Consider the following 57,671-nt stretch of genomic DNA (forward strand, 5'->3'; position numbering starts at 1 on the left):
CCGGGATAGGCGCTGCCCGCCTTGGTTGATCCAAATTAATAGAAAAAAACGCCAACGCTGATCCATTGCGGAACCGCCCGACAGACTCCTAGCCCTCGCTCAACAGGTTGCGCAGGTCGATCACGGCGGCATTGGCCCGCGAGATGTAGGAGGTCATGACCAGCGAGTAGTTGGTGACCAGTCCGAAACCGCCGCCGTTGAGCACCATCGGACTCATCACCGACTGCTGGCTCGCCTCCAGCTCGCGGATGATCTGACGCAGGCTCACCAGGGCGTTCTTCTTCACCAGGATGTCGTGGAAATCCAGCTCCACGGCGCGCAGAAAATGGACCAGTGCCCAGCTCGATCCCCGCGCCTCGTAAAACACGTCATCGATCTCCAGCCAGGGCGTGCGCACACCAATCCGGGCCGGCGCCTGGGTGGATTGGATGGCATTCGGATCACCGGCCAGGTCGGTGTTGAGCCGCTCCTGTCCGACGCTGGCGCTGAGGCGCTGGGAGAGACTGCCGAGACGCTTCTCCACCACCGAAAGCCATACCCTCAGATTGTCGGCGCGGGCGTAGAACTGGGTGTTCTGGGCGTCGTTTTTCGCCAGTTCCGAGAGGTAGCGGCGCAGCGCCTTCAGGCCCTCACGGTACTCACCTTCGGTCGAGGGAAGTATCCAGGAGTCGTTACTGAAGTTGAACTGCGGTTCGGCGATGGACAGGTCCAGGTTTTCCGTGGACTGTGACTGGGAGCGGCTGATGTCGTTGCGCAGGACACGGGCCAGGTCGCGTGACTGCACCAAGGCGCCGAACTCCCAATTGGGGATGTTGTCCAGCAGCACGCTGGGCGGCATGACATCGTTGCTCAGGTAGCCGCCCGGTTTATCCAGCAGGGTCTCCATTACCCGAATCAGCGCCGCCGTGGTATGCGCCCCGGTGACCCGCTCCGCGCCGCTCAGTTCCCAGCGGGTGTTTTCCAGGATGTCGAAGCTCTCCGGCTCCTGGCTCCAGTAGATGCTGAATGCGTAGAGGATAATCAGCAACGTGACCGCCGCCAGCCCACTGGACCAGAGCCAGCCTTTTTCGCGCATAGTCCGCGGATGGTAGAGCAGGGTAATGCGACGCACCAGGTCGCCCAATCTTGATCCCAGGGAGGTTAGAAAATTCATCACTTGCGATTATTCCATATAATTAAGGTTGTCCAACGGCGGCGCATCTTGGGACAATAGGCCCGGATGCAGCACCCGGCCGCCTGTCGACGCGGCCGCCACGGACCGGTAGCGGTCCGCCAGGCTGCCAAGTATCCCATATCTGAAGGAGTGATGTATGGCCAAAACCTATGATCTGATCGCCATTGGTGGCGGAAGCGGCGGGCTCTCCGCGGCCGAGCGGGCGGCGAAATACGGGGCGCGCACGGCGGTGGTGGAGGCGGGCAGGCTGGGCGGGACCTGTGTCAATCTGGGCTGTGTGCCGAAAAAGATCATGTGGTACGGCGCATCCATCGCCCACACCCTGGAGGACGCCGCGGCCTACGGTTTTGCGCTGAAGCGGGAGGGTTTTGACTGGGGCCGGCTGGTGGCCGAACGCAACCGTTACGTGGCCAATATCAACAACTGGTACCACACCTATCTGGCCGATTCCAATATCGACGAGATCAACGGCTTTGCCCGGTTTGTCGACAACCACACCCTGGAGGTGGACGGCGAACGCTATCAGGCCGAGCACATAGTGATCACCCCGGGCTCCTCCCCGGTGGTGCCGGAGATCGAAGGGGCGGAGCTGGGGATCACCTCGGACGGCTTTTTCGAGCTCGCGCAACAGCCCCGCCGGGTCGCGGTGGTGGGCAGCGGTTATATCGCCGTGGAGTTGGCCGGCATGCTCAATGCGGTCGGCTGTGAGGTGACCATGTTCCTGCGCGGTGAGCATCTGCTGCGCCGCTTCGATGACATGCTGCGCGAAAGCCTGATGGAGGAGATGCTCAATGACGGGGTCAATATCATCTCCTCTTCCCGTATCGAACGGGTGGGGCGGGCCGATGATGGCACCCTCGATCTCTATTGCAACGGCAGTGGCCAGCTGCAGGGTGGCTTTGATCAGCTCATCTGGGCCATCGGACGCCGCCCGGCATCGGCCGGACTGGCGCTGGAAAATACCGAAATCGTCCGCGACAGCGAGGGCTACATCGGCGTGGATGCCTTCCAGAATACGGCGGTATCCGGTGTCTATGCCCTGGGGGATGTGACCAACGCGCCGCAGTTGACGCCGGTGGCCATCGCGGCGGCGCGACGCCTCTCCGACCGGCTGTTTGGCGGCATGGCGGAGCGTCGGCTCGATTATTCGCTGGTTCCCAGCGTGGTGTTCTCGCACCCGCCGATTGCCACCGTCGGTCTGACCGAGAATGAGGCCAGGGCCTCCCATGGCGAGGCGGTCAAGGTGTACCAGACACGTTTCACCCCCATGTATCACGCCTTTACCGAGCGTCAGAGCAAGGTGGCGATGAAGCTGGTCTGTGTCGGTGCCCAGGAGAAGATCGTCGGCTGTCATATCATTGGCTTCGGTGCCGATGAGATGTTGCAGGGTTTTGCCGTGGCCATCCGCATGGGGGCCACCAAGCGGGACTTCGACGACACCATCGCCATCCATCCCACCGGGGCGGAAGAGCTGGTGACCATGCGCTGAAGGTTGCGATTACGTTGCCTCGTCTCCTGCCCCGAAACCGGTTATCGGGCGCCCCTGGCTGGGTGATGCGCGACCGACCGTAACCGAACCACGGAATCACACGGATGGACACGGACGGCTCACCGTGCAACGCGCGGTCGGGCACCTCCATGCCCACTTGCACGGCCGGCCTCCCGTTGGACGGCTTTCGATCAACATCCGTGTGTCTTCGTTCCATCCGTGGTGCCTCCTCAGCCATACGGCATCCCATGGGCGCCGTCGGCGGGCACGGCCCGTCCTATGCTTCGAGCATCTCCAGCGTAGACATCGATCAGCCCTGGCCGTGGGGTGCGTTCATCCCCGCGGCCATGTGCAGGTAATTGGCCAGGCGCTGGGGGGCGATCTTCCCGCTCGCCACCGCCGCTTGCAGGGCGCAGCCGGGTTCGTGCTGGTGGCTGCAATTACTGAACCGGCAGTGGCCCAGAAAGTCATGGAATTCGATGAAGCCGCCGGCCAGCGCATCCAGGCTCAACTGTCCCAGGCGGAAACTGCGCACCCCCGGGGAGTCGATCAGCTGACCGCCCGTAGGCAGGTGGTAGAGGGTAGTGGCGGAGGTGGTGTGGCGGCCCAGGCCGGAGGCCACGGAGAGGCGGCCGATCTGGATCTCGATATCCGGCAGCAGTGCCATGACCAGGGAGGACTTGCCGACTCCGGATTGCCCCACCAGGATGCTGGTCTGGTCTTTCAACTGCGCGATCAGCGGGTCCAGTCCATGCTCGAATTTGGCGCTGATCTCGATCAGCGGATAGCCAATCCCGGTATAGTGGCCGAACTGCTGCTTGAACCGGTGCAGGGCGTCCCGGTCCATCAGGTCGCGTTTGTTGAGTGCGATCAGGGTGTTCACACCGATCTGTTCCGCCGCCACCAGGTACTGGTCCACCAGATAGGGGGTGGGGGCAGGCTCGGGGGCCAGCACGATGACCAGCTGGCTGATGTTGGCCGCCAGGGCGCGATCCTCACCGCTGTAGTTGGGGCGGATCAGGGCCGTTGCGCGCGGCAGGATGGCGGTGACCACCCCCTGGTTGTCACCGGTCGCCTGCCAGACCACCCGGTCACCGCAGACAACCTGGCCGATATTCTGTCTGGAGAGACAGTGGGTGTAGTGGCCCGAGTCGTCGGTCACCACCAGGTTCTGGCCGTGACGCGTCACCACCAGCCCTTCCCGGGACTGACCCTCGTCGGCCTCGCTGAGCGCCAGATCCGTCTGCTGTTCCAGCTTGTCTCGCCGTCGCTCCTGGATCGCCTTGATGCGCTCCCGCTGCCGCTGGGTCAATCTCCGTTTTGCCATGCGAAAGCGGCTACTCGCTGAAGTGGTAGTAGGTTTGATTCAGATGTTCGGCGCTGTTTTCCACCTCGTCCTCAAACCAGTTGAGATCGAGCGACAGTTGACAGCGTTGCACCTGGGTGGAGAGTCCCTGGCGGCCGGTCACCCGCCGCTCCTTGCGGGTATAGACCTCACTGCCATGGCAGGCGGTGCAGTTTTCCTCTACCTGTGCCTTGCCCGCTGCAAGGTCGAAGGCGTTGGCCTGGCCCAGGGCCAGGCCTGTCAGGCAGATGGTGCCGATCAGCGTGGTTAACGGTCTCATGCGGTCTCCTTGTCCGGTGTGGAACCAGGGGGAATTTTAGCTGACAAATGGGCCACCCGTACCGGTGCCGGGGGGTGGCTGTCATGGAATGCCGAGTACAGCGGGTCGGGGGTCAGGGTGCTGGCGTTTTCCCGGTAGAGCTTGACCAGGGCCTGGATCATCGGCTCCGCGCCCGCCTGTGCCACGGCATAGTCGTCCGCCTCAAACTCGTGGCGCCGCGACAGGATCGCCATCAGCGGGTGCAGGAACTGGGTGAAGACCGGCAGCGCGAGCATGAACAGCAGCAGCGCCAGGGCGCTGCTCTGACCGCTTACCCCCAGTGCCTGGTAGAACCAGGGTTGGCCGGCAAACCAGCCGAGCAGGGCAAATCCGAGCAGCGACATGGTGGTTGAGAGCAGCAGATGCTTGAGGATATGGCGGCGCTTGAAATGGCCCAGCTCGTGGGCCAGTACCGCCTCCATCTCGTCGCCATCCAGGCTCTCTGCCAGGGTGTCGAAGAAGACGATGCGCTTGTATTTGCCGAAGCCGGTAAAGTAGGCGTTGCCGTGCCCCGAACGTTTCGAGCCATCCATGATGAAGATGCCCTTGCTGGTGAAGCCGCAGCGCTCCAGCAGGCCCTGGATGCGCTGTTTCAGCGGCCCCTCTTCCAGGGGGGTGAACTTGTTGAACAGCGGCGCGATCAGGGTGGGGTAGACCCAGATCATCAACAGCATGAAGCCCATCCACACCGCCCAGGCGGCGAGCCACCAACTGTCGCCGGCCCGCTCCATCAGCCAGAGGATCACCCAGAGCAGGGGGAGGCCGAGCAACAGCGCCAACAGCAGTTGCAGCAGCAGGTCGGTGATGAAACGCCGCGGCGTGGTCCGGTTGAAGCCGAAGCGCGCCTCCAGCACAAAGGTGTTCCAGATGCCCAGGGGGAGTTCCAGCAGCGCCGAGATGAGCGAGACCGAGAAGATCAGGCCGATGCCGCCCCAGAGCGAATCAACCGGCCACTGCTGCCACTGCCGATGGAGCAGATCGATGCCGCCACCGAGGGTCCAGAACAGCAGCAGGCCGGTCCCGATCAGCAGGCCGATGTGGCCGATGGCGAGTTTTGCGCGGGTGTAGTCGGCGGCTTTCTGGTGCTCTTCCAGGGTCACGCGGTCGGCGAAGGCGGAGGGTACCTGGGCGCGATGGGCCGCCACGTGCTGCCGCTGCCGCTGCATCAACCAGAGTTGCAGCAGCACCCCAATGGCAATGGCGGAAATGAACAGGAGCGTGAATAGGTGCATCCCGACAGGATACAGAGATAGCGGCGCTTCTGCTAGAATGCCGCAGCTTAACAGATACCTGAATCCGCAGCTTGACCGCCAACCCTATGTATTCGCGTGCATATCCCGGAAGCCTTGGGTGAGACGCCGTGAATACATCCCTGTAGGCTTGGATGCCGCATCCCTGCGGCATACACTCACCCAAGACCTCCGGGACATGCCTTGAAGTCACGGATTCAGGAGATAATCAACCGCGGGGAATGAGATGGCGCAGGATTCGACAAACTTGATCTGGATCGACCTGGAGATGACCGGTCTCGATCCTCAAAACGATTGTATAATCGAGATCGCCACCATCGTCACCGATGCCGATCTCAATACCGTTGCCGAAGGGCCGGTGATCGCGATCCGTCAGCCGCGGGAGGTGATGGCGGCGATGGACGAGTGGAACACCAACCAGCACGCCAAATCGGGCCTCACCGAGCGGGTGCTGGCCAGTGACCACAGCGAGGCGCAGGCGGAGCGGGAGACCCTGGAATTCCTGCGTCAATATGTGCCCAAGGGGGCCTCGCCCATCTGCGGCAACAGCATCTGTCAGGACCGCCGGTTTCTGGCTCGCTGCATGCCCGAGCTGGAGGATTACTTCCACTATCGCAATCTGGACGTGAGTACCCTCAAGGAGCTGGCCAAGCGTTGGGCGCCGGCAATCGCCAAGGGCGTGGTGAAGAGCGGCCGGCACCTGGCGATGGACGACATCCGCGATTCCATCAACGAACTGCGGCACTACCGTGAACACTTCCTGAGGATTCCGCCGGCCGCCGAGCCCACGGAGCAGTAGCGGCCGGTCCGGGGCGGGCCTCCCGTATCCCCCGGTTTGGGGGTATTACACAATTGTCCTGAATTCGCGGTGGAGGACAAACCTGTAATGCTCCCCCCGATTTCCTCTCGATGGCGGCAATTCAGGCAGAACGTCGCCGTCTCTCCCGGTCGTTACCCGCTGTGCCGTGCCAGCGCCCAGCGCACATGCTCCCGGACCAGTTCCGACGGGTCGTCGCGCCGGCTATTGAGGGCGGTGAGGATCGCCGGCGTGGTCTCGGCATTGCCCAGGGCGACGGCGATGTTGCGCAGCCAGCGTTGATGGCCGATGCGGCGGATGGGCGAGCCTTCGAGGCGCTTCAGGAACATGGCCTCATCCCAGGCGAACAGGTCGCACAGGCTGGCACTGTCCAGGCCGTTGCGGGGGCTGAAATCGGCCTCGGCCGCCGGGGTGGCGAAGCGGTTCCAGGGGCAGGCCATCAGGCAATCGTCACAGCCGTAGATGCGGTTGCCCATGAGCGGCCGCAACGCCTCCGGGATCGCCCCGTCCAGCTCGATGGTCAGATAGGAGATGCAGCGGCGCGCATCCACCTGGTAGGGGGCGACGATGGCCCGGGTGGGGCAGATGTCGATACAGGCGCTGCAGCGGCCGCAGTGGTCCGCTTCCGCCCGGTCCACGGGTAGCGGCAGGGTGGTGTAGAGTTCGCCGAGAAAAAACCAGGAGCCGGCCCGGCGGTTGACAATATTGCTGTGCTTGCCGGTCCAGCCCAGTCCCGCCTTCTCCGCCAACGCCCGCTCCAGTACCGGTGCCGAATCGACGAAGGCACGATAGCCGAAGGGGCCGACGGCGGCCTCGATTTGGTCGGCCAATTTCTGCAGCCGGCTGCGCATCAGCTTGTGGTAGTCGCGGCCGAGGGCGTAACGGGAGATAAAGGCGCGCGCGGAGTCCGCCAGAACGGCCTCCGGATCATCGCCGGGCGGCAGGTAGTCCATGCGTACCGAGATGATGCGCAGGGTGCCGGGCACCAGTTCGGCCGGACGTGACCGCTTCAGGCCATGGCTGGCCATGTATGCCATATCGCCGTGCATGCCACGCTCCAGCCACTGATGGAGGTGCCGCTCGGCCAGGGTCAGGTCGGTGTCGGCAATACCGACCTGCTGGAAGCCGAGTGCGGCCCCCCAGTCGCGGATCTGCTCGGCGAGGGCCTGGTAGTCTGTGCAATGCGGGTCTGACATGGTGGGGGGCTATCATAGCATCGATAGCGCTGAGAATAGCATCCGCCGGGTGAGACAAAAGCCCGCTGGAAACCCTACAATAGGCAAAAAGTCACGCCGGATTCATTTCAGCATGCTGATCACCGACCCATCACAGCTTCCCGCAAGACTCTACCTGGCGGAACAGGTCCGCGCCCTGGACCGTTGTGCCATCGAGCAGCACGGCATCCCCGGCCTGACCCTGATGGAGCGGGCTGGTGGTGCCGCCTTCGAGCTGCTGCGGGCACGCTGGCCGGAAGCGCGCTCGATCACCGTGCTGTGCGGTACCGGCAATAATGGCGGTGATGGTTTCGTGGTGGCGCGACTGGCGCGGCAGGCCGGGCTGACGGTACGCCTGCTGCAGCTGGGGGGCAGCGCAAAACTGCGGGGTGATGCATTGGCCAGTGCCGAGCGGTTTCTCCAGGCCGGTGGCACCATCGAACCCTATGCCGATCTGAATTTCCCCGCCGACCTGATTGTGGATGCGGTGCTGGGAACCGGCCTGGAACGTGCCGTCAGCGGGCCTTGGGCAGAGGCCCTGATGGCCGCCAACCGGCATCCGGCGCCGCTGTTTGCCCTGGATATCCCGTCCGGTCTCCACGCGGATAGCGGCCGGATCCTGGGCTGCGCCATCCAGGCGCAGGCGACCATCAGCTTTATCGGGCTCAAGCAGGGCATGTTCACCGCGGAAGGCCCGGCCTGTTGCGGGGCAATCGCCTTTGCCGACCTGGAGGTGCCGTCCGAGGTGTATCGGGCGGTGGAGGGGAGTGCCCGCCTGCTGCGCTGGCAGGCCTTTGCCGAGCGTCTGAAGCCGCGTGCCCGTTCCCTGCACAAGGGTGATTGCGGCCATCTCCTGCTGGTGGGGGGGGAGACGGGTCTTCTCGGTGCCATCCGCATGGCGGGGGAGGCGGCGTTGCGCACCGGGGCCGGCCTGGTCTCTATCGCCACCCGCCCCGAGCATGCGGCGCTGATCGCCAGCCAGCGCCCGGAACTGATGTGTCATGGAGTGGCGCAACCGGAGGAGCTGCTGCCGCTGCTGGCGCGGGCCGATGCGGTGGCGGTCGGGCCGGGTCTGGGGCAGGGACCCTGGGGGCAGCGCATGTTGCGCCGGGTGCTGCAGTGTGATCTGCCCCTGGTGGTGGACGCGGATGGATTGAACCTGTTGGCCCAGGAGCCGGAACGGCGCGACGGCTGGGTGCTGACGCCCCATCCCGGAGAGGCGGGGCGACTGCTCGGGTGCTCGGCCCGGGAGATACAGTCCGACCGGTTCGGCGCGGTTTCGCGGCTGCGACGGCGTTATGGCGGGGTGGTGTTGTTGAAGGGGGCCGGCACCCTGATCGCGAGTGAGGCGGAAGCGCTCACCGGGCTCTGCCGTGAAGGCAATCCGGGCATGGCCAGCGGCGGGATGGGCGATCTGCTGACCGGTGTGATCGGGTCTCTGATCGTCCAGGGTGAACCGATCGAAATGGCGGCGGAGATGGGTGCCTGCCTGCATGGGGCGGCGGCCGATCTGGCGGCCGGGGGTGGTGAGCGGGGGATGCTGGCGACCGACCTGTTGCCCGCGATCCGCCGCCTGATGAATCCGGAGGCCGGCTGAATGCTGCGGATCACGGCCGCTACCGAGCAGGAGCAGGAGACGCTCGGGGCAGCGCTCTCCCGGGTGGCGCCAACCGCCTGTCTGATCTATCTGACCGGGGACCTGGGTGCGGGCAAGACCACCCTGACACGGGGCTTTTTGCGTGGACTCGGGTACAAGGGATCGGTCAAGAGTCCGACCTACACCCTGATCGAGCCCTACGAGATCGGCGCGCGACGCTGTTATCACCTGGATCTCTATCGACTCGCCGATCCGGACGAGATTGAGTATCTGGGCCTGCGGGATATGTTGCAGGAGGATGCGGTGATACTGGTGGAGTGGCCCGAGCAGGGGCGGGGCGCGCTGCCGCCGCCGGATCTGATGGTGCGCATCCGCTATCGTCAGGGGGGGCGGGAACTGACCTTCGAGGCGGAGACCGGGGCCGGTGCGGAAACCCTGGAAAAGTTACGCGGGGTGCTGGAGCTACAAGTTAAGAGTTGAATGTAGGTTAGCTTCCTATCTTATAGATATTTCTGGTATTTATTAATTCCACATGCTATCTTTTCCCTGCATCAGGTCACTTGGCACGGGAACCAACGACAAGAACATGAGGAAGATAGCCGCAATCCTGCTGATGTTGGTCTGCTGGCCGCTGTTGGCGGGCCAGACTGTGGTCAATAATCTGCGTATCTGGGCGGCACCGGACCATACCCGACTGGTGTTCGATACCAGCCATCCGGTCAATCACAAACTCTTTACCCTGAAAAAGCCCGACCGACTGGTGATCGATATCAAAGGCGCCCGATTGACCGGCCCCATGCCGGCGGTGAGCGACAATCCCCTGATCAAACAGTTGCGCAGTGCGCAGCGCGAGGACGGCTCCCTGCGGGTGGTGCTGGATCTCGATACCCAGATTCATCCAAAGAGTTTCGTCCTCCGGCCAAACAGTCAGTACGGGCATCGACTGGTGGTGGATCTGTATGGCGAAGCGGCGCGTAAGCCGGGTGAGGCCGTGCAGAAACCGGTAAAGCAGCTGGACAGCAACGGCATGCGGGATGTCATCGTGGCCATTGACGCGGGACACGGCGGTGAAGATCCGGGTGCCATTGGGCGACGCGGAACCTATGAAAAGCAGGTGGTGCTCGCCATAGCCCGCAAACTGGCCGGATTGATCGAAAAAGAGCGCGGGATGAAGGCGGTGATGATCCGGGATGGTGACTATTATCTCGGCCTGCGCAAGCGGATGGACCTGGCCCGTTCGCATCGCGCGGATCTGTTCGTTTCCATTCACGCCGATTCCTTCCGCGATCCCAAGGCGCGCGGCTCGTCGGTCTATACCCTCTCCAAGCGTGGCGCGTCGAGCGAGGCGGCACGCTGGCTGGCCGAGAGTGAAAACAGTGCCGATCTGATCGGCGGCGTCAAGCTGGAAGACAAGGATGATGTGCTCGCCTCGGTGCTGCTGGATCTCTCCCAGACCGGTACCGGCCAGGCCAGCCATGAAGTGGCCGGCAACGTCCTGGGTCGGCTGAGACGGGTTGGCAGAACCCACAAGCCGACGGTGCAGCAGGCCGGGTTTGCGGTCCTGAGATCGCCCGATGTGCCTTCGATTCTGGTGGAAACGGCCTTCATCTCCAATCCGGAAGAGGAGCGCAAGCTGCTGGACCCGAGGCATCAGCAGAAGGTGGCGGGCGCCATCATGGACGGTCTGCGCGGTTACTTCCACGGTAGCCCGCCGCCGGGCACGCTACTGGCCCAGTTGAAATCCAGGCAGCACACCATTACCCGGGGCGATACCCTGGGGGCGATCGCCGATCGCTATAACATCAGCCTGGCCAGTCTGAAATCCGCCAACGGCATCGCCGACGATGTGATCCAGGTCGGTCAGGTGCTGGTGATTCCGGGTACCTGAGCTGCCCAGCGCGGCCGAACCACCTTGCTTGCCCAGGGTTCCTTCCCGGCCCCGAATCGGTAAGGAATTTTTACTCTTGCCAAGCGCGCCTAGGAAAGCCAACCCTTGTCTTTAAACCTTTGCGTGCTTGGCGACTTGGCGAGAGTCCATCTGCCAACTTCATTCAGCGGCGCTCGATCGATGCATGGGTCAAAGCTGATGGATCCCCCGGTAATGCCGGGGGATTACCTCTGTCACCCGATAAACGCCCCGACACCTCACGCCCGCTTCTTATTACTGGTTATAATCCAGTATTCAATCCGTACATCAGGTCCGGGAAGCGGTTGGCCGCTGCAGGCGTCGCGTCCCGGCCAATCGACAAGGTTTATATGCGCATACAGGCACTTCCCGCACAATTAATCAACCAGATCGCTGCCGGTGAGGTGGTGGAGCGTCCCGCCTCCGTGATCAAGGAGCTGGTGGAGAACAGTCTGGATGCCGGCGCCACCCGCATCGAGGTGGATATCGAGCAGGGCGGGGGGAAACTGATCCGGGTACGTGACAACGGCGGTGGGATCCATCCCGAAGATCTGCGGCTGGCATTGTCGCGCCACGCCACCAGCAAGATCGGCACACTGGAAGAGCTGGAACGGGTCAGCAGCATGGGGTTCCGGGGAGAGGCGCTGCCGAGCATCGCCTCCGTCTCGCGTCTCACCATCGCCTCCCGGGCCAGCGGGCAGGAGAGTGGTTGGAGTGTCAGCGGCGATGGCGGGGAGCAGATCGCCGACCCGGCGCCAAGCGCCCATCCCCAGGGCACCACGGTGGAGGTCAGGGATCTCTTCTACAACACCCCGGCGCGGCGCAAGTTCATGCGAACTGAGAAGACCGAATTTGCGCACATCGAGACCCAGCTGAAGCGGCTCGCCCTGAGCCGGTTCGATGTCTCGTTCACGCTCTCGCACAACCGCAAAGAGCTGTTTACCCTCCCGCTGGCCGAACAGTTGCAGGAACAGGAGCGGCGGCTCGCCGGTCTGCTGGGGCCCGCGTTCCTGGAACAGGTGATTCATCTCGATCGGGACCAGGCCGGACTTGCCCTGCGTGGCTGGGTGGCCCGTCCGGTGTTTTCCCGCAGCCAGGCCGATATGCAGTACTTCTATGTCAACGGACGCATGGTCAGGGACAAGCTGGTGACCCACGCCGTGCGTCAGGCGTTTCAGGATGTGCTGTTTCACGGTCGCCACCCGGCCTATGTGCTCTATCTCGATCTCGATCCACTGCAGGTGGACGTGAATGTGCACCCGGCCAAACATGAGGTGCGTTTCCGTGACGGCCGAATGGTGCATGGCTTTATCTATCGCACCCTGCACCAGGTGCTGGCGGATACCCGGCCGGGACAGGAGGTCGACCGCACCACCGGGGAGATCCGCCTGCTGGAGGTGGAACAGCCGACGTCCCCGGTATCCGGCACCGCTCCGGTTGCCTACCAGCGCCCGCTGGGCTTTCAGGTACAGGAGCGCCAGGCCGGTTATCAGCCGGGCTATCAGTCCAGTTTTGAAATGCAGCGGCCGTCCCCGGCATCGTTGGCCGCGGTGGATGAGTCGGCCGATGAAGTCCCGCCCCTCGGGTTCGCCCTGGCGCAGCTGAAGGGGATCTATATCCTCGCCGAGAACGCCACCGGCCTGATACTGGTGGACATGCATGCCGCGCACGAGCGGATCACCTATGAACGCTTCAAGCGGGCGGTGCTGGAGGGGGGTATCAGTCGCCAGCCGCTGCTGGTGCCCGTCTCGGTTGCGGTGAGTGCCCGGGAGGCCGACCTGGCGGAGACCCATCGGTCGTTGTTCAGTGAACTGGGCATGGAGGTCGACCGGCTCGGCGCCGAGACCCTGGTGGTGCGCGCCATACCGGTGCTGCTGCAGGGGGCGGACGCGGAGAAGTTGTTGCGGGATATCCTCTCGGACCTTGTGGTGCATGGCAGCAGCGAGCGCATCCGCGACGAGATCAACCAGGTGCTGGCCACCATGGCCTGTCACGGTTCGGTCAGGGCCAATCGACGCCTGACCGTCGAGGAGATGAACGCCTTGTTGCGGGACATGGAGCGCACCGAGCGCAGCGATCAGTGCAATCACGGGCGTCCCACCTGGGTACAACTGGATCTGGCCCGGCTCGATAAGCTGTTTCTGCGGGGGCAATAGTGACCGATCGGACCACTGACCGGACACTGCCGCCGGCCATCTTCCTGATGGGCCCCACCGCCTCCGGCAAGACCGCGCTGGCCATTGAGCTGGTCCGGCATCTGCCCTGTGAGATCATCAGTGTCGATTCGGCGCTGGTCTATCGCGGCATGGATATCGGCACCGCCAAGCCGGATGCCGCCGAGCTGGCCCTGGCCCCACACCGCCTGATCGATATCTGCGATCCCGCCGAGGCCTACTCGGCGGCCCGCTTTCGCGCGGATGCGCTGGCCGAAATGACCGAAATCAGCGCCAGTGGGCGCATTCCCCTGCTGGTGGGCGGCACCATGCTCTACTTCAGGGCGTTGGAGTACGGACTCTCGCGTCTGCCGGAAGCGGATCCCGATATCCGCGCTGACCTGGAACGGGAGGCGGGGGAATCGGGATGGGAGGCGCTGCATGCCCAGCTGATGCGGGTCGACCCCGCGGCGGCGGCGCGGATTCATCCCAACGATCCGCAGCGAATCCAGCGGGCACTGGAGGTCTATCGTCTGACCGGGCAGCCCCTGTCCCGGCTGCAGCGGCAGGCGGAGCGGAATGAATTACCCTATCGGCTGGTCAAACTGGCCCGGGCACCCCAATCGCGGGCGGTGCTGCACCGGCGGATTGCCGAACGCTTCAACCAAATGCTCGCCGAGGGGTTCGAGGCAGAGGTGCGGCAGCTACTGGAAAGGGATGATCTGCGGCCCGAGATGCCCTCCCTGCGTTCGGTGGGATATCGCCAGATGATCCGCTACCTGCGGGGAGAGTGGGATCGGGAAACCATGATCGAGCGGGGCATTATCGCCACCCGGCAGCTGGCCAAGCGCCAGTTCACCTGGCTGCGCTCCTATCCGGATGTGCACTGGCTGGATGAAGAGGCGGGGAATATTTTACAGCAGGCCTTGAAAATAGTCCGTTCCGGCCTCAGTTTGGGCTAACAGTGTGAGCTGTGCGTGAAAATACTGGCGAATTATTGGACTTTTTTCTGGTACAAGCTTGTACCATAAGCTATTTTTTAAATACCGACGCGATATTACAATAAGGAGAATTCCGATGTCCAAGGGGCAAAGTCTACAAGACCCTTTCCTCAACACGCTGCGAAAAGAGCGTATACCCGTTTCGATCTTCCTGGTGAATGGAATCAAGCTGCAGGGGCAGATCGAATCATTTGATCAGTTTGTGGTCTTGCTGAAGAACACCGTCAGCCAGATGGTGTATAAACATGCCATCTCGACGGTGGTCCCCGCCAGGAATGTGCGTTTGCAGATGCCGACCGGTGACGAACCGATTGAGCCTGGTAACAGCTGATCAACCTGGTAAAGCGACGACGACCTGCCGTTGTGGCGAAGGCGTCAACGGCAGGCGTCGCAACACACCCGCGCCGAATCCGACCGCCACTGCTGGATATCGGTTATAATCTGGGATGTCATTTTCTCCATCTCGTTCTGTGGTTAGAGGCGATACGGTCCAAAGCCGGTTCAGAACAGATGCCAATCTTCAGATCTCCAAGAACGCTCCCATCTATCGTCCGCTTCAATCAGACATTATGCCCTTGATCATTTGTTTCCCAGCGTTAAAAAAGTGTTTACCCGGTTCCAGGGTCGATCGGTCCATAGCTCCAGGTCCGCGTGAGGTTGGTAGTGTTTGAACGTCCAAAAGTAGGCGAGAAGGCGATCCTTGTTCATGTGGATATGCAGGCCAAGGCCGATCCTGAAGAGCTCGACGAGTTCCGGGAACTGGTGGTTTCCGCCGGAGCGACGCCCGTCGGTCTGGTCAGCGGCAGCAGGCGGTCGCCGGACCCGCGTCTGTTTGTAGGGAGTGGCAAGGCGGATGAGATCAGGGATCTGATCCAGGCCGAGGAGGCGGAGCTGGTGATTTTCAACCATCAGCTGTCGCCAAGCCAGGAGCGCAATCTGGAACGCGAATTCAAGTGTCGGGTGGTCGACAGAACGGGATTGATCCTGGATATTTTTGCCCAGCGCGCCCGCTCTTTCGAGGGCAAGCTGCAGGTGGAGCTGGCACAGTTGCGGCATCTCTCCACCCGTCTGGTGCGTGGCTGGACTCACCTTGAACGCCAGAAAGGTGGTATCGGGCTGCGTGGTCCAGGTGAAACCCAGCTGGAAACCGACCGGCGCCTGCTCAATCACCGCATTGCCCAGATCCGCAGACGACTGGAAAAAGTGGATAGCCAGCGGAATCAGGGCCGCAAGGCCCGCAGCAAGGCCGAGATCCCGACGGTTTCACTGGTCGGCTACACCAACGCCGGCAAATCGACCCTGTTCAACATGCTGACCGATGCGGAGGTCTATGCCCAGGATCAGCTGTTTGCTACCCTGGATCCGACCCTGCGCCGCCTGGACCTGCCGGGCGAGGGTGGCTGCATCCTGGCGGATACGGTAGGCTTCATCTCCCACCTTCCCCATGAACTGGTAGCCGCTTTCAAGTCGACCCTGCAGGAGACCTCCGAAGCCTCACTGTTGCTGCATGTGATCGACGCGGCCAGCGCGCAGCGGGCGGTCTGTGTCGCGGAGGTGAATGACGTACTGAAACAGATCGGTGCGGAGCGGATCCCGCAGATCGAAATCTACAATAAAATAGACCTCCTGGACACGGAGGCGCCGCGAATCGAACGTAGTGAAGATGGTCTGGTCAAACGAGTCTGGCTGTCGGCGCTCAGCGGTGCAGGCGTGGAACTGCTGATGGAGGCATTAGCGGAGTTTTATCATCAGGAACATGTGCACAGGTTGCTGCAACTGCAACCTGCCGATGGCCGCCTTCGCGCGCGCCTTTTCGAGCTGGGCGGGGTCATCTCGGAACAGGTTACCGATACGGGTGGCTGGGATATGGAGATCGATCTGCCGAAAGTCGCCTATGACCGTCTGCTGCAGCAGGAGTCGGCCCTGGAGAGCCGCCTGGTGATCAGATAAGCAATAAAGTGTTCGCTGTTGGCCCTGGGAATGTTAAGTTAAGAGAAATTCGCTGCCCGGATGTTTGTGAAGTATCCTCCGGGTGTATTGTTTAATACGAGAAAGACTGGAGTTATCAATGGCCTGGAATGAACCGGGGGGAGACAATAAAGATCCCTGGAGTGGCAAGGGTGGTGATCAAGGCCCGCCTGATCTGGATGAAGTGGTCAAGAAGATGCAGGACAAGCTGGGCGGACTGTTCGGCGGCAAGGGCGGAAACGGTGGTAACCGTTCCGGCGGCGGCCCGGTGGGCGGTCCCGCGGGCACCAAAGGGATCATCGGTCTGGTGCTGCTGGGTCTGATCGTGCTGCTCGGTTTCAAGAGCTTCTATACCATTGCCCCGGCCGAGCGCGGGGTGGTACTGCGTTTCGGCGCCTATCATGATGTGACTCAACCGGGTCTCAACTTCCTTGTTCCGGTAGTGGACGACGTCATCAAGGTGAACGTGGATCGGATCTCCACGTTTCCGTTGAAAGACACCATGCTGACCCGGGACGAGAATATTGTCGATATCGAACTGACGGTACAGTTCCGGGTGCAGGACCCGGTGGAATACCTGTTCCAGGATCGTGAGCCGGACAAGACCATTCGTGACGCAACCGAGACAGCACTGCGTGAAACCATCGGTAAGAGCAAGCTCGATTTCATCCTCACCGAGGGGCGTGGTTCGATCGCCAGCGATATCAAACAGCGTATCCAGGATTTGATCAGCTTTTACAAAACCGGCCTCGTCGTGACCAGTGTGAACACCCAGCCGGCAAAACCGCCCGAGCCGGTGAAGAGTGCGTTTGACGACGCGATCAAGGCGCGCGAGGACAAGGCTCGTCAGGAGAACCAGGCTGAGGCCTACGCCAACGATGTGGTGCCGCGCGCGCGTGGTGCCGCTGCGCGCGTGGTCGCTGCGGCCAAGGCGTATAAGCAGCAGGTGATCGCGGAGGCCGAGGGTGAAACCTCGCGTTTTCTGGCGGTGCTGAGAGAGTACGAGAAGGCGCCGGAAGTCACCCGGCAACGCCTCTACCTGGAGACAATAGAACAGGTTATGGGAAGTACCAACAAGGTGATTATGGATGTGAAGGCCGGGAATAGCCTGATGTATCTGCCTATCGACAAACTGATCGAGGCAAGGCCGGAGACCAGCAGAAGCAACACCCGCGCGCAGACACCGTCTGTGAGCGAGTCCGTGGATACCTCGCGGCTTGATGACGGCCGCAGCAGGAGGGTTCGCTAATGAACAGTGGAAAGATCGGTATCTTTTTTATCGGCATTGTCCTGCTGATCGGGCTGGCCCTCTCAACCCTGTTTGTGGTGAATCAGTGGGAGATGGCAATCAAGCTGCAGTTTGGCCGGATTGTCGATTCCGACTATTCACCCGGCCTCCAGTTCAAGATTCCCTTTATTCAGAACGTGAAAAAGTTTGATGGCCGCATCCAGACCCTGGACTCGAATCCGGAGCGATTCCTGACCAACGAGAAGAAGGATGTGATCGTCAACTCGTACGCCAAGTGGCGCATTGTCAATCCGGCGCAGTATTTCCGCGCCACCGGTGACAATGAGGCCAATGCTACACGCTTGTTGTCGGAACGGATCAATACCAGTTTGCGTGATGAATTCGGCAAGCGCACCATCCAGGAGGTGATATCGGGCGAACGTGCCGAGATCATGGCCCTGCTGACCAAGGACGCCGATGAAAAGGCCGCGGAGCTGGGAATTGAAGTCCTGGACGTGCGGGTAAAGCAGATCGATCTGCCCAAAGAGGTGAGTCAATCGGTCTATGATCGCATGCGCGCGGAGCGTGAGCGGGTGGCGGCCGACCTGCGCGCCCTGGGTGCCGAGGAGGCGGAGAAGATCCGTGCCAACGCCGACGCCGAACGGGTGGTGATCCTGGCCAATGCCTACAAGGAGTCGGAAGAGACCCGAGGTGAGGGGGATGGCCTGTCGGCGGAAATCTATGCCCGGGCATTTACCGAAAATGAGGAGTTCTATTCCTTCTACCGCAGTCTTAACGCCTATGACAAGACCTTCAACAACAGCGGCAATATGATGGTGCTGGATCCGGAGTCGGAATTCTTCCGCTACTTCAAAAATGCGGAAGGTAGAAAAATAGAAAACTGAGGCGTATCCACCTGCCGCTCGCGGCAGAAATGGACAAGTGGGGCCTGGTTTGGCAGAATCAGCCCCCCTGTCCAAACAAACCAGAATATTCCGGCCGGGTTATTCCCCCGGCCTTTTTTTGTCCAGGGATGGACTTATAACGCGAAGCACGATATTGCGCGGGAGCGTATGCGGACAGTGATATGTGGCACGACTTGTTGATCGCCTTGGCGCTGGTGATGGTGATCGAAGGGATTGTTCCCTTTCTCAGTCCCGGTGCAACCAAGGGTATGATGTTGACTATTGCCAAGATGGACGACAAATCCTTACGGGTCAGCGGCTTGGTCAGTATGGTCCTGGGCGTGCTGACACTCTATCTTGTGAATTAGATTGAGAAAACCATGAACAATGCACATTGGTTGTTGCCGGAGGGAATTGATGAACTGCTCCCCCCCAGGGCACTTCAGCTGGAAATGCTGCGCCGGGATCTTCTCGACCAGTTCAACGGCTGGGGATACGACCTGGTATCACCCCCCTTTATTGAATATCTGGAATCGCTGCTGACCGGTACCGGCGGGGATCTGGATCTGCGCACCTTCAAACTGACGGATCAGATTACCGGCAGAACCCTGGGCATCCGGGCGGATATCACCCCCCAGGCCGCACGCATCGACGCCCACCAGTTGCGGCGGGAAGGTCCCACGCGCCTCTGTTATGTCGGGACGGTGCTGAATACCCGCAATGACGGTTTTGCCGGTTCCCGTTCACCCGTGCAGATCGGCGCCGAACTCTACGGCCATTCGGGCGAGGAGAGTGACCACGAGATCCTCTGTCTGATGCTGAAGACCCTGGAGCGGGCCGGTATCGACAACGTCTATCTCGATCTCGGCCATGTGGGGATTTTTCGCGCCCTGGCACAGGAGAGCGGCCTGGACAAGCAGCAGGAACTGGCCCTGTTCGACGCCCTGCAACGCAAGGCGGTGTCGGAGATCGATGCACTGCTGGACAGCTATGGATTGGGCGCCGAGGCGCATCGGCGCCTCACCTCGCTGGCCAGTCTGAGCGGCGACGATGCCCTGGAGCGGGCGCGGCACTCGCTGGCCGGTACCGGTGCGGCGGTACAGTCTGCCCTGGCCCAGCTGGAACGGCTGGCGGCGCTGCTGGTGGAACAGCGACCGGACGTGCCGGTGCATTTTGATCTGGCCGAACTGCGCGGTTACCACTATCATACCGGGGTTGTATTTGCGGCTTTTGTGCCCGGACTCGGGCAGGAGATTGCCCGTGGCGGGCGCTATGATGACATCGGCCAGCTGTTTGGCCGGGCGCGTCCGGCCTGCGGTTTCAGCGCCGACCTGAAGATGCTGATGCGGCTGGGCAGGGCGGAAAACCGGAAACAGACAACCGGGGTGTTTGCCCCGGCAGAGGATGACCCGGCCTTGCGGCAGCGGGTGGATGAACTGCGCGCCGAAGGGCGCCGGGTGGTTGTTGCGTTGCCCGGTCAGCCGGGCGATGCGGGCACAATGTGTTGTGGGGAGGCCCTGGTAAAGCAGGGTGATAACTGGGTTGTCAAGACGCTCTGAGGCCTCTGGCAGACTCGTGGAATCACGTATTGATGAGTACGAACATGGGTAAAAATGTAGTAGTAATCGGCACCCAATGGGGTGATGAAGGCAAGGGTAAGATCGTCGATCTGCTGACCGACCGGGCCGAGGCTGTTGTCAGGTTCCAGGGGGGGCACAACGCCGGCCATACCCTGGTAATTGACGGCAAAAAGACGGTTTTGCATCTGATTCCTTCCGGGATACTGCGGGAGAATGTCCGCTGTCTCATCGGCAATGGCGTTGTGCTCTGTCCCACCGCCCTGCTGGAAGAGATGGAGCTGCTGAAGCAGAACGGGGTGCCGGTCCTGGAGCGGCTGGGAATCAGCGAGTCCTGTCCGCTGATCCTGCCCTACCACATCGCCCTGGATCAGGCCCGTGAGTCCGCGCGCGGTTCTAAAGCGATCGGCACTACCGGGCGCGGCATCGGACCTGCCTATGAGGATAAGGTCTCCCGTCGGGGCATCCGCTTTGGCGAACTGTGTGACGTGGATCTCTACAAGGAGCGGCTGCGCGAGGTGATGGAGTACCATAACTTCACACTGGTCAACTACTTCAAGGCGGATGCGGTCGATTTTCACCAGGTGCTGGATGAGTCGCTGGCCCAGGCGGAACTCCTCACCCCGTTGATCGAGGATGTGACCGGTACCCTGCACCAGATGCGGGTCGAAGGCCGCAACGTCATGTTTGAGGGGGCCCAGGGGGCACTGCTGGATATCGATCACGGCACCTACCCCTACGTGACCTCCTCCAATACCACCGCCGGGGGCGCGGCCAGCGGCACCGGTGTGGGACCCTGCCATATCGATTATGTGCTGGGCATCGTCAAGGCCTATACCACCCGGGTCGGCGCGGGACCGTTCCCCACCGAGCTGTTTGACACCGTGGGCGACCGTCTGGGGGAGAAAGGGCATGAGTTCGGTGCCACCACCGGGCGCAAGCGCCGCTGTGGCTGGCTCGATGCCGTGGCGCTGAAGCGCTCCGTGGAGATCAATAGTGTCACCGGCATGTGTATCACCAAGCTGGATGTCCTGGATGGAATGGAAACCCTGAAGATCTGTGTCGCCTATAAACTCAACGGCAGCGAAGTCAGCGTTCCGCCGGCCGGCGCGGATGGCTTCGAAAAGTGTGAGCCGGTCTATATGGAGATGCCGGGCTGGAGCGAATCCACCATCGGGGTTGCCGGTGTCGAGCAGTTGCCGGAGAACGCCCGCCTTTATCTTCGCAAGATTGAAGAGTTGACCGGTGTGCCGATCGATGTGATCTCCACCGGCCCGGATCGTAAAGAGACCGTGGTGGTGCGTCACCCCTTCGATGCCTGAGGTGACAGACTCCTAGCGTGCGCAACGGGGCCCGCGCGGGCCCCGTTTGCTGCCTGATACGTCGTCGGCAGCGTCGCTCCGAGGGCTGCGCAGCGGTCGTGGCCGCGATAAAGCTACCCATCCATCCGTTTAGCCTGTACAATCCCGCGCCTTCCTCATATCCTGACTCCATTGAGCTTCTTCGGTGGATCCAACACCCGCCAGAGGTAATCTCCATGGACTCCGTTCCCGCTACCGCAGGTTTCGACACATTTGGCCTGTCGCCGGCCGTACTCAAGGCGATTCAGGATCAGGGGTATGAGACCCCGACGCCGATCCAGGCAGCCTGTATTCCCGAACTGCTGGCTGGTCGTGACCTGCTGGGACAGGCCCAAACCGGAACCGGGAAGACCGCCGCCTTTGCCTTGCCGCTGTTGAGCAAGCTCACCCTCGGTTCCCGGGATCCACAAATCCTGATTATCACCCCAACCCGGGAACTGGCGCTGCAGGTGGCCGAGGCGTGTAAGAGTTACGCCCGGCATATGGGCGGATTCCATGTCCTGCCGGTCTATGGTGGTCAGGGGATGAGTCTGCAGCTGCGCCAGTTGCAGCGCGGGGCCCATGTGATCGTGGGCACGCCGGGGCGGGTGATCGATCACCTGAAAAGGGGCACCCTGAAGCTTGAGAACATCAAATGCCTGGTGTTGGACGAGGCGGACGAGATGCTCAAGATGGGCTTCAGCGAGGAGATCGAATGGATCTTCGAACAGGCCCCGGAACAGCGCCAGGTCGCGCTCTTCTCCGCCACCATGCCGGACGCGATCCGCAAGGTGGCGAAGAAATATCTGCGTGATCCGGTCGAGATCAAGATCAAATCGAAAACCGAGACGGTGACGGCGATCGACCAGGTGCACTACGTGGTCAGTCGTGACCATAAAATGGATGCGATGACGCGCATCCTGGAGGTGGAAGAGTTTGACGGCATGCTCGTGTTCGTCCGCACCAAGCTGGCCACGGTCGAGGTGGCGGATAAGCTGGAGGCGCACGGCTTTGCCGCCGAGGCGCTCAACGGCGACATGAACCAGGCGATGCGCGAGCGCACCGTGGACCGGTTGAAGCAGGGCAAGCTGGATATCGTGGTGGCCACCGATGTGGCGGCCCGCGGACTGGATGTGGAGCGCATCAGTCATGTGGTCAATTACGATATCCCGAATGACCCGGAGTCCTACGTGCACCGTATCGGGCGAACCGGACGGGCCGGGCGCAAGGGCAAGGCGCTGCTGTTCGTGCAACCCCGGGAAAACCGCCTGCTCAAGGCCATCGAACGTTCGATCCGACAACAGATTCCGGCCGTGGAGCTGCCCTCAGCCGGTGACCTGAGCGAACACCGGATTGACCGTTTCACCACCCTGATCCGGGAAACCCTGACTCAACAGGATCTGGATTACTACTATCAGCTGGTCCAGCGGATGGCTCAGGAACAGGAGATGAGCGAGCTGGATATTGCCGCGGCGCTCACCTATCTGGGACAGAAGGAGCGGCCGTTTATTGTCCAGGAGGTGGCCGATTCAGGTGCCAAACGCGCCAGGGCCAAGGGCAAGAATGAGTCAGCGACCTATCGGGCTGAAGGTTCACAGGAAAAGGCAAAACGTAAACCCAAGGCCAAGACCGAGCGCGGTCCCCGCAAGAGCGATGTCCCCATGGAGACCTATCGTTTGCAGGTGGGCTCGAAGCATGGGGTGACGCCTCGTGAAGTGGTTGGTGCACTGGCCAATGAAGCGGGGCTGGACGGAGCCCATATCGGCCAGATCCAGATTGCCGAGGATCATACCCTGGTGGATCTGCCGGAGGGGATGCCGGGTGATGTCTATAAGCACCTGCAGCGGGTCTATGTGTGTAACCAGCCGTTACGACTGAAGCCGGTGAAGCCGCACCAGGCGGGGGCGAAAGTTCAGCCGGACAAGGCCAAAATGGCCAAGAAGCGCGATAAGAAACCGAAGCACAAAAAGGCCGTGCCGCCGGCCGCCGAAGGCTAGCTTATAGGGCGCCCCATGGGCGCCGTTGGCGGGCACGGCCCTCCAGCAGCATCGGTGTCGGATCAGGCGCGGGAGATAAACTTTCCGGTCCCGGTATTGATCTTGACCGTCTCTCCAGGTTCCAGGTACTCGGGTACCTGGATCTCCAGGCCGGTGGTCAGGGTGGCCGGTTTGGTGCGCCCGGTGGCCGTGGCGCCCTTGATCCCGGGGGTGGTGTCGGTGATGGTGAGGGAGACCGACTGGGGCAGTTCGATGCCCAGCAGTTTCCCGTCCACGATCAAGGCGGTGATGCCCTCCAGCCCTTCGGTCAGGTAACCGGTCTGATCCTCGATATCCTCCCGGTTGATGGCATACTGGCTGTAGTCCTCGGTATCCATGAAGACATACTGATCCCCATCCAGATAGGAGTACTGCACCTGGGGCCGCAGGCAGTCGATACTCTGCAGCATATCATCCCCCTTGAAGGACTCGTCCAGCTTTTGATGGGTCTGCAGATTGGTGAAGCGGATCTTGTACAGGGTCGCGGCACCCCGCGATGAGGGGCTTTTCGCCTCCACCTGTTTCACCACATGGGGCGCGCCATTGATCTCGACAATGACGCCTCGTTTTAAATCACACGCTTTCGGCACGGCACGGCTCCGCAATTAGATTCGGGGCGGCGATTATATCAGACGACAGGTTTTCGGGATCGGTTTTACTGTTGGAAATCGGTAGCCACACATACGCGAAACGTAACCTGAATAGCTGTCTTTACTCAAGTTTCGGAGCTCAGTTTCATATGCCGGGCGGGCCGCCCCCTTTCCGGGACCGTCGGAGGCATGGATGCCGACGCCGAGCGTACAGGGACGTATTCACAGCGTGTCCCGGAGAGGGGGTGGACCGCCTGAACGACGCCTTGTGAACTCCGAAACTCGAGATCTTTAAAGAGTGCCTGCCCGATCGGGATGATGCCTGATCAGGCGTGGCCGGAAAGCAGGTGATCCAGGGCGCTGGCGTTACTGATCAGATCGGCCAGCGTGTACTTTTCCAGTACCTTGAAGAACGCCTCCTGGGCCTCGCTCAGCACGCCTGCCAGGCGGCAGGCGGGCAGTATCCGGCACTGGCTACTCTGCGGGCTGAAACACTCGACCAGGATGCTGTTCTGCTCCGTCTGTCTGATCAACACCCCGATATTGACCAGCTCGGGGCTCAGGGCGAGGCGCATGCCGCCCCCTTTGCCGCGAATCGTCTCGATATAGCCCTGTTGGCCCAGGTAATGAACCACCTTGGTCAGGTGATTGTGGGAGATGCCGTAGCTGTTCGCCAGTTCGCCCGCTGTCGCCAGTTTTTCCCGATCCAGGGCGAGATAAATAAGCACCCGGATGGTGTAATCTGTGAAGGTGGTCAGCCGCATTGTGGCCCGTCCTTTAATATGTATTTAACATATTGATTATCTCAGATCGCCATGCTAGATTAAACATGCAAATGAAATATAGCTTATGGAAATATCCGACATGAACGACAACCCCAGCCGCGAAGGCGTTTCCCGTGAGGCCGTCTATGATGCCTTGCGGGGTGTCATTGATCCCGAGGTCGGGATCAACATCGTGGAGCTGGGACTGGTCTATGACGTGATCGCCGAGGCCGACCGGGTTGCCGTGACCATGACCCTGACATCTCCCGCCTGCCCGATGGGCGCGCATCTCGCCGAGGAGGGCCGGCAGGCGATTCAGGGCATTGTGCCGGCGGGGGTCGGTGTGGATGTCAGGCTGGCCTGGGAGCCGGCCTGGAATCCGGAAATGATGTCGGATGAGGCCAAAAGGCTATTGGGCTGGAATTGAACTGTTTAATCTGACTGGAGACCGATGATATGAGTACACCAACCGCAAAGAGCACCGTGGACGTCCGCACCATTGAGCCGAGATTTCGCCATCCGATGATTTTCAACACCTTTGAGGATCTGCAGCCGGGAGAGTTTCTGCTGCTGGTGAATGACCACGACCCGGCCCCCCTGCGCTATCAGTTCGAGGCGGAACGGGCCAACCAGTTCGACTGGGAATATATCGAGCAGGGGCCCGAGGTGTGGCAGGTGCATATCACCAAGAAGGCTGCCTAGCGAACCAGGATTTACCCGGGCCTGGGCACGCGAGGGTGGGGCAGAGGCGACGGAGCGGCATGCTGCGGATCTCCTTTACCGCCCTGTTGTATTCGCTTACAGGGACGTAAGCAAGGGGGGACGCAAGCTTTGCAATAGAATTTAAAACATCGGCTGACAACGCGGCGCCGGTGCTCGGGGGAGTACGATGTGGAGTGATCTCAAGCCTGTTTACCGTTATCCAATCCTGATTCTCGGCATGCTGTCACTGGTAATCGGTACGCTCGCCGGCCTGGCCCGGCTGGGATCGCTGGTGCCCGAGATTGCCCTGCAGCAGGCCGCCCAGCACGGGGTGCTGATGATTCCCGCCTTCTTCGGCACGGTGATCGGGCTGGAGCGGGCGGTGGCGATTGGCCAGCACTGGGCCTATACGGCGCCGCTACTGACCGGTGTCGGCGGTGTGGTGCTGTTGTTGGGCGCGCCACCCGCTATGGCGATTGCCCTGTTGACCCTCGGCAGCCTGGTGTTTTTGATCGCCTCGATCAAGGTGCTGCGGATTCAGCAGGCGGTCCATAACTGGATCCTGCTTGGCGGCGTGAGCGGTCTGTTCATCGGCAATCTGCTGCTCCTGAATGGCCAGGCGGTGAGCCAGCTGTTGTACTGGTGGATCGCCTTCCTGGTCTTGACCATTGCCGGCGAGCGGCTGGAGCTGAGTCGCCTGGTGATTCGGGACCCGCGCAAACGCCTGGGGCTCGCGCTGCTCTCGGTGATCCCGCTGGCCGGTGCCGCCATCGGCACGTTCAGCCCCTCGATCGGGCTGATCCTTTTTGCCCTGGGGCTGGCGGGTATCGGGGTCTGGCTGCTGCTATTCGATATCGCCCGGCGCACCGTGCGCCTCGACGGGCTGACCCGCTTCACCGCGGTCTGCATGCTGGCCGGCTACGGCTGGTTGCTGCTCTCCGCGCTGCTGTTCCTGGGGCTGGCCCTGGGCGGGAGTGGTGTCGGCCGGGATGCGGCGCTGCACGCCATTTTCCTCGGTTTCGTCTTCTCCATGGTGATCGGGCATGCCCTGATCATCTTCCCCGCGGTGACGCGCCTGAAGATTCCCTACTCGCCGCTGTTCTACCTGCCTCTGTTGCTGCTGCAGCTGTCGCTGCTGCTGCGCGTCGCCGGTGGACTCGGCGGTCATGCCGGCCTGCTGATCCACGGTGGTCTGCTGAATGCGCTCACCCTGGGCCTGTTTATCCTCATCCTGGTGGGGAGTATCTTGCGTGGACAGTGGGGGCGACGGACCGCCAATTCCTGAACGGGCCGACACGGCGGGTTGATTCCGCGGACTAAACCGTCCGCGCGGGGGGGCGGCGATTGTTTCACGCCGCCTTAATCTCCAGCTCGACCTTCATGCCCACCCTCACTGCCAGATTCACCAGCGCATCCAGACTGAACTTGCCGATGCGGCCCTTGAGCAGGTCGTTCAGGCGGGGCTGGGTCAGGCCGAAACGCTCCGCCTTTTCAGCCTGGGTGCCCTCCATCTCCTCAACACGCCGGACAATACCCATCATCAACGCCGAGCGCATCTTCATGTTGGTTGCCTCTTCGGGGGTGTCACTGATGGCATCCCAAACGCTCTGATATTTACTCATTTCTCTATCTCCTGGTAGTGCCGTTTGGCCATATCGATATGGCTCTTTGGGGTCTTTTGGCTCTTCTTCTGAAACGCGCTTAATACGTAGACGGTGTTTCCGAACCGGGCCACGTAAATGGCCCGGAAGGTGCCATCCTCTGTGCGGACCCGGATCTCTTTAACCCCCAGGCCGACCGATTTCATCGGCTTCCAATCTCTCGGCTCCAGCCCACGCTGCACCCGATCCAGCTCATACCCCGTTTGCTGGCGCGCCTCTTCCGGAAAGTCCCGGATGGCCTCCAGTGTCCGTCCTTTGAATACGATCTCCTTCATGGGGAAATCATATTCACACTGATATAATTATACAAGTACTGATATAAACGAAATTGCTCCCGCCAGACACGTAATCGCAACACCGAGGAAGAAGAGGACGGTTGGAGTGTGGCGCCTGAGGATGGCTGGAAATAGATACAGCCCCGATTGGAGTTCCCGGCGAGGGTTTTTTGTGCCTGGAACGTGAGCCGCGAGTGGTCACACATTGGTCACATGTTGTTTTTTTGTGTGATCAGAGCAAAAACAGCAACCCAGTAATTTGAGTATGTTGCTGTATTTGCTGGTAATATTTGGTGGGCGCGCCTGGGATCGAACCAGGGACCCCTACCGTGTGAAGGTAGTGCTCTCCCGCTGAGCTACGCGCCCCCTGAGTGGAGGAGCGCAATTCTAGAGATTTGTCGCCGCCAGGTCAAATGCTCCATACGCAGATCCATACACATCTGCTAGAATGCGCCTCTTTCCGATATTGGCCGCCTGGTAGTGAGTTATGACCACCATCCGTACCCGTTTTGCCCCCAGTCCGACAGGTTACCTCCACCTGGGAGGTGCCCGCACCGCGCTCTTCTCCTGGCTCTATGCCCGGCATCACGGCGGCGCCTTTGTCCTGCGCATCGAAGATACCGATCTGGAACGCTCCACGGAGGCGGCGGTCAATGCCATCCTGGAGGGGATGACCTGGCTGGGGCTGGAGTACGAGGAGGGGCCCTTTTACCAGACGCACCGTTTTGAACGCTATAACGAGGTGATCGACGAACTGCTGGTGAGCGGCCACGCCTATCGCTGCAACTGCAGCAAGGCGCGGCTGGACGGCCTGCGCGCCGCGGCCGAAAAGAGTGGCGGCATGCGCGGCTACGACGGCCACTGCCGGGACAAATTCGTCAGTCCCGATGAGCCTCACGTGGTGCGTTTCCGCAACCCGGAGATCGGTGTGGTGGTGTTCGATGACCAGGTCCACGGCAAGGTGCTGGTCAACAATTCGGAGCTGGATGACCTGATCATCCGCCGCAGTGACGGTGCCCCCACCTACAATCTGAGCGTGGTGGTGGATGATCACGACATGGGAATCACCCACGTGATCCGTGGTGATGACCACAAGCGCAACGCCTCGCGGCAGCTCAATATCTTCAAGGCGCTGGGCTGGGATATTCCCCGGTATGCCCACGTCGCGCTGATCATGGGTGACGACGGCGCCAAACTCTCCAAGCGGCACGGTGCGGTCAGCGTCATGCAGTACAAGGAGGACGGCTTTCTGCCGGAGGCGCTGCTCAACTACCTGGTGCGCCTGGGCTGGTCTCATGGCGACCAGGAGATCTTCTCGGTGGATGAGTTGATCCAGCTGTTCGATATCGAGGATGTGAACAAGGCCGCCTCCACCTTCAACACGGAAAAGCTGCTGTGGTTGAACCAGCACTATATCAAGGTGGGCGATCCGGCCCATCTGGCCCATCTGCTGAGCTACCATATGGGCAATCTGGGGATCGATCCGTCCCAGGGACCGGACCTGGGCGAGGTGGTGAAGGCGCAGCAGGAGCGGGCGCGCACCCTGGTGGAGATGGCCGAGATCAGCGCCTTCTTCTACCGGGATTTCGATGAATTCGACGAGGACGCGGCAAAGAAACACCTGCGTCCGGTGGCGCGCGAGCCGCTGGAGCGGATGCGTGCCGCCCTGGAGACCCAGGCGGACTGGTCGCCGGAGGCGCTGCATCAGCTGGTGATGGATGTGTCGGCCGGGCTGGAGCTGAAGATGGGCAAGGTGGCCCAGCCGTTGCGGGTGGCGGTGGTGGGACGGGCCGCCTCGCCCGGTATCGATATCACCCTCAGCCTGGTGGGGCAGGCAGCCTGCCTGCGACGTATCGACCGGGCGCTGGATTACATCGGCAAACGGGAAGCGAACGCCTGATCCGGGCGCTATGATCACCAGAACAACAGCAACTCTTTGGCACAACAGGCTATGAGCAACAACGAAACCACGGCACCGACACACTTTATCCGCCAGATCATCGAGCGCGACCTGGCGGCGGGCAAGAACCAGGGCCGGGTGCATACCCGGTTCCCGCCCGAACCCAACGGCTATCTGCATATCGGGCACGCCAAGTCGATCTGCCTCAACTTCGGCATCGCCCGGGACTATCACGGGCTGTGCAATCTGCGCTTTGACGACACCAACCCGCACAAGGAGAACGAGGACTATGTCAATGCCATCCAGGAGGATGTGCGTTGGCTCGGTTTCGACTGGGAAGAGCGGCTCTACTACGCCTCGGACTATTTCGAGAAGCTCTACGGCTACGCCGTGGAGCTGATCGAAGCGGGCAAGGCCTACGTTTGCGACCTGAATGCCCAGCAGATCCGCGAGTACCGGGGTACCCTGACCGAACCGGGCCGGGAGAGCCCCTATCGCACTCGTTCGGTGGAGGAGAACCTGGAGCTGTTCCGGCGCATCCGCGCCGGCGAGTTCCCCGACGGCAGCCGGGTGTTGCGGGCCAGGATCGACATGGCCTCGCCCAACATCAACATGCGTGATCCCACCCTCTACCGCATTCGCCACGGGGTGATCCATCATCAGACCGGCGAGGAGTGGTGCATCTACCCGATGTACGACTACACCCACCCGATCTCGGACGCCCTGGAGGGGGTCACCCACTCCCTCTGCACCCTCGAGTTCGAGGACCACCGGCCGCTCTACGACTGGGTGCTGGACAACATCAGCATCGACTGCCATCCGCAGCAGATCGAGTTCTCCCGGCTCAATCTCGAATACACGGTAATGAGCAAGCGCAAGCTGACCCAACTGGTGGACGAGGGGCTGATGGCGGGCTGGGATGACCCGCGCCTGCCGACCATCGCGGGACTGCGCCGGCGCGGTTACACTCCGGCCGCAATCCGCACCTTCTGTGAGCGTATCGGGGTGACCAAATCGGCCAACTCGGTGGAGATGGGCATGCTGGAGGCCTGTATCCGCGAGGACCTGGATCAGCACGCCCGCCGCGCCCTGGCGGTGCTGGACCCGCTCAAGGTGGTGATCGAGAACTATCCCGAGGATCGGGTGGAGATGCTTGACGCCCCCTATCATCCCAAGGATGAGGCCATGGGCAGCCGTCAGCTCGCCTTCACCCGCGAGCTCTACATCGACCGGGCCGATTTCCGCGAGGCGGCCAACAAGAAGTACAAACGCCTGGTGAGCGGGGGCGAGGTGCGGCTGCGCAATGCCTACGTGATCAAGTGCGAGCAGGTGATCAAGAATGATTCGGGCGAGATCGTCGAGCTGCGCTGCAGCTACGATCCGCAGACCCTGGGCGCCAACCCGGTGGGGCGCAAGGTGCGCGGGGTGATCCACTGGGCCTCCGCCAGCCACGGCGTGCGCGCCGAGGTGCGTCTCTATGACCGGCTGTTCAATCACCCGGCGCCGGACAGCGACAAGTCGGTCGGCTCGTTCCTGGAGCACCTCAACCCCGACTCCCTGCGGGTGGTCGAGGCGGTGGTCGAGCCGAGCTTGGGCCAGGCGGTTGCGGGCGATCGCTTCCAGTTCGAGCGGGAAGGCTATTTCTGTGTCGACCCGGCGAGCAGCCGTGAGCGGATGATCTTTAACCGCACGGTCGGCCTGCGCGATACCTGGGCGAAAATTGCCGAGCAGGATGACTGAAGGGGAAAAATTACCTGGAGAGTCTGGACAAAAGGCATCTGTTACCTTAATATTCGCGCCTCGTTTGGGGCCATAGCTCAGCTGGGAGAGCGCTACACTGGCAGTGTCGAGGTCGGCGGTTCGATCCCGCCTGGCTCCACCAAACAACGCGGGGGCAGGGAGCCCATCGGACCGGCAGCCAGCAGCCCGGTCATGTAATGGAGACGATCCAAGTCCCCTTCGTCTAGAGGCCTAGGACACCGCCCTTTCACGGCGGTAACAGGGGTTCGAACCCCCTAGGGGACGCCATGTAAAAAAGCCCGATCAGGTGACTGATCGGGCTTTTTTGTCTATCAGGGAGGGACTTATGCCGCGGAGCCGGGAGCGGCGTTCTCAATCCGCTGCCGTGATTAAGGTTCCCCTGAAGAGGCCTCGACACCCACCACAGCGCATGTGGGTGAGTATCTCGAGTCCTGAATATCCTATGGAATGATTCGTTTCAAGACCGTACTCTTGAGTCTGGAGATTTCATTGGGGTGAGGCGGAGCAGTATGCAGGCGGTCAGATCATTGAAACAGGGCGAGCGTGTGCGTGCGCGTATCCTGCTGCCATTCACCCTGGTGTTGCTGTTCGTGATCGGGGCCTTTGTCCTTGCCACCTACGTGGTGGGGGGGCGTGAACAGGAGGCGGAGCTGGCCAGTCGGGTCAGGGACATGGAGAAGTTGTTCGCTCGCCAGATTGAGAACGACGCGTCGATGATGCAGGCGGCGTTGATCGCCATTTCGCGTAATGAGGCTATTCGGCGTTCCTTCATGCGTCGCGACCGGGAAGCGCTGCTGCAGCAAACCTGGCCACTGTTCGACACCTTGCGAGAGAATAATAACGTCACCCATTTCTATATCACCGAACCGGACCGGGTCAATTTTCTGCGTGTCCATCAACCGGACCAGTCTGGTGACACCATCGACCGGGCGACCACGCGACAGGCCGCCGCGCAACGCACCGTGGTCCGGGGGGTCGAGCTCGGACCCCTGGGAACGCTGACCCTGCGTGTGGTATTACCCTGGTACCGCGGCGATCAGTTGATCGGCTATCTGGAACTGGGTGAGGAGATAGAAAATATCACCGACGAAATCCGCCGTATTCTGGGGGTCGGGCTGCTGGCGATGGTTGACGGCGAGCTGCTGGGACCGCCCCTGCGCGACCCGTCGAAGAGACTCAAGGGACACTTCAATATTCCCGAGCGGATCGGGAGCTCGGTGATAGTGGCAAAGTCGATCGAGCGGATACCCGAGGCGCTGCTGCGGCGATTACGTGAGGGCACTGCCAAGGGCCGCGAGACCCTGCGGATTGAGGAGGCGGACAAGGAGTTCCATGTCACCCTGCTTCCATTCTCCGACATCTCCCAGCAGGTGGTGGGCCGACTGGCGGTGGTCCATGATGTCACCGGCGTCCAGGACAACCTCTATCAGGCACTGGGGATGGTGACGCTACTCTCGGTGGCGGCCAGTGGGGTGGTGTTTATAATCTTCTATATCATCCTGGGACGGGTCGAACGGGATGCCCTGCGCCAGCGGGAGGTAGAGTTGAAACTGACCCGGATGAACACCGAACACCAGAAGGTGGTACAGCTGGAAAAGTTGTCCGCCATGGGGTTGATGGTCGGGGAGATCGCCCATCAGCTGAACAATCCCCTGGTGGGGGTGGTCAACATGGCCCAGCTGGCCGAGCGCAAGCTTGATGCCCCGGATCAGCTCAAGGGGTTGCTTGGGGAAATCGGCCGGGCCGGCAAGGATTGCCACTCGTTTGTGCGGCGCATGCTGGATTTTACCAAGATCTCCTGTTTTGAACTCAAGGAGAGTGACCTGAACAACCTGGTGAACGAGACCCTGTTATTGAGTCAGCGCAGCATTGGCCGTCAGGTGAGGCTGGAGGCCGAGTTGCCGGAACATCCGACAATCCTCACCGTGGATCCGGTATTGATCCGCCATGCCCTGTTCAACCTGCTGGCCAATGCGATTCAGGCAAGCCCGGCCGGCAGCGTGGTGAAGATGGGTCTGTTTCCTCACACGCGGGGAGGACTGCCGGGCTGGTGTCTTGCTGTCCGTGATCAGGGTTCGGGGATCGACCAGGCGTTGTTTGAGAAGATATTCACGCCGTTTTTTACCACCCGGCCTGATGGCACGGGGTTGGGTTTACCGGTAGTGCAGCATGTAGCCATATTGCATGAGGGTGAGGTGTGGGCCGAAAATGCCGAGGAGGGTGGGGCGGTGTTCCACCTCTGGCTACCGCAAACAGGTGGAGTTACGGAATGAGCACAAATGATCTGTTGAAGCATTCGAGGATCCTGATTGTCGATGACGATCATTATGTACGCACCCTGCTCCAGGAGCTGTTTTCCGATGGACCCGTCGAGGTCACGGTGGCGGAGGATGCGGCCACGGCACGGGGGTATTTCGAACATGAAGATTTCAACCTGATCATCATGGATCAGCGCCTGCCCGACGGTAATGGACTCGACCTGCTGCGTGAAATACGCCAGATCCAACCGCAGCAGATGGCCATCCTGATCACCGGTTATGCCGATGTGCGTGACGCGTTGCGTGCCGTACGCGAGGGACTGTTCGACTATCTGACCAAGCCGTTTGAGAACCTGGAAGAGCTGGAGGCGGTGATTGCCAAGGCACTGGAACTGGATCGCGCCTATCGGGAGATCAACGATCTCAAGCAGACGCTGGATAGCCGCTCGTCACAGCCCATCTATATCGGGCAATCGCCGTCGACTATTGCCTTGCAGAAACAGATCAGCCAAGTGGCCGCACTGGATGTCACCGTGTTGATCGAGGGTGACAGCGGTACCGGCAAGGAGTTGGTGGCGAAAAGCCTGCACGCCCAGAGCCCAAGGAACGAAAGCGGCCGCTTCATGGAGATAAACTGCGGTGCGCTCTCCGAACAGCTGCTGGAAAGTACCCTGTTCGGTTATGAAAAGGGGGCCTTCACCGGTGCGGTGAAGATGACCCGGGGCTACCTGGAGGAGGCCGACGGCGGCACCCTGTTCCTCGATGAGATCGCCGATATGAGCACCAAGCTGCAGAGCAGCCTGTTGCGGGTTCTGCAGGAGCACACCTTTTCACGCATCGGCAGTACCGAGCTGCGTTCCAGCGACTTCCGCCTGATCTGTGCCACCAACAAGCGGCTGAGCGACGAGGTGCGCGCCGGTCGCTTCAGGGAAGATCTGTTCTACCGCATCAACGTGGTCTCCCTGGAACCGATGCCGTTGCGGGAGCGGCGTGAGGACATCGTGCCCTTGACGGTCCACTTTCTCGAACATTTCAATGCGAAGTTCGCCAAGCGGGCCGGTCCCTTGACCCCCGAGGCCCTCTACGTACTGGAGAACTTCTCCTGGCCCGGCAATGTGCGGCAGCTGCAGCACGCCATTGAGCGGGTGGTGGCGCTGCACGGCGACGGCCCGATCAGCGCCGCCGACCTTGCCTGCCTGGCAGAGGATATCGCCGATGCGGGGGAGGGGACGGAAGACGCGCTGCTCTCCTATCAGAAGGCCCGGGAGAACTTTGAGCGGGACTACCTGGAGCGACTGATGGAGCAGGCCAAAGGCAATGTCTCCGAGGCGGCCCGGCTGAGCGGCATACCACGGCAGAACCTCTATGTGCGGATGAAACGCTGGGGAGAGTCGTAAAAACCAGACAGTTGTCGTATTTTTATGACACTTTCGCAGATCCCGGCGACCGGCAACGCCAATCCTTGACCGAACCGCTGATCCCGATGCTGGCCATCAGACCCCCGCTGACATCCCGGAAGTGTGTCGAAAAATGCATCTATCGCGTTGAAAAATAAGTTAAATATCTCGTAATAGGGGGAATTCCCATTTTTAGGATAAGTTTTCCTGGAGTTAAGAAAATCTGTCGCTATCCCAACCGATCGTACCCCTGGTCGAACCTTTCCGTGATCTCAATCAATTGAATCAACAGGCTTGGTGCCTATAACCGTATATATGGCACGGGTACTGCACCTGTCCTGGTGTATCGTCATTCAAGTTCGTTAATCGCTGGAGGGGAATCATGAAAAAAACCGCAATTGCAATGGCCGTCTCGCTGCTGACCGCCACCCCGGTATTCGCCATGGAACCGGCCGATGTAGACTGGAGCAAGGTTCCGGCCAATGAGCTGGTCCTGTTCTATCCCGGCCAGTCCACCTATCAATGGCTGCGTTCAAAAGATCACAAACGTGCCTTCATGCAGACCCAGGATGGTCAGGCCTGCGTCGCTTGCCATTTGAATGAAGAGGAGGTATTGGGAAATACACTGGTCAAGGAGGGACGTCTGGAGCCGACCCCTGTCGAGGGCAAGAACGGTTCGATCAAGCTGGGTTTCCAGGTGGCCTACGACAACGACAACGCCTATTTCCGCTTCCAGTGGAAGACCCTTAACGACTACGCCGGCACCGCCCACCCCTATTGGCGCTATGACGGCAAGGCGTGGAAGGCCTTTGGTGGCCCGAAGCTTAATGAGAATGTGCAGAGCGGCGAGCAACCGGGCATCTATGAAGACCGCATGTCGATCATTATCGATGATGGCAAGGTGCCGATGTTCAAGGAGCAGGGCTGCTGGCTGACCTGCCACAATGGCGAGCGCGACAACCCTGATATCCCGGAAACCGCCGACGTCACGGAAAACCCGCTGTTCAAGCACCTGAAGAAAAAAGACGTACGCAAGTATCTACCCTCCAGCCGTACCGACGAGGACGCCTCCTGGGATATGGGCAAGACTCCGGAAGAGATCGCCCAGTTGAAGGCCGATGGTGTATTCCTCGATCTGATGCAGTGGCGCGGTCACCGCTCCAACCCGGTGGGCATGGCGGATGATTTCAATGTCATGGAGTATCGCAACGGCGACGCCGGCAAGAACCCCTTCGGCAAGAACTGGGACAAGGAGGCCAAGCAGCCGAAGTTCATGTACGACCCCGCCAAGTTCGGCAGCAAGTCGGTCAAGTTCGAGGATATCCGCAACAAGCCGACGACGCTGATCCGTGAACAGAATGCCGTGCCGTTCGATCCGAATGCCGGCTGGCAGGAGGGGGATCTGATTCCCGAGTATGTGGTCAGCCGCGAGGATGCCAAGGGTTCGGCCGCCGACAACAGCCAGGCGCACGGTGAATGGAAGGATGGTGTCTGGACCGTGGTCTGGGCGCGCAAACTCAACCTGGCCAATCCGGATGACAAGGCATTGAGCGACGGCAACAGCTACAACTTCAGCTTTGCCACGCACGACGACAACATCACCACGCGCGGTCACTTCGTCTCCTTCCCGGTGACGGTGGGCTTTGGTGCCGACGCAACCATCAAGGCGACCAAGCTCAATTGATCGGTAACAGCTGCCCGGATCATATCGTCCTATGCCGATATGATCCGGGGTCATCTCCGAGTAACGTCACAGAGTGGAGGGGCTGGTGAACATCTCCCTTTTAAAGAAGCATCCGCTGGTTTCCGCCGCCGGCATCCTGGTACTGGTGGTGATACTGGCCTGGGTAATTGCCTACGAACCGGTGACACGCAATCTGATTGCCAGTGATGGCTTGTGCAACTACTGCCATCTACCCTGGGAGTTCAATCCCGACGAGCGCTTGACCGCGACCCGGCCGCATCCGGCCACCTCGAAGGAGCAGGAGCAGGAGCAACAGGCCCAGGCCCGTTGCGTGGAGTGTCACCTGCCCGAAGGGTGGTGGAATACCACCTACGCCTATACCCATTTTCTCAGTATCACCGACCTGTTTGGCCACTTTCGTGACCGCGACGGGGAACGGGCGGGAGACTGGATACCGGCACGCGCGGCCACCGCCTACCGGGTTCGCGATCGCCTGTTCGAGTATGACAGCAACACCTGTCGGGGCTGCCATATCGAGGACGAAATCAAACCCAAACGGGCACGTGGCGTGAATGCACACAAGCTGGCCAAGGACGAGGAGAAGACCTGTATTGAGTGCCACACCAGCCTGGTGCATCGCTATGTAGAACCGCGCAAGGATGCATTCAAGAAGGCGGACGCCGCAGATGCGCCCAAGGGTTGAACCAGAGTCAGTGGGAGTTCGTTATGAATGATCAAGAAAAACCGGACACCAGCCGCAGGGGGTTCGTCCAGCTGCTGGCCGGCGGTGCGGTGGCTGCGACCGCGGCCTCTGCGTTAGGCAGCCTGGCCCCGGCCGGCGGCGCGGAATCAACCGCAAAGCAATCCAGGATACAGTACGGAATGCTGATTGATACCCGGCGCTGCATTGGTTGCCACAGCTGTTCGGTGGCCTGCAAGGCGGAGTTTGATGTGCCGCTGGGCGTCAACAAATCCTGGGTTGAGTATACCGAAAAGGGTACCTTCCCCAATGTTAATCGCCACTTCCTGCCACGCCTGTGCAATCACTGCAGCGAACCACAATGTGTGGCCGTCTGTCCTACCGGGGCCACTTACAAGCGCCCGCAGGATGGCATTGTGGTGGTCGACAGCGGGCTCTGTATCGGCTGCAAATACTGCATCCAGGCCTGCCCCTACGATGCGCGCTTCCTCAATCCGGTGACCAATTTTGCCGACAAGTGCGACTTCTGTATCCATCGCGTATCCAAGGGGCTGCTGCCCTCCTGTGTCAACTCCTGTATCGGTGGTGCACGGATCTTCGGTGATGTGAATGACCCCGAGAGTGAGATCTCCCGACAGATCGCCGCCAATGCGGTGACCGTGTTACGGCCAGGCAAGGGGACCGAACCCAATGTCTACTATATCGAGGCGGATATTACCGAGGAGGCCGAGAACAGCGATGGCAGTTACCGGGTACGGGTCTCCACTCACCGATCAATCAAGGAGAGGCGATAGTCATGCATGAACTCAACTGGGGTTTGCCGGTCATCTTATACCTGTTTCTCGCCGGTCTGGGTGCCGGTGCCGTCACTGTCAGTGGCTCGGTGTTGCTGCGCAAGGGGGGCTTCCATGACAGCCGCATGGACATTGCCCGCTATGGCGCACTGATCGGGCCGATACCGGTGATGCTGGGCACCTTCCTGATTGTCTTTGAACTGGGGCAGCCGTTTCGTGCCCTGAACCTGTTCAAGATGCTCAACCTCTCGCCGATGTCAATCGGCACCTGGGCGCTGGCGCTGTTTATCATCCTGAGCGGACTTTATGCCATCTGCTTCATTCCACGCCAGGCCACCTGGCCATGGCTCGGCAAGGCCCGCCGTGTGCTGGCGTGGCTCTGCGTGCCCTTGGGTATCAGTGTGGCGATCTATACCGGGGTGTTGCTCGGGGCCATGCCGGCGCGGCCGTTCTGGAATTCACCTATCCTGGCCGGACTGTTCGTATTGTCGGCGCTCTCTACCGGAACTGCGGCGATCATGTTGATGGTGGCGCTGTTCGGGGAAAAGAGTGCCGAACATCGGGAAGGCCGTGAAAATGATCAGTATCTGCTGGTTTCATCGGACGCCCTCCTGTTGGGTGGGGAGATGTTGGTGATCTTCCTGTTCCTGATGTTTGCCCACCTGACCATCGGTGATGTACGCCATGCGGTTGAGGTGATCCTGCCCGGCGGCTCCCTGGCGTCGCTCTTTTGGTGGGGCGTGGTACTGATTGGGATCCTGTTCCCCTTTGTTATGGAGTTGTTTCAGGTGGTACCGAAACTGCTTTATGGACGGACCTTCAGGAGCAGTCTGGTGCTTGAGGTGGCTGTCGCCTTATCGGTCCTGGCGGGTGGATTCGCCCTGCGCTACATCATTGTGGTCGCGGGTCAAGTCACCGGTCCGACCACCCTATAGGTTTGATTGGAGGCTGATATGATTAACCGCAGAAAATTCCTGCTCTCCGCTACTGCGGCCATCTCGGCGCCCCTGCTGCCGGCGGCGGCTGAGTCGGCGGAAAAAAGCCCTCCCATGACCGAAGGGGGGGTGGAATACTCCACCTTCAGCGGTGCCGAACTGGAGGCAGTGCCCGGAATTTGTGGGGAGTGTCCCAGTCATTGCGCCATTATCGGCTATAGTGACGAGGGCCAACTGGTCAAGGTTGAGGGGAACCCCAGCTCCATCCGCAACCTGGGCCGGATCTGTTCCAAGGGCCAGGCCGGCATGACCAAGGTGTACGACCCTGATCGGCTGTTGCAGCCGATGCATCGAACCGGTAAGCGTGGTGAGGGGAAGTGGCAGACGATCTCTTGGGAGGCCGCAATCGAGCAGATCCGCGAGCGCCTGGCGCGTCTGCGTGATCAGGGAAAACCGGAACGCTTCCTGTTCCAGCACGGCTGGATATCCAGCAGTGCCGAAAAGCTGATCGGCGGTATCTTCATGCCGGCCTTCGGCAGTGCCTCAATCCTGGATCAGCGATGCAACAGCCTTAGCGCCAGGCGCGTCGCCCAGCAACTGACCTGGGGTGGGGCCCTCGATAGCCCGGATCTGGAACGTGCGCGTCTGGTGGTGAATTTTGGCAGCAATCTGCTGGAGGCCGATACCAATATGGTCGCACTGGCCAGGCGCTTGACCCTGTCGCAGGTTGATCGGCGCATGAAGATGGTTACCTTCGATGTGCGGTTGTCGAATACGGCGGCAAAATCGGATCAGTGGGTGCCGGTCAAACCGGGTACCGACCTGGCGGTGATACTGGCGATGTGTCATCAACTGGTCGCCGATGAGGGCTATCGGGGGGCGGGTGAGCGTTTCCTGGAGTTCTGCCAGGTGAGTGAGCAGGCCACCGCCACGGTGGAGGAGAAGATTGCACATCTGCGTGCGCATCTCGAGTCCTACACCCCCGAGTGGGCACAACAGGTCAGTGGTGTGGATGCGGAGTTGATTCGCCGGTTAAGCGCCGAGATTGTGGATTCCGGACCGACCTGTTTCCTCAGTTCGCGCGGCGCCACTGCCCGTTACAATGGCGTGGAGACCGAGCGGGCACTGATGTTGCTGGCCGCCTTGAGCGGCAATATCAATAACCCGGGGGGACGCTCCGAGGCGGTCCTGCCGGAGTGGCAGTTTCCGCAAGGCCCCGAAGACAGGCAACCGGCGCGGCGGCTGGGCTTCCTCGGCAACGAGGAACGGGGTGCCAGGCTGCAGATGTTCGATGCCGGGGATAACGTGCTGAAACGGATCAAGGAGGTAGGGGAGCGGCCGGAACTCTACCTTTGGTATCATCACAATCCGCTCTTCGCCAATGCCGATACCGGGGCGATGCGCAAGATTATGAAAGATGAGTCGCTGCTGCCCTTCACGGTCGCGGTAAGCTCCGTATACGATGAGTCGGCCGCCCTGGCCGACCTGATCCTGCCGGACACCACACCGCTCGAGTGCTTCGGGATTGAACTGGGGATTTCGCCCAATCGGATCGCTGAATACAGTCTGCGTCAGCCGATGGTCGCGCCACAGGGTGAGGCCAGGGATTTTGTCGATGTGTGCTGTGAACTGGGGGAAAAGCTGGGATTGAATATCGGTTTCAGCAGCCATGAGGCGTTTGTCGAGGCGGCCTGCAAGGAGACGCCCGTGGTCAAGCGCAAGGCGCGGGGATTTCGCGGTTTGACCAAGAGCGGCGTCTGGCATGACAAGAAACTCCAGCCGCAATTTAATGCTCACCAGGTGGAGGTGCCGGGTGATCTGCTGCAAGGTGAAACGGTGCTGTTCGATGAGGTGACCGGGGTTTACTGGGATTGGCGTCTGGCCGGCGTTACGGATCCCGCAGCGGCGGAACGCCAGGGTTATAGCGGCACCGCGGGTGCCGGCAGGGGGTATCTCGGACAACGGATCGGTGACAAGGTCTATCGCGGTTTTGCCCCCGGCCAACTGGACAAGAGCGGGTATCTGGAACTCTACTCGCCAATCCTGGCGGCCGCGGGGCTGCCCGGACTCCCAAGCTATCAGGCGATTCCCTCGCACCAGCAGCTCGAACCGGGGCAGTTCATGCTCAGTACCTTCAAGGTCAATGTGCAGACAAGCAGCGCTACGGGCAATGCCGCCTGGCTGAGCGAGATTCATCACGACAGCGAGGTGTGGATCAATCCGCTGAGTGCGGCCGAACAGGGGGTGACAGAGGGCTCCAGGATCAGCCTGAGATCGGCGGTTGGTGAAGTGGAAGCGGTTGCCCGCCTGACCCAGGGGATTATGCCCGGTGCGATTGCCATTTCGATCCACTCGGGGCGCTGGGAAGGCGGACGCTATGCGAGCGACCAGCGGACGCCGCAAGCCATTGATGACCGGCATCATGATGCCTACAAGTGGTGGCAGGGCGTGGGGGTGCATCCCAATGATCTGATCGCTGACAGCACCGAGCCGGTGGCGGGGCAACAGTGCTGGATGGATACGGTGGTCAGTCTCTCGGCAAAGTCCGGGTAACGACTGGCGGGCGGTGAGTCGGGAGTGAATTTCACCCATGCGGAGTCATGTGAAGACCCGGTTGTCAGGGTGACAACCGGGTTTGTTTCCAGCTGTTGCCCCGTGCGCCGCCGCGCTTTGAAAATGGCTATCTCCTGATGATTCCGTCATGGGTGGTGGCGAATGCCGCCGCGTCGGCGTCGCTCAGGGGCGGGCTGAAGTAGTAGCCCTGCATGTAGTCGCAGGCAAGCGCGGAGAGGTAATCCGACTGGGTCTTGTTCTCCACCCCTTCGGCGATTACCTCAAGTCCCAGATTGTGCGCCAGGCCGATAGTGGCGGTGCAGATGGCCGCGTCATTGGGATCGGTCTCAATATCCATGACAAAGGCACGATCCAGCTTCAGCCGGTCGATCGGCAACAGCTTGAGGTAGGCGAGGGAGGAGTAGCCGGTACCGAAATCGTCAATCGAGAGCTTCACCCCCAGCGCCTTCAACTCCAGCAGTATCTCCACCGTGGCGACCGGATTCTCCATAGCCACGCTCTCGGTGATCTCCAGTTCCAATAGGCGCGGGTGGATGCCGGTCTGGGTCAGGATATCATCCACCTGATCAATGAGGGTCTCGTCCTTCAGTTGCCGCGCGGAGAGGTTGACCGAAACCGAGAGCTCCTGCATGCACTCGATTGTGTGCCAGGCGGCCAGGGTCATGCAGGCGGTTCTAAGGACCCATTGGCCGATCGGCACGATCAGTCCGGTCTCCTCGGCCAGGGGAATGAACTTCATGGGCGCCACCAGCTCACCATCCGCTTTCTGCCAGCGCACCAGCGCCTCGAAGCCGATGATCCGGCCATTGCTTGCACGGATTTGCGGCTGGTAGTGGAGGACCAACTCTTTTCTCTCCAGCGCCAGGCGCAACTCACCCTCCAGCCGCAGCCGCGCTTCCGCCGATTGGGTCATCCGGGCATCAAAGAAACGGAAACAGTTGCGTCCGGCCGACTTCGCGGAATACATGGCGATGTCGGCGTTCTTCATCAGGGTGACCCGCTCTCTGCCGTCATCGGGAAAGATGCTGATGCCCAGTGAGGCGGAAGGCACCACCTGATGCGGTCCGAGCTGCAGCGGCAACGACAGGGCCTGCAGTATTTCGCTGGCCAGGATGGCGGCCGTGGTACTCTCATCCAGATCGGTGATGGCAATGACAAACTCATCCCCCCCGGGCCGACCGACGATGTCGTTGCCGCGCACGCATTGCAAAAGACGCTGGGCGATCTCGATCAGGAACTCATCACCCACGGCATGTCCGAGGGAGTCGTTGATCGCCTTGAAGTTGTCCATGTCGATAAAGATCAGGGCCAGCTGTTTGTGATGGCGCTGCATATCGGCCAGCGATTGATCCAGCCGCGCCTCCAGGGTGTAACGGTTGGCCAGGCCGGTGAGGGCATCTTCATGGGCCAGTTTCTCGATCGCCTCGGCTGCCCGTTTATGTTCCGTAACGTCACTGTAGATGGTGACGAAGCCACCGCCGGGGATAGGGGCACCGCGGATCTCGATGGCGGTGCCGTCCGGTCGGGTGCGTTCCATCCGATGATGCGTGGGGTTCTGGGCCAGGTGGAGCATCTCAGCCACCTTGCTCTCCACGTCCACATCGCCATACTCACCGCGCTCCGCATTACTGCGTATAACCTCGCTGAAGTGGGGATGTTTGCTGGCAAAAGCCGGTGAAACATCGAGCATCTGCAATACTTCATCGTTATACAGGATCATGCGCAGGTCGGGTCCGAATACGGTGATACCGCCGGGCATGTTGTCCACCAGGGTCTGTAGCAGGGCATTTTTGCTCTGCATCGCCTCTTCGGCACGCTTGCGGTCGGTTATGTCGGTATAGCTGGTGACAAAACCCACTACCTTGCCGTTCAGCAGCATCGGCTTGCCTTCCACCAGGTGCGTTCTGCCATTTGGCCGGGTGCGCTCAAAACGGTGCGGCAGGAACTTGAGTGCCAGGTCCCGCCGTGCCGCCACCAGCTCTTTCGGGTCGCCCGGTCCATACTCTCCCCGCTTGGCGGGGTACATGATCAGATCTTCGAACGGCACGCCGTCATAGAGGCTTTCCGGGGGCAGTTCCAGTACATCCGCCAGCACCGCATTCCAGCAGCGCAGGCGCAGTTGATCATCGAAAACCGAGATGCCCTGAGGCATATGATCGACAACGGATTGCAGGTAGTCGACCTGGTGCCGGGCGTTGGCCGTCCGGGCTTGTGGAATGGCCGCCGGGACGCTGTCGGCCGCGCTTGTTGCGGCGTTGTCCCGCAGCCCTTGAATATGTCGCTGCAACTGGCGCAGGCGCCACAGGGCGGCAGCGAGGGCGACCAGTAAAACGAGCATGATTAATGTATTCATTCGCCGTCACAAGCTGTCTCTGGTTATAAAGAGTCGCGCCATCCGCACACCATCGCGGGGTCACCCGCGAGCCGGTCGCTTCATTGCTCAAGTGTAGCGATAGTTTCACAAGAGGTAAAATCGTCCCCCAGCGGTGTCCCTTGTCGCTGTGGATCCGGGGCGTTTACCGGTGCGATCCGGGGTGTCCGGCAGGCGACGACGGAACTCCAGGATTTGCCATCAGTAACTAGACAAATCCTGGCGGATACCTTACCATGCGCGCCTTGTTACGGGGCCATAGCTCAGCTGGGAGAGCGCTACACTGGCAGTGTAGAGGTCGGCGGTTCGATCCCGCCTGGCTCCACCAAACATTACAGGGCAGGAGGCCTGAGTGACTGTGACACCAGCACAGTCATGCAATGGAGATAGTCCAGGTCCCCTTCGTCTAGAGGCCTAGGACACCGCCCTTTCACGGCGGTAACAGGGGTTCGAACCCCCTAGGGGACGCCAATCAAAAAAGCCCGACCGGGTCACCGGTCGGGCTTTTTTTGTCCAGGGAGCGGCCTTGCAAATGGTGGATGCGCCTACCGGCTTATCCACCCTACGAAAAAAGTCGAACGCAGGGTGGATAAGCGTCAGCGCATCCACCAACTAATGCCGTGGAGGTCACGCCGCCAGGGATGGCGGTGGCAGACAATGTCGGGAACATATTGTTGAGGAGCCAGGGCCGAGGGATGGCCGGGAGCGGCTTTGGCGGGGGAGCGCCAGTCTTGAGAAATGACCGGTATCACTGCATGCCGGCCACGCCCCGCTTATGGTACTCCCGCGGTGAGCAACCGAAAAAGTCACGGAAGCGTCGACTGAAGTGGCTGGGGTTGGTGAAACCCAGATCGTAGCAGACCCGGGTGACCGGCTCACCGCGCTTGAGTCTCCGGGATGCCAGCTTCAGGCGAAGCTGTTGCTGCAGTTCACTGGGAGAGCAGCCAGTTTGGGTCTTGAACTCGGCATACAACCGGCTGCGGCTCATACAGGCAACGCGCGAGAGTTGGTCGATATCGAGCGGTTCCGCAAGATGCTTTTCCAGGTGGTTCAGGGCCGCCGTGATGCCACTTGAATCCGGCGCATCACGGCAGTAGCTGAGCAGTAACTCGCGCTCCTGATGACGCAGCATCCGTATGATCAGCTCGGAGACGCCGAGATCCACCAGCACGTCACGGTCCGGGTGATTTTCGGTAAAACAGGAGACCAGGCGCGCCAACAGGTGCTGGGTGGCCGTGGTGTGGTGGGTGTGCAGTATGGTGCTGCTGTGTTGCCATCCCTCCAGCCCGGACTCGATCGGATTGAGATCGCTCAGGCGTTCGGAGATTTTTGCCACCTTCTCCTTGGAGATTTCTATCGTCAGGCAGGTGGTGGGGGATTGGGACGTGGCATCGGGAAAATCGATCTCGACATGTTCGCCGGGCGCCATCACGAAGGACTCATGGGGCAGGAAGATCTGCTCTCCCGGGTGATGGGCATCGTGCATGATCTTGCGACCCTGGATCATGCCGCAGTAGAGCAGCTGATCGGCATCCAGTCCCACGCGAGAGGCGGCCTGGTAAGTGTCATAGATGCTCAGCTCCGCCTCCGGACCCGCGAAACTGACGCGGTTTTCCACCAGCCTTTGTGGTTTTCTGAGTGCACTCAACTCCGCAGAACGCATCTTCGGCTCCTCGCTCCTATCTGTTTTAAGGAATTTAATTAAACTTAAATTCAGAGGTCTTACGCCCCTTTTGTACCCGACAGCATGCGTTGGGATTGGATGCTGAGTCAAGTGATGTGGAATTTCAGTCAAGTTTTCCCTTTGGTGTGGAGTTAGCCTAAGCGTCCGAACTATTACTCGAAAACACCCTAGGAGGAAGTATGATATTTGCACAACCTGGAAAAGAGGGCGCCGTTGTTTCATTTAAACCGCGGTATGAGAATTTTATTGGCGGGGCCTGGGTGCCACCGGTCAAAGGCGACTATTTCGATAACCTTACCCCCGTTACGGGCGAGAAATTCTGTGAGATTCCCCGTTCCGGCGTCGAGGATATTGAACTGGCGCTGGATGCCGCCCATGCCGCCAAGGCGGCCTGGGGCAAGACCTCGGTGACCGAACGCTCCAACCTGCTGCTGAAGATCGCCGACCGTATCGAGCAGAATCTTGAGATGTTGGCCGTTGCCGAGACCTGGGACAATGGCAAGGCGGTACGTGAAACCATGGCGGCTGATGTTCCTCTGTCCGCTGATCATTTCCGCTATTTTGCCGGTTGTATCCGTGCCCAGGAGGGGGGGATAAGTGAGATCGACAATGGCACGGTAGCCTATCATTTCCATGAGCCGCTGGGTGTGGTGGGGCAGATCATTCCCTGGAACTTCCCGCTGCTGATGGCAGCCTGGAAGGTCGCACCGGCACTGGCGGCAGGCAACTGCATTGTCCTCAAACCGGCCGAGCAGACACCGGTATCGATCCTGAAACTGATCGAAGTGATCGAGGACCTGCTGCCTGCGGGCGTTCTGAACATTGTTAACGGTTACGGTCGCGAAGCGGGCCAGGCGCTGGCTAACAGCACCCGCATCGCCAAGCTCGCCTTCACGGGTTCGACACCGGTTGGTACACACCTCCTGAAATGCGCCGCCGAAAATCTCATCCCCTCCACGGTGGAACTGGGTGGCAAGTCCCCTAATATCTTCTTCAATGATGTGCTGGATCAGGAAGATGAATTCGTCAGCAAATGTATCGAGGGTGCGGTGTTGGCCTTCTTCAACCAGGGTGAGGTCTGCACCTGTCCCTCCCGTCTGATGATTCAGGAAGACATCTACGAGGAATTCATCGCCAAGGTGATTGAGCGCTCCAAGCAAATCAAACGCGGCAATCCACTGGACAGCGACACCATGGTGGGTGCCCAGGCTTCCCAGCAGCAGTACGACAAGATCCTCAGCTATATGGAGATCGGCAAGAGCGAGGGTGCCGAGGTGCTGATCGGTGGCGGTATTGAGAATGTTGAAGAGGGCTTGGGTGATGGGTATTACATCCAGCCGACCCTGCTCAAGGGCTCCAACAAGATGCGCGTATTCCAGGAAGAGATCTTTGGTCCGGTAGTCTCGGTCACTACCTTCAAGGATGAGGCCGAGGCGCTGGCTATCGCCAACGACACTCAGTATGGCCTGGGTGCCGGCGTCTGGACGCGCGACATGAATACCTCCTATCGCATGGGTCGGGGTATAGAGGCCGGTCGTGTCTGGACCAACTGCTACCACCTCTATCCGGCTCATGCCGCCTTTGGTGGTTACAAGAAGTCCGGCATCGGCCGCGAGAATCACAAGATGATGTTGGATCATTATCAACAGACCAAAAACCTGCTGGTCAGCTACGATATCAACCCGCTGGGCTTCTTTTAGTCACTGATTAGTTCTAAACGATTCAGGGAGCGACCTGCCATTATCGCAATGGCTGGTCGCTTCCTGATGCCAGTTGAATAAGGAGGTTCAGATGACTAAAAAGCAGGATCAACCATCTAGTGATATCGCATTTACCCCGTCGGTCAAGGCAGTGCAGAAACGCAAGGGCTCGCGTGTGGAATTTCTCGAACAGGAGGCCGAAGGGGGCTGGGCCACAGCAATAACTCCAAGCCTGGCTGAGTTCATTTCACAAGTCAGGACATGCTATCTGGCTACAGCCACGGCGGAAGGCCAACCTTATGTGCAACACAGGGGTGGAGCGCCGGGCTTTCTGCAAGTGCTGGACCCCCATACCCTGGGCTTCGCCGATTTCAGGGGGAACCGGCAATACGTGACCACCGGCAACCTCGACGAAAATCCCCGCGCTTTTCTCTTTCTGATTGACTATATCCGAAGCCGCCGCGTGAAGCTTTGGGGCACCGCCCGTGTGGTGGAGAACGATCCGGAGCTCAGCGATCGTCTTCTGTTAAAAAACTACCCCGCCGATGCGGAGCAGGTGATCCTGTTCACGGTAAAGGCGTGGGATGTCAACTGTCCCAGACATATCCCTACCATGGTCCCTATGGAAGAGGTATCCAAGCTATGCAAGCGGTTTGAGACACGGATCGAGGAACTGGAGCGTGAAAATGCCTCGCTCAAGGAGGGCACGACCAACTGACCCAGTGGTTTCAGAAAAATAGGATTGATTTTCCAAGCCTGATCAAACAAAAAAATATCAGGTGGATCAAGGGATACACAAGGAGCGTTAGATGGAGTTAATAGATCGCAGGCCCTTCGTTATTGGCATTTCGGGAAGCACTCGCAGCATCTCCGGTAAGCCGCGAAAGGGCACAATTATTGATATTGTCAATCAATCTGAAGACGAAACAGCGTTGCGCAGAGCCTTCTGTGAAGACGATCAGCTCAATACCGTAGACCGACATGTCAAACAACTCGGTATCCGGGACGGTGATGGTTTCAATCTCTATAAGAGTGAACGCAAGAAAACCAAGCGAAATAAAACATTCAGCAATACCGAAGTGGCGCTGGCTACCGCTTTGTATGGTGCCAAGGAGGCCGGCGCCGACATAGATCATCTGCAGTTAAACCGCTTTTTTTATCCTACACCCCGGGCGGAGAAGTTACGGGATCTGAAGGAGGCGCTGCTACGTGCGGACGGAATCGTGCTGGCCACCCCGGTATATTTTGGCGACCGAAGTTCTCTTATCAGCAAGCTCATTGACTTCATTCGCAGTGATGCCGAGCTGAAGGAGGCACTGAGCGGAACGATCATGGGCGGTATTGCCGTGGCGGCGAAGCGGAACGGCGGCCAAGAGACCTCACTGATCTACCAACTCATGGATATGCTGGAGATTGGTTTTCTCGGTGTGGGTAATGACTGGCGTACCACGGCCCAATACGGGGGGACATGCCATGCCGGCGACGTTGGCATGATGGCGAGTGATCATGTTGGGATTGAGACTGCCATGGGGGTAGGCCGGCGAGTGGGGAACGTCGCTCGGATGTCTTTCATGGGAGAGGATCACCAATTGTTAGGAAGGCATCGAATCATTTTCCTGGTGACCCAGGATAAGGACGAGATTGCGCTGCAGTACGTGAAAGCGCTGACACGGCGGATATCAGAGGCTGAATCCACTGTAATCAACGTTACCAAGCTGCAGATTCACCCCTGCCAGGCGTGCGATCTTTGCCCGGCAACCGTCGGGCCTGACAAGGATTCGCGTTGTGTCGTAACGAGTCCCGACGATGACATGCAGGGCGTGTACGACCTGCTGATGAATGCCGACGTTGTTGTCCCGGTAACCTACAACCCGACAGACCGCACAGGACTGGAAAGCGCGTACCAGTCGTTGATGGAGCGTCTCCGTTTCATGCGACGCTCAAACTACATGCTGAGTGACCGATTAATTGCACCGCTGGTGCTGGAAGAGATTGGGGCTGGCCAGAATATGCATATCCGAATGATCACTTCACTCATTCGTCAGCACTCCATCGTGGCAAGGCCTATGCAGGCCTACTTCCATAATGGTGTGCCGCTGAATGAACTGGATATCACACGGCAGTTCGCGACGCTCAATCAGGCAGTACGCAATATTACCCGTGGCCGGCTGCTGCTCTACGCAAACCCCGAAGAGTCCATCGAGTATCAAACTGTAGGGTATTTTTCGGATCAGTTTGAGGATGCCGAAGAGAAGGCGAGGGTCAGCCGTCTGATCCACGATGATCGTGTCCGGCGCTACCAAGCTGAAGCCAATAAGCGACTCAAACCGCTACAAGAGACAATGAGGCGTAATTCGTACGGAATTAAGCGCGTCTCCCCGGTCTAAGCCACTCCTCATGCAAATCAATTGGAATTGAATAAAATGAACGAGAATATTTACGCCATACTTTCCCGCGGTTTTCCGCAGAATGCGGATACCCCGTTTTTGATTCTTCCCGATAACGAGCAGTATTCATATCGCCAGCTCGAGCAGGAGTCGGCACGCTATGCGAACGTTCTGGTTGCCTGCGGTTTGGAACCAGGCGATCGTGTTGCTGTTCAAGTGGATAAGTCCCCAGCAGCGCTTTTTCTCTATTTGGGTTGTGTACGCGCCGGATTGGCCTATGTCCCCATCAATCCCGGATATCAGTGTGATGAAGTTGAGTATTTTCTGAAGGATGCCGATGTTTCGGTATTTATATGTCGTCCGGATTTTTTGGAGGATGCCAGAAAACTGCAATGGAATAGTGAAGAGAGCTGGACCTTTGACCTGGGGATCGACAATACAGGGTCTCTGATAGAGGCCGTTCGAAAACAGCCGGATACCTTCAGTACTGCCCAGAATGCAGCGGATGACCTGGCGGCAATCATGTACACATCCGGCACCACTGGCCGCTCTAAAGGAACGATGTTATCCCATCGTAATCTGTCATCGAATGCCCTGGTGCTACATAGCTACTGGGAATTTGTCCCGGGTGATGTGATTCTGCATATGCTGCCGATTTACCATACGCACGGGCTATTTGTGGCGACCCATTGTGCCATGCTCAACGGTAGTCCACTATTGTTTGAACCCCGATTTGATGCGAAGCGCGCCCTGCGACTGATGCCGAAAGCAACCGTCCTTATGGGAGTGCCACCCAACTACGCCGCGCTATTGAATGAATCAGGTCTGACTCCTGAGACCTGCGAACAGATGCGTCTGTTTATTTCCGGCTCGGCACCGCTGCTTCCAACAACGTTTGAAGAGTTTCGGCGACGCAGCGGGCACGCGATACTCGAGCGTTACGGTATGACCGAAGGAGGTATGTTGGTGTCAAATCCGACTAACGGCGAGCGTCGCTGCGGAACAGTCGGTTTTCCGTTACCCGGAACACAGGCCCGCATAGTCGACGACCAGGGACGCCCTGTGGCAGCGGACGTGATCGGCCATATCCAGGTAAAAGGCGAAAATCTCTTTTCCGGTTATTGGCGGATGCCGGAGAAGACCCGGGATGAGTTTACCCCTGACGATTACTTCAAAACTGGGGATGTGGGGCATTATGATCGTGATGGCTACCTGACCATCGTGGGTCGTTTCAAGGATGTCATCACTGTTGATAACCGGGAGGTATATCCGAAATCGATCGAGACCGCCATTGATCTTATGCCTGGGGTTGCGGAGTCTGCCGTTATCGGTTTGTCGGACCGCGCTAACGGGATCACCGTCGCTGCGGTGATTGCGTATCGACAGCACGGGCCGCGCCCCACAGCAGAGGGTATTACCTCGACTCTCAAGGAGTCGTTTGATGACTTTCAGGTACCAGGCGCGGTGTATTTTGTAGACCAGTTGCCACGTAACGGTATGGGCAAAGTGCAAAAGAGTGTGCTGCGGGAACGCTATCAGGACCCGATAAACCGGTAGAAAACCTCGTCTGGAGCGACTTTCCGGTTCATACAGGATGCCTGCTGTGTTGGGGTTAATGTGGATTGACAGCAGTCCCGGCGGCCCAATTGCCAAGATGCCCGGTTGATCCGGGCATCTTGGTTTGTCGGTTCTGCAAAAGAAGGAGTGGCGTCTAGCGGCCTTGCAGATACTTCTCGATGGCTGCGACGAAGACGTTGGCGGGCTGCGCGCCGGAGAGCAGTTCGCCCTCCACGGTGCCCTTGTCCGGGTCGTGGTAGCCGATAATGAATCCGGGCGTCCCGGTGATCCCGGCGGATTGGCCGGCTGCCATGTCGTTGGCCACCCGCCCGGCATAGGTGTCATTATCCAGGCAGCTGTTGAACCGCTCCAGGTCCTTGATATTGATGCGTTGGGCGATCGCTTTCAGCTCGGGTCGGAACAGGTTGTCCGGCTGATTGAACAGAACCTCGTGCATCGCCTCGAAGCTCCCCTGGTCGCGGGCACACTCGACCGCTATGGCGGCGTCATCGGCTTCCTTATGAAAGGCGAGCGGGAAGTGGCGGTAACCGAAAGCGACCCGCTCACCATACTGTCCGATCAGCTCCTTGACCGTACTCTGGGCCCGTTTACAGAACGGACACTGGTAATCGGAGAACTCCATGACCATCACCCCGGCCTGGTCGTTCCCGCGCATAAAGGCACTGTCGACGGCGAGCTTAAGCAGCATCTCCTTCGGCTTGACCAGACGCGAGGTGATATCGCCCTTGATCGCCGCGCGTTGATAGATCTGGATATCGTGCTGGGCCTTGGCCATGCCTTCCATGTATTCCCGGATCATCGGGGCCAACTGCTCCAGGGGACCCCGGCTCTGCAGCTTGTTGTTGAGATAGAAGGTCTCGATCTGCTCCTCGGAGATGGCGGCGGGCGCGGCGGCCGGGTAATCTGTCGAATCGGTGGTCAGCTGGGTTACGGCGTGCTGGATGAAGGCCTCCTGCAGTGCGTCATGGAGCTGGATGCGCAGTTCATTGATCTTGCGGTTCTCGATATCCGACAGCTGGATGGATTTACCACTCACCGTACCGACGACACTGCCCTCGGTCAGCAGGGCGTCGGCGGCGGCGTGAACGGTGGCGGTTGCCGTGAACAGGGCCAGGGTGAATGGGATCAACTTGATTGGCTTCATTGATAATCCTTGGTGAGGGTAAGCCCGGTGGGCATTTTTGGTCTGTATAGCTCGGACAGCGTGCCCGGAAGCGAGTTCCGGAGGCGGTCCATCCCGTGTGGCGCTGGGAGAGGGCCTCTGGTTGTCACTCATGATACGGGATCCGGCTGGACCGCGGCGCGGGCAAGCCTGACCGCCAGCATCGAGTCGACAAACAACTGCAGGAAATGGAACAGGATGCAGGCCACCAGCGCCACCCCGACCGGCTGATTGAGTGCCGCCAGCACGCTGACGGCAACCGGCAGGGTTTTCTGCGACGCGGTGAACAGCAGGGCGATCCATTCAGCGCGCTCCGGCCGGTTGATCCGGCGTGAACCGAGACAGAGCAGCAACAGTGCACCATGCAGCAACAGGGCCGCGGCGATCATACTGCCGATCAGCGGCAGGCTGATCTCCCTGAGGGTGTCACTGGATGCCGAGACCGACATCCACACCGTAAGAACCACGCAACTGGAGGGCAGATAGCGGATCAGCCAGTGGCGTGGCGGGAGTTGTATGATCCGGCGGCCCAGCATCCCCGTTACAAAGGGGATCAGGACAATGATCAGCAGTTGTTGAAGTAGTGGCCAGGGGGGGGAGTGGGTGAGGTTCCCGACATTTTCCAGTACCACCGGCAGCAAAAACGGGATGGTGAAGACGCCGAGCAGATTGAGCAGGATGGTCAGAAACAGCGCCTTGAATCTGTCGCCCTCCGCCAGCTGGGTCATGACAATCCCGGAGGAGAGGGTGGTCGGGACCGTTGCGGTCACGATCAGGCCGAGAGCGGCGCCGGCGGGCAGTGCCAGCAGTGTAGCCGTTGCCAGTCCGAGAAAGGGGCTGATCAGCAGATTGATCAGGATGGCGATCAGCGCGGTGGACCAGAGTTTTCCGGACAGCGGCATCCGACTCAGTACCGTCTGGTAGCCGTTGATCAGAAAGATGGTGACCACCATCCAGGGAATCATCCCCATCTCCTGAAGCGCCATACCCGGCGCCGGGGCAAGCCACGCCGTGAGAAACGCGAGCAACAGGCCGACCGGGAGAAAATAGCCGTTCATGCGGGCGGAAGCTCGGCGCCAGACTCAGTTGGGCGCCGGGGAGGCCGTTTCCGTCACCGGGGGTGTGGGCTCGGTTGGCGGGGCGTCGGCGTCCCCTGGCGCGGGTTCAGCGGCCGGCTCGGCTTTCGGTTCCAACTTCGCGACCCGGCTTATCAGGATCAGCGCCCCGAGCCGGGGGTGATCGATATAGTGCAGTTCGCCGCTGCGCATACGCCGGCTGGCCTGAAACCGGATACTGCCCCGGGTGGGACTGGGTAGCGCATCGGGGCTGGCCGGCGGGAGCGCGCGGTTCGCGCCCCGCAACAGGATATCCAGGTCGACATGCAGGTAGCGGTTGACGCTGATCCTGATCAGGCCCTCGAACCGGGGCAGCGGACCCGCGTCGCTGTGCCGCGGGCCGGGCCCCAGGTAGATGGCCTTGGCCCCCGCGCTGGTGGCTACCGGTTGACGCCAGGCCTGATGATATAGTGGCTCCATGGCGCCACGCGTCCGCTGCAGGGCGTCGAACTGCGCGGCCAGTCGCCGGCTCGAGCTGGGCCGCAGGGTGTAGGGCTGTGACGGAGCAGACGCCGGCGGCTGCAGTGTCACGGTTTCCGACCAGTCCGGGCTGCCCGGGTCTTCCGACCACATCTCCGTCGCCGCGCCGCCGGAGGAGCCCTGTTTGAACAGAATCAGTTCAATGTCATACCAGGGGGGCTCTTCCGCGGCCTGTACGGGGTGCGCCAGGGCGGAGAGACTCAATACGATTGCCACGAAGTATCGGACCAGTTTCATAAAGATTGCACGTGCGGATGAACCATTTATACACCACAGCCGGTAATTGTCCCTTTCACGGGAAAAAATGTATAGGGGTATTTTGTGATTAGGGCTCGCGCAAGAATAATTTCGTAATACCGAGGGCGTCACTGGGCCATGCCGGCAAGGCACGCTTTGCAGGCAATGGCCGCTCCCGGCCATCCTTGGCCTCGCGGCATAAGTCCATCCCTGGACAAAGCTGCTCCCTTGCCAAAAAGCGTAACGCCGGCGGCGGGGTCCAGTGGCGACCGAATACCGGAACTTATTTTTGCGCGAGCCCTTAGCCACAGACCTCATCCAGGATATTCCCCACCTGCTGGATACGCCCCTGCTGATCGCTGAGATCCTTGAAGAAGCGCAGCTTCTCCCCGCCGTCCAGCTTGTACTCCCGGGGCCGGGTCTGGATCAAGCGGATGATCTGGCCCGGGTCGATCTTCGGTTGTCCATCAAACAGGATGCGGCCGCCGGCCGGTCCGGCCTCGATCTTGCGGATGCCCAGCGGGTTGGCCTTCAGCTTCAGGCCGGTGATGCCGAACAGATTCCGCGTCGGTTCCGGCAGCAGGCCGAAACGGTCGATCATCTCGACCTGCAGTTCACGCAACTCGGCATCGGAGCCGGCACTGGCGATGCGTTTATAGAGTACCAGACGCGAATGGACGTCGGGCAGATAATCCTCCGGCAGCAGGGCCGGGAGTTGCAGGTCGATCTCGGCGCCGTGATCCAGCGGGCGGTCCAGGTCGGGATGTTCGCCGGCCTTGAGCGCCTTGACGGCGCGTTCCAGCAGATCGCTGTAGAGGCTGAAGCCGACCTCGTGTATCTGGCCGCTCTGACCTTCGCCCAGCAATTCGCCCGCGCCGCGGATCTCGAGGTCGTGCGTTGCCAAGGTGAATCCGGCACCTAGATCTTCAAGTGATTCAATGGCTTCCAGGCGTTTCTTCGCGTCAGCAGTAAGCGTCTTCGGCGGCGGTGTAATCAGATAGGCGTAGGCCCGGTGATGGGAGCGCCCGACCCGTCCCCGCAGCTGATGCAGCTGCGCCAGGCCGAGCTTGTCGGCGCGGTTGATGATCATGGTGTTGGCGCTGGGGACATCGATACCGCTTTCGATAATGGTGGTGCAGACCAGAATGTTGAAGCGCTGGTGATAGAAGTCGCGCATGACCTCTTCCAACTGGCGCTCGCGCATCTGTCCATGGGCCACCCGCACCCGGATGCCGGGCAGCAGCTGCTCCAGCTTGTGGGCGGTGTTCTCGATGGTGCTGACCTCGTTGTGCAGGAAGTAGACCTGGCCGCCGCGTTTGATCTCGCGCTGGCACGCCTCGACGATCAGCGCCTCATTCCATTGGCTGATAAAGGTCTTGATCGGGTGCCGGGCCGCCGGCGGGGTGGCGATGATGGATAGATCGCGCATCCCCGACATGGCCATGTTCAGGGTCCTGGGGATGGGGGTGGCGGTGAGGGTCAGCATGTCCACCTCGCTGCGCAGCGCCTTGAGTCGCTCCTTGTGCCGCACCCCAAAGCGGTGCTCCTCGTCGATCACCACCAGCCCGAGATTTTTATAGCGGATACTCTCCTGCAGCAGTTTGTGGGTCCCCACCACGATATCCACGAGGCCGGCTGCCAGGCCGTCCGTGATCGACTTCTGTTGTTTGGCGGTGCGGAAGCGCGAGAGGCTTTCCACCTTGATCGGCCAGTCGGCGAAGCGGTCGGAGAAGTTCTCATAATGTTGTTGTGCCAGCAGGGTGGTGGGCACCAGTACCGCGACCTGTTTTCCCCCCTGTACCGCCATGAAGGCCGCGCGCATGGCCACCTCGGTCTTGCCGAAGCCGACGTCGCCGCACACCACCCGATCCATGGGGTGGGGAGATGTCATGTCGGCAATCACCGATTCGATGGTCTGCTGCTGATCCGGGGTCTCCTCAAATTCGAACGAGGCGGCAAACGACGCATACTCCTCTCCGGGCGGGGGAAAGGCGTAACCCTGGTGTGCCGCCCGGCGGGCATAGATCTCCAGCAGTTCCGCCGCGACATCGCGTGCCTTCTCCGCCGCCTTGCGCTTGACCCGCTCCCACTGGTCGCCGCCGAGGCGGTGCAGCGGCGCATTTTCCGGGGTCGCACCGGCATAACGGCTGATCAGGTGAAGCGACGAGACCGGGACATAGAGCTTGTCGCCCCGGGCATATTCCAGGGCCAGGAACTCGGTGGTCATGCCACCCACCTCCAGCACCTGCAGACCAAGATAGCGGCCCACGCCGTGGTCTTCATGGACCACGGGTGCACCGATATGCAACTCCGTCAGGTTGCGGACAATCTGGTCGGCATCGCGTTGCCTGGACTTGCGGCGCCGTTCCTGGCGGACCCGTTCGCCCAGCAGTTGGCTTTCGGTGATGATCACCAGCCCGGCGTGATCCAGCCAGATCCCCTGTTCCAGCGGGGCGACGGTCAGCATCAGCGGCTGATCGGCATCGAGAAACCCCTGCCAGCCCTCCACCGGGCTGGGGCGGATGCCGTATCCGGCCAGGGTCTCCTTCAGCATCTCCCGGCGTCCGGCACTCTCCGCGATAAACAGGATTCGCCCCGGGGCACGCGCGATGAACGCCTGCAACGCCGCCGCGGGGCGTTCGGCCCGTGCCTGAAAACTGAGCGGCTCGGGGGCGCGGGTGGCAAAGTTGTAGAAGTCGCTGTAGCCCTTGTTGCGGGTCTCGATTTCTGTCCGCTGCAGCGAGATCGACATCCCCCGGTTCAGGTTTGCCAGCAGGTGATCGCTGTCCAGATAGAGCCGTTCGGGTGCCAGCAGGGGGCGTTCCGGGTCATATCTGCGCTGCTCGTAACGGGTCTGGACCTGCTGCAGAAACTGCGCGGCGTAATCCCGGGTCTGCGCACTGCGAATGGTCAGCAACTGGTCGGGCAAAAAGTCGAACAGGGTGGCCGTCTGCTCAAAGAAGAGCGGCAGGTAGTACTCCAGTCCGCCCGGCGTGTTGCCGTTGGATACCTCCCTGTAGATGAGGCTGCGTTGCGGGTCGCCTTCGAAGGTGTTGCGGTAAGCCTGACGAAAATGGGTAATCCCGGCCTCATCCAGCGGATACTCACGCGCCGGCAGCATCTCGATGGCGTCCACATGCTGCAGGGTGAGCTGGGTTTCCGGATCGAAGGTCCGGATGCTCTCCACCTCCTCATCAAAAAGATCAATCCGGTAGGGGATGCCGCTGCCCATGGGGTAGATGTCCAGGAGCGAACCGCGAATGGTGTATTCCCCATGCTCCACCACCTGTGACACAGAGCGGTAACCGGCCTGTTCGAACTGACGCCGCATCTGCTCCAGCGACAGGGTATCTCCCGGTTTCAGCATCAGGGTGTTGGCCTGCAGGTAGCCCTTCGGTGGCAGTCGTTGCAGCAGCGTACTAACCGGAACGATCAATACCCCCCGGTTCATCCGCTCCAGCTGGTAGAGCGTCAGCAGCCTCTGGGAGACCAGTTCGGGCAGCGGCGAGAAGATATCGTAAGGCAGGGTTTCCCAGTCGGGGAAACCAAACACGGGAATGGCGGCGTCGAGAAGGAAAAACCGCAATCCGTCCTCCAGTTTCGCCGCCGCCTGGGCGTCATCGGCGACCACCATGGTGACGCC

General features: G+C 60.4%; 46 protein-coding genes and 5 tRNA genes (1 of these 51 running past the window's edge). 35 read left to right on the forward strand and 16 right to left on the reverse strand.

All coding sequences use genetic code 11. The features are described 5' to 3' along the window. Window positions 1-88: 88 nt before the first annotated feature. Window positions 89-1,153, reverse strand: a complete 1,065-nt coding sequence (locus O9K64_RS13730; RefSeq protein ID WP_275098655.1) for a DUF2333 family protein — start codon at window positions 1,151-1,153, stop codon at window positions 89-91. Between the two features lie 157 nt (window positions 1,154-1,310). Between O9K64_RS13730 and gorA the strand changes: the two genes are divergently transcribed. Next, window positions 1,311-2,663 carry a glutathione-disulfide reductase gene (gorA, locus tag O9K64_RS13735; RefSeq protein ID WP_275098656.1) on the forward strand — a complete coding sequence of 451 codons (1,353 nt, stop codon included), beginning with the start codon at window positions 1,311-1,313 and terminating at the stop codon, window positions 2,661-2,663. A gap of 310 nt (window positions 2,664-2,973) precedes the next feature. Here the strand turns inward: gorA and rsgA are convergent, their stop codons facing one another. From rsgA to O9K64_RS13750, 3 genes are read right to left on the reverse strand one after another with little or no spacing between them, the layout of a single operon-like run. Continuing rightward, window positions 2,974-3,990, reverse strand: coding sequence for a small ribosomal subunit biogenesis GTPase RsgA (gene rsgA / locus O9K64_RS13740; protein ID WP_275098657.1), 1,017 nt, complete (start codon window positions 3,988-3,990; stop codon window positions 2,974-2,976). 10 nt (window positions 3,991-4,000) lie between these two features. After that, a complete protein-coding gene (locus O9K64_RS13745) occupies window positions 4,001-4,288 on the reverse strand; it encodes a cytochrome c (RefSeq protein ID WP_275098658.1) in 288 nt (95 codons plus the stop codon). Further along, window positions 4,285-5,559, reverse strand: coding sequence for a M48 family metallopeptidase (locus O9K64_RS13750; protein WP_275098659.1), 1,275 nt, complete (start codon window positions 5,557-5,559; stop codon window positions 4,285-4,287). Before O9K64_RS13750 ends, O9K64_RS13745 begins: the two co-directional genes overlap by 4 nt. Before the next feature lie 244 nt (window positions 5,560-5,803). Between O9K64_RS13750 and orn the strand changes: the two genes are divergently transcribed. Further along, on the forward strand, window positions 5,804-6,376 hold the full coding sequence (orn, locus tag O9K64_RS13755; protein ID WP_275098660.1) for an oligoribonuclease: 573 nt from the start codon (window positions 5,804-5,806) through the stop codon (window positions 6,374-6,376). Between the two features lie 152 nt (window positions 6,377-6,528). Here orn and queG read toward each other — a convergent pair whose 3' ends face one another. Next, on the reverse strand, window positions 6,529-7,590 hold the full coding sequence (gene queG, locus O9K64_RS13760; protein WP_275098661.1) for a tRNA epoxyqueuosine(34) reductase QueG: 1,062 nt from the start codon (window positions 7,588-7,590) through the stop codon (window positions 6,529-6,531). A 112-nt stretch (window positions 7,591-7,702) separates the two neighbouring features. Between queG and O9K64_RS13765 the strand changes: the two genes are divergently transcribed. From O9K64_RS13765 to O9K64_RS13825, 13 genes are all read left to right on the forward strand, one after another. Then, window positions 7,703-9,205 (forward strand): NAD(P)H-hydrate dehydratase, encoded by a 1,503-nt coding sequence (locus O9K64_RS13765; RefSeq protein ID WP_275098662.1) that lies wholly within the window; start codon window positions 7,703-7,705, stop codon window positions 9,203-9,205. Beyond that, window positions 9,206-9,685 (forward strand): tRNA (adenosine(37)-N6)-threonylcarbamoyltransferase complex ATPase subunit type 1 TsaE, encoded by a 480-nt coding sequence (gene tsaE, locus O9K64_RS13770; protein ID WP_275098663.1) that lies wholly within the window; start codon window positions 9,206-9,208, stop codon window positions 9,683-9,685. Window positions 9,686-9,791: 106 nt separating this feature from the next. After that, on the forward strand, window positions 9,792-11,093 hold the full coding sequence (locus O9K64_RS13775) for an N-acetylmuramoyl-L-alanine amidase (protein WP_275098664.1): 1,302 nt from the start codon (window positions 9,792-9,794) through the stop codon (window positions 11,091-11,093). Between the two features lie 368 nt (window positions 11,094-11,461). After that, window positions 11,462-13,267 (forward strand): DNA mismatch repair endonuclease MutL, encoded by a 1,806-nt coding sequence (mutL, locus tag O9K64_RS13780; RefSeq protein WP_275098665.1) that lies wholly within the window; start codon window positions 11,462-11,464, stop codon window positions 13,265-13,267. Between the two features lie 47 nt (window positions 13,268-13,314). Further along, the gene (gene miaA / locus O9K64_RS13785) at window positions 13,315-14,226 is read left to right on the forward strand and encodes a tRNA (adenosine(37)-N6)-dimethylallyltransferase MiaA (RefSeq protein ID WP_275098732.1); all 912 of its coding nucleotides are present in this window, start codon (window positions 13,315-13,317) and stop codon (window positions 14,224-14,226) included. 115 nt (window positions 14,227-14,341) lie between these two features. Beyond that, a complete protein-coding gene (hfq, locus tag O9K64_RS13790; protein ID WP_275098666.1) occupies window positions 14,342-14,596 on the forward strand; it encodes an RNA chaperone Hfq in 255 nt (84 codons plus the stop codon). Between the two features lie 332 nt (window positions 14,597-14,928). After that, on the forward strand, window positions 14,929-16,215 hold the full coding sequence (gene hflX / locus O9K64_RS13795; protein WP_275098667.1) for a ribosome rescue GTPase HflX: 1,287 nt from the start codon (window positions 14,929-14,931) through the stop codon (window positions 16,213-16,215). Between the two features lie 118 nt (window positions 16,216-16,333). Further along, entirely contained in the window at window positions 16,334-17,482 is a 1,149-nt protein-coding gene (gene hflK, locus O9K64_RS13800) for an FtsH protease activity modulator HflK (protein ID WP_275098668.1), read from the forward strand. Continuing rightward, window positions 17,482-18,366 carry a protease modulator HflC gene (gene hflC, locus O9K64_RS13805; protein WP_275098669.1) on the forward strand — a complete coding sequence of 295 codons (885 nt, stop codon included), beginning with the start codon at window positions 17,482-17,484 and terminating at the stop codon, window positions 18,364-18,366. The genes hflK and hflC overlap by 1 nt, the downstream gene beginning before the upstream one ends. Window positions 18,367-18,548: 182 nt before the next feature. Further along, on the forward strand, window positions 18,549-18,734 hold the full coding sequence (locus tag O9K64_RS13810; RefSeq protein WP_275098670.1) for a DUF2065 domain-containing protein: 186 nt from the start codon (window positions 18,549-18,551) through the stop codon (window positions 18,732-18,734). Window positions 18,735-18,746: 12 nt separating this feature from the next. Further along, on the forward strand, window positions 18,747-19,925 hold the full coding sequence (locus O9K64_RS13815) for an ATP phosphoribosyltransferase regulatory subunit (protein ID WP_275098671.1): 1,179 nt from the start codon (window positions 18,747-18,749) through the stop codon (window positions 19,923-19,925). A gap of 44 nt (window positions 19,926-19,969) precedes the next feature. After that, window positions 19,970-21,265: an adenylosuccinate synthase gene (locus tag O9K64_RS13820; RefSeq protein WP_275098672.1), complete on the forward strand. Its 1,296-nt coding sequence runs from the start codon at window positions 19,970-19,972 to the stop codon at window positions 21,263-21,265. Between the two features lie 215 nt (window positions 21,266-21,480). Further along, window positions 21,481-23,280, forward strand: coding sequence for a DEAD/DEAH box helicase (locus O9K64_RS13825; protein WP_275098673.1), 1,800 nt, complete (start codon window positions 21,481-21,483; stop codon window positions 23,278-23,280). Window positions 23,281-23,342: 62 nt separating this feature from the next. Here the strand turns inward: O9K64_RS13825 and yeiP are convergent, their stop codons facing one another. Together yeiP and O9K64_RS13835 are read right to left on the reverse strand one after the other, a co-directional pair. Then, on the reverse strand, window positions 23,343-23,909 hold the full coding sequence (gene yeiP / locus O9K64_RS13830; RefSeq protein WP_275098674.1) for an elongation factor P-like protein YeiP: 567 nt from the start codon (window positions 23,907-23,909) through the stop codon (window positions 23,343-23,345). Window positions 23,910-24,235: 326 nt separating this feature from the next. Then, the gene (locus tag O9K64_RS13835) at window positions 24,236-24,673 is read right to left on the reverse strand and encodes an RrF2 family transcriptional regulator (RefSeq protein WP_275098675.1); all 438 of its coding nucleotides are present in this window, start codon (window positions 24,671-24,673) and stop codon (window positions 24,236-24,238) included. Window positions 24,674-24,758: 85 nt separating this feature from the next. Here O9K64_RS13835 and O9K64_RS13840 point away from each other — a divergent pair, with 85 nt between their 5' ends. The 3 genes from O9K64_RS13840 to O9K64_RS13850 all read left to right on the forward strand — a co-directional run bounded on the left by O9K64_RS13840 (window position 24,759) and on the right by O9K64_RS13850 (window position 26,660). Further along, a complete protein-coding gene (locus O9K64_RS13840) occupies window positions 24,759-25,100 on the forward strand; it encodes a metal-sulfur cluster assembly factor (protein WP_275098676.1) in 342 nt (113 codons plus the stop codon). Between the two features lie 29 nt (window positions 25,101-25,129). Then, complete coding sequence (locus tag O9K64_RS13845; protein ID WP_275098677.1) at window positions 25,130-25,375, forward strand: DUF2249 domain-containing protein; 246 nt, start codon at window positions 25,130-25,132, stop codon at window positions 25,373-25,375. A gap of 238 nt (window positions 25,376-25,613) precedes the next feature. Next, window positions 25,614-26,660 carry a hypothetical protein gene (locus O9K64_RS13850; RefSeq protein ID WP_275098678.1) on the forward strand — a complete coding sequence of 349 codons (1,047 nt, stop codon included), beginning with the start codon at window positions 25,614-25,616 and terminating at the stop codon, window positions 26,658-26,660. Window positions 26,661-26,724: 64 nt separating this feature from the next. Here the strand turns inward: O9K64_RS13850 and O9K64_RS13855 are convergent, their stop codons facing one another. The 3 genes from O9K64_RS13855 to O9K64_RS13865 all read right to left on the reverse strand — a co-directional run bounded on the left by O9K64_RS13855 (window position 26,725) and on the right by O9K64_RS13865 (window position 27,677). Continuing rightward, window positions 26,725-26,997 carry a helix-turn-helix domain-containing protein gene (locus O9K64_RS13855; RefSeq protein ID WP_275098679.1) on the reverse strand — a complete coding sequence of 91 codons (273 nt, stop codon included), beginning with the start codon at window positions 26,995-26,997 and terminating at the stop codon, window positions 26,725-26,727. Further along, entirely contained in the window at window positions 26,994-27,311 is a 318-nt protein-coding gene (locus tag O9K64_RS13860; RefSeq protein WP_275098680.1) for a type II toxin-antitoxin system RelE/ParE family toxin, read from the reverse strand. The genes O9K64_RS13855 and O9K64_RS13860 overlap by 4 nt, the downstream gene beginning before the upstream one ends. A gap of 291 nt (window positions 27,312-27,602) precedes the next feature. Further along, window positions 27,603-27,677 (reverse strand) — tRNA-Val (locus tag O9K64_RS13865). 121 nt (window positions 27,678-27,798) lie between these two features. On the opposite strand from O9K64_RS13865, the gene gltX reads away from it, so the two are divergent. The 11 genes from gltX (at window position 27,799) to O9K64_RS13920 (ending at window position 41,293) form a co-directional block, all read left to right on the forward strand. Beyond that, a complete protein-coding gene (gene gltX, locus O9K64_RS13870; RefSeq protein ID WP_275098681.1) occupies window positions 27,799-29,211 on the forward strand; it encodes a glutamate--tRNA ligase in 1,413 nt (470 codons plus the stop codon). Window positions 29,212-29,262: 51 nt separating this feature from the next. Next, a complete protein-coding gene (locus O9K64_RS13875; protein ID WP_275098682.1) occupies window positions 29,263-30,951 on the forward strand; it encodes a glutamine--tRNA ligase/YqeY domain fusion protein in 1,689 nt (562 codons plus the stop codon). A gap of 66 nt (window positions 30,952-31,017) precedes the next feature. Beyond that, window positions 31,018-31,093 (forward strand) — tRNA-Ala (locus O9K64_RS13880). Between the two features lie 70 nt (window positions 31,094-31,163). Continuing rightward, window positions 31,164-31,239: transfer RNA gene (locus O9K64_RS13885), tRNA-Glu, on the forward strand. Between the two features lie 242 nt (window positions 31,240-31,481). Next, window positions 31,482-33,245, forward strand: coding sequence for an ATP-binding protein (locus O9K64_RS13890; protein ID WP_275098683.1), 1,764 nt, complete (start codon window positions 31,482-31,484; stop codon window positions 33,243-33,245). Further along, entirely contained in the window at window positions 33,242-34,627 is a 1,386-nt protein-coding gene (locus O9K64_RS13895; protein ID WP_275098684.1) for a sigma-54-dependent transcriptional regulator, read from the forward strand. The genes O9K64_RS13890 and O9K64_RS13895 overlap by 4 nt, the downstream gene beginning before the upstream one ends. A 382-nt stretch (window positions 34,628-35,009) precedes the next feature. Continuing rightward, window positions 35,010-36,311, forward strand: coding sequence for an ethylbenzene dehydrogenase-related protein (locus O9K64_RS13900; RefSeq protein ID WP_275098685.1), 1,302 nt, complete (start codon window positions 35,010-35,012; stop codon window positions 36,309-36,311). An 85-nt stretch (window positions 36,312-36,396) separates the two neighbouring features. Further along, window positions 36,397-37,014, forward strand: coding sequence for a NapC/NirT family cytochrome c (locus O9K64_RS13905; RefSeq protein WP_275098686.1), 618 nt, complete (start codon window positions 36,397-36,399; stop codon window positions 37,012-37,014). Between the two features lie 23 nt (window positions 37,015-37,037). After that, entirely contained in the window at window positions 37,038-37,805 is a 768-nt protein-coding gene (dsrO, locus tag O9K64_RS13910; RefSeq protein WP_275098687.1) for a sulfate reduction electron transfer complex DsrMKJOP subunit DsrO, read from the forward strand. A gap of 2 nt (window positions 37,806-37,807) precedes the next feature. After that, complete coding sequence (gene nrfD / locus O9K64_RS13915) at window positions 37,808-38,740, forward strand: NrfD/PsrC family molybdoenzyme membrane anchor subunit (RefSeq protein ID WP_275098688.1); 933 nt, start codon at window positions 37,808-37,810, stop codon at window positions 38,738-38,740. An 18-nt stretch (window positions 38,741-38,758) separates the two neighbouring features. Then, window positions 38,759-41,293 carry a molybdopterin-containing oxidoreductase family protein gene (locus tag O9K64_RS13920; protein WP_275098689.1) on the forward strand — a complete coding sequence of 845 codons (2,535 nt, stop codon included), beginning with the start codon at window positions 38,759-38,761 and terminating at the stop codon, window positions 41,291-41,293. 127 nt (window positions 41,294-41,420) lie between these two features. Here the strand turns inward: O9K64_RS13920 and O9K64_RS13925 are convergent, their stop codons facing one another. Next, complete coding sequence (locus tag O9K64_RS13925; protein ID WP_275098690.1) at window positions 41,421-43,652, reverse strand: putative bifunctional diguanylate cyclase/phosphodiesterase; 2,232 nt, start codon at window positions 43,650-43,652, stop codon at window positions 41,421-41,423. 285 nt (window positions 43,653-43,937) lie between these two features. Here O9K64_RS13925 and O9K64_RS13930 point away from each other — a divergent pair. Together O9K64_RS13930 and O9K64_RS13935 are read left to right on the forward strand one after the other, a co-directional pair. Then, window positions 43,938-44,013 (forward strand) — tRNA-Ala (locus O9K64_RS13930). A gap of 67 nt (window positions 44,014-44,080) precedes the next feature. Further along, window positions 44,081-44,156 (forward strand) — tRNA-Glu (locus tag O9K64_RS13935). Window positions 44,157-44,433: 277 nt separating this feature from the next. Here O9K64_RS13935 and O9K64_RS13940 read toward each other — a convergent pair. Continuing rightward, the gene (locus O9K64_RS13940) at window positions 44,434-45,348 is read right to left on the reverse strand and encodes an AraC family transcriptional regulator (protein ID WP_275098691.1); all 915 of its coding nucleotides are present in this window, start codon (window positions 45,346-45,348) and stop codon (window positions 44,434-44,436) included. A 200-nt stretch (window positions 45,349-45,548) separates the two neighbouring features. Between O9K64_RS13940 and O9K64_RS13945 the strand changes: the two genes are divergently transcribed. The 4 genes from O9K64_RS13945 (at window position 45,549) to O9K64_RS13960 (ending at window position 51,013) form a co-directional block, all read left to right on the forward strand. Next, window positions 45,549-47,069 (forward strand): aldehyde dehydrogenase family protein, encoded by a 1,521-nt coding sequence (locus tag O9K64_RS13945; protein ID WP_275098692.1) that lies wholly within the window; start codon window positions 45,549-45,551, stop codon window positions 47,067-47,069. 91 nt (window positions 47,070-47,160) lie between these two features. Next, a complete protein-coding gene (locus O9K64_RS13950; protein WP_275098693.1) occupies window positions 47,161-47,787 on the forward strand; it encodes a pyridoxamine 5'-phosphate oxidase family protein in 627 nt (208 codons plus the stop codon). Between the two features lie 91 nt (window positions 47,788-47,878). Further along, window positions 47,879-49,456 carry an NAD(P)H-dependent oxidoreductase gene (locus O9K64_RS13955; protein WP_275098694.1) on the forward strand — a complete coding sequence of 526 codons (1,578 nt, stop codon included), beginning with the start codon at window positions 47,879-47,881 and terminating at the stop codon, window positions 49,454-49,456. Between the two features lie 36 nt (window positions 49,457-49,492). Then, complete coding sequence (locus O9K64_RS13960; RefSeq protein WP_275098695.1) at window positions 49,493-51,013, forward strand: AMP-binding protein; 1,521 nt, start codon at window positions 49,493-49,495, stop codon at window positions 51,011-51,013. Between the two features lie 154 nt (window positions 51,014-51,167). Here the strand turns inward: O9K64_RS13960 and O9K64_RS13965 are convergent, their stop codons facing one another. The 4 genes from O9K64_RS13965 to mfd all read right to left on the reverse strand — a co-directional run. Next, window positions 51,168-52,178: a DsbA family protein gene (locus tag O9K64_RS13965; protein WP_275098696.1), complete on the reverse strand. Its 1,011-nt coding sequence runs from the start codon at window positions 52,176-52,178 to the stop codon at window positions 51,168-51,170. Between the two features lie 128 nt (window positions 52,179-52,306). After that, on the reverse strand, window positions 52,307-53,254 hold the full coding sequence (locus O9K64_RS13970) for a bile acid:sodium symporter (protein ID WP_275098697.1): 948 nt from the start codon (window positions 53,252-53,254) through the stop codon (window positions 52,307-52,309). A 24-nt stretch (window positions 53,255-53,278) separates the two neighbouring features. Further along, on the reverse strand, window positions 53,279-54,028 hold the full coding sequence (locus O9K64_RS13975; RefSeq protein ID WP_275098698.1) for a peptidoglycan binding protein CsiV: 750 nt from the start codon (window positions 54,026-54,028) through the stop codon (window positions 53,279-53,281). A 301-nt stretch (window positions 54,029-54,329) separates the two neighbouring features. Then, window positions 54,330-57,671, reverse strand: partial view of a transcription-repair coupling factor gene (gene mfd / locus O9K64_RS13980; RefSeq protein ID WP_275098699.1) — the 3' portion only. It continues 150 nt past the right edge of the window; the window shows 3,342 of its 3,492 coding nt (coding positions 151-3,492); its start codon lies beyond the right edge, outside the window; the stop codon is at window positions 54,330-54,332.

The sequence above is a fragment of the Sedimenticola hydrogenitrophicus genome (genome assembly GCF_029017505.1).
In the GTDB taxonomy this organism is placed as follows: domain Bacteria; phylum Pseudomonadota; class Gammaproteobacteria; order Chromatiales; family Chromatiaceae; genus Sedimenticola; species Sedimenticola hydrogenitrophicus_A.

Bases quoted from the DNA above. Each gene is read 5' to 3' on its own strand.
- O9K64_RS13730 (WP_275098655.1), bottom strand. From the start codon at position 1,153: ATGAATTTTCTAACCTCCCTGGGATCAAGATTGGGCGACCTGGTGCGT.
- gorA (WP_275098656.1), top strand. From the start codon at position 1,311: ATGGCCAAAACCTATGATCTGATCGCCATTGGTGGCGGAAGCGGCGGG.
- rsgA (WP_275098657.1), bottom strand. From the start codon at position 3,990: ATGGCAAAACGGAGATTGACCCAGCGGCAGCGGGAGCGCATCAAGGCG.
- O9K64_RS13745 (WP_275098658.1), bottom strand. From the start codon at position 4,288: ATGAGACCGTTAACCACGCTGATCGGCACCATCTGCCTGACAGGCCTG.
- O9K64_RS13750 (WP_275098659.1), bottom strand. From the start codon at position 5,559: ATGCACCTATTCACGCTCCTGTTCATTTCCGCCATTGCCATTGGGGTG.
- orn (WP_275098660.1), top strand. From the start codon at position 5,804: ATGGCGCAGGATTCGACAAACTTGATCTGGATCGACCTGGAGATGACC.
- queG (WP_275098661.1), bottom strand. From the start codon at position 7,590: ATGTCAGACCCGCATTGCACAGACTACCAGGCCCTCGCCGAGCAGATC.
- O9K64_RS13765 (WP_275098662.1), top strand. From the start codon at position 7,703: ATGCTGATCACCGACCCATCACAGCTTCCCGCAAGACTCTACCTGGCG.
- tsaE (WP_275098663.1), top strand. From the start codon at position 9,206: ATGCTGCGGATCACGGCCGCTACCGAGCAGGAGCAGGAGACGCTCGGG.
- O9K64_RS13775 (WP_275098664.1), top strand. From the start codon at position 9,792: ATGAGGAAGATAGCCGCAATCCTGCTGATGTTGGTCTGCTGGCCGCTG.
- mutL (WP_275098665.1), top strand. From the start codon at position 11,462: ATGCGCATACAGGCACTTCCCGCACAATTAATCAACCAGATCGCTGCC.
- miaA (WP_275098732.1), top strand. From the start codon at position 13,315: ATGGGCCCCACCGCCTCCGGCAAGACCGCGCTGGCCATTGAGCTGGTC.
- hfq (WP_275098666.1), top strand. From the start codon at position 14,342: ATGTCCAAGGGGCAAAGTCTACAAGACCCTTTCCTCAACACGCTGCGA.
- hflK (WP_275098668.1), top strand. From the start codon at position 16,334: ATGGCCTGGAATGAACCGGGGGGAGACAATAAAGATCCCTGGAGTGGC.
- hflC (WP_275098669.1), top strand. From the start codon at position 17,482: ATGAACAGTGGAAAGATCGGTATCTTTTTTATCGGCATTGTCCTGCTG.
- O9K64_RS13810 (WP_275098670.1), top strand. From the start codon at position 18,549: ATGTGGCACGACTTGTTGATCGCCTTGGCGCTGGTGATGGTGATCGAA.
- O9K64_RS13815 (WP_275098671.1), top strand. From the start codon at position 18,747: ATGAACAATGCACATTGGTTGTTGCCGGAGGGAATTGATGAACTGCTC.
- O9K64_RS13820 (WP_275098672.1), top strand. From the start codon at position 19,970: ATGGGTAAAAATGTAGTAGTAATCGGCACCCAATGGGGTGATGAAGGC.
- O9K64_RS13825 (WP_275098673.1), top strand. From the start codon at position 21,481: ATGGACTCCGTTCCCGCTACCGCAGGTTTCGACACATTTGGCCTGTCG.
- O9K64_RS13835 (WP_275098675.1), bottom strand. From the start codon at position 24,673: ATGCGGCTGACCACCTTCACAGATTACACCATCCGGGTGCTTATTTAT.
- O9K64_RS13840 (WP_275098676.1), top strand. From the start codon at position 24,759: ATGGAAATATCCGACATGAACGACAACCCCAGCCGCGAAGGCGTTTCC.
- O9K64_RS13845 (WP_275098677.1), top strand. From the start codon at position 25,130: ATGAGTACACCAACCGCAAAGAGCACCGTGGACGTCCGCACCATTGAG.
- O9K64_RS13850 (WP_275098678.1), top strand. From the start codon at position 25,614: ATGCTGTCACTGGTAATCGGTACGCTCGCCGGCCTGGCCCGGCTGGGA.
- O9K64_RS13855 (WP_275098679.1), bottom strand. From the start codon at position 26,997: ATGAGTAAATATCAGAGCGTTTGGGATGCCATCAGTGACACCCCCGAA.
- O9K64_RS13860 (WP_275098680.1), bottom strand. From the start codon at position 27,311: ATGAAGGAGATCGTATTCAAAGGACGGACACTGGAGGCCATCCGGGAC.
- gltX (WP_275098681.1), top strand. From the start codon at position 27,799: ATGACCACCATCCGTACCCGTTTTGCCCCCAGTCCGACAGGTTACCTC.
- O9K64_RS13875 (WP_275098682.1), top strand. From the start codon at position 29,263: ATGAGCAACAACGAAACCACGGCACCGACACACTTTATCCGCCAGATC.
- O9K64_RS13890 (WP_275098683.1), top strand. From the start codon at position 31,482: ATGCAGGCGGTCAGATCATTGAAACAGGGCGAGCGTGTGCGTGCGCGT.
- O9K64_RS13895 (WP_275098684.1), top strand. From the start codon at position 33,242: ATGAGCACAAATGATCTGTTGAAGCATTCGAGGATCCTGATTGTCGAT.
- O9K64_RS13900 (WP_275098685.1), top strand. From the start codon at position 35,010: ATGAAAAAAACCGCAATTGCAATGGCCGTCTCGCTGCTGACCGCCACC.
- dsrO (WP_275098687.1), top strand. From the start codon at position 37,038: ATGAATGATCAAGAAAAACCGGACACCAGCCGCAGGGGGTTCGTCCAG.
- nrfD (WP_275098688.1), top strand. From the start codon at position 37,808: ATGCATGAACTCAACTGGGGTTTGCCGGTCATCTTATACCTGTTTCTC.
- O9K64_RS13920 (WP_275098689.1), top strand. From the start codon at position 38,759: ATGATTAACCGCAGAAAATTCCTGCTCTCCGCTACTGCGGCCATCTCG.
- O9K64_RS13925 (WP_275098690.1), bottom strand. From the start codon at position 43,652: ATGCTCGTTTTACTGGTCGCCCTCGCTGCCGCCCTGTGGCGCCTGCGC.
- O9K64_RS13940 (WP_275098691.1), bottom strand. From the start codon at position 45,348: ATGCGTTCTGCGGAGTTGAGTGCACTCAGAAAACCACAAAGGCTGGTG.
- O9K64_RS13945 (WP_275098692.1), top strand. From the start codon at position 45,549: ATGATATTTGCACAACCTGGAAAAGAGGGCGCCGTTGTTTCATTTAAA.
- O9K64_RS13950 (WP_275098693.1), top strand. From the start codon at position 47,161: ATGACTAAAAAGCAGGATCAACCATCTAGTGATATCGCATTTACCCCG.
- O9K64_RS13955 (WP_275098694.1), top strand. From the start codon at position 47,879: ATGGAGTTAATAGATCGCAGGCCCTTCGTTATTGGCATTTCGGGAAGC.
- O9K64_RS13960 (WP_275098695.1), top strand. From the start codon at position 49,493: ATGAACGAGAATATTTACGCCATACTTTCCCGCGGTTTTCCGCAGAAT.
- O9K64_RS13965 (WP_275098696.1), bottom strand. From the start codon at position 52,178: ATGAAGCCAATCAAGTTGATCCCATTCACCCTGGCCCTGTTCACGGCA.
- O9K64_RS13970 (WP_275098697.1), bottom strand. From the start codon at position 53,254: ATGAACGGCTATTTTCTCCCGGTCGGCCTGTTGCTCGCGTTTCTCACG.
- O9K64_RS13975 (WP_275098698.1), bottom strand. From the start codon at position 54,028: ATGAAACTGGTCCGATACTTCGTGGCAATCGTATTGAGTCTCTCCGCC.